54 protein-coding genes (1 of these 54 running past the window's edge) are annotated in these 56,418 nt (G+C 57.1%); 30 read left to right on the top strand and 24 right to left on the bottom strand.

Annotated features, from left to right (window positions below; genetic code table 11):
* Positions 1 to 155 precede the first annotated feature (155 nt).
* The gene (locus L991_RS03445; protein WP_047392244.1) at positions 156 to 1,226 is read left to right on the top strand and encodes an ABC transporter permease subunit; all 1,071 of its coding nucleotides are present in this window, start codon (positions 156 to 158) and stop codon (positions 1,224 to 1,226) included.
* Entirely contained in the window at positions 1,226 to 2,284 is a 1,059-nt protein-coding gene (locus L991_RS03440; protein WP_081986483.1) for an ABC transporter permease, read from the top strand. Before L991_RS03445 ends, L991_RS03440 begins: the two co-directional genes overlap by 1 nt.
* On the opposite strand, the gene L991_RS03435 is transcribed toward L991_RS03440, so the two are convergent.
* The 3 genes from L991_RS03435 to L991_RS03425 form a co-directional block, all read right to left on the bottom strand.
* Positions 2,285 to 2,704: a type IV pilin protein gene (locus L991_RS03435; protein WP_047392242.1), complete on the bottom strand. Its 420-nt coding sequence runs from the start codon at positions 2,702 to 2,704 to the stop codon at positions 2,285 to 2,287.
* A 250-nt stretch (positions 2,705 to 2,954) separates the two neighbouring features.
* Entirely contained in the window at positions 2,955 to 3,980 is a 1,026-nt protein-coding gene (gene mutY / locus L991_RS03430) for an A/G-specific adenine glycosylase (protein ID WP_047392240.1), read from the bottom strand.
* 2 nt (positions 3,981 to 3,982) lie between these two features.
* Positions 3,983 to 6,310 (bottom strand): AsmA family protein, encoded by a 2,328-nt coding sequence (locus L991_RS03425; RefSeq protein ID WP_047392238.1) that lies wholly within the window; start codon positions 6,308 to 6,310, stop codon positions 3,983 to 3,985.
* 182 nt (positions 6,311 to 6,492) lie between these two features.
* Between L991_RS03425 and L991_RS03420 the strand changes: the two genes are divergently transcribed.
* Positions 6,493 to 6,912: a thioesterase family protein gene (locus L991_RS03420; protein ID WP_047392236.1), complete on the top strand. Its 420-nt coding sequence runs from the start codon at positions 6,493 to 6,495 to the stop codon at positions 6,910 to 6,912.
* Positions 6,909 to 7,379 (top strand): LEA type 2 family protein, encoded by a 471-nt coding sequence (locus L991_RS03415; protein ID WP_028450965.1) that lies wholly within the window; start codon positions 6,909 to 6,911, stop codon positions 7,377 to 7,379. The genes L991_RS03420 and L991_RS03415 overlap by 4 nt, the downstream gene beginning before the upstream one ends.
* 63 nt (positions 7,380 to 7,442) lie before the next feature.
* Here the strand turns inward: L991_RS03415 and L991_RS03410 are convergent, their stop codons facing one another.
* From L991_RS03410 to L991_RS03395, 4 genes are read right to left on the bottom strand one after another with little or no spacing between them, the layout of a single operon-like run.
* A complete protein-coding gene (locus L991_RS03410) occupies positions 7,443 to 8,414 on the bottom strand; it encodes a GlxA family transcriptional regulator (RefSeq protein ID WP_047392232.1) in 972 nt (323 codons plus the stop codon).
* Positions 8,415 to 8,417: 3 nt separating this feature from the next.
* Positions 8,418 to 9,359: an EamA family transporter gene (locus L991_RS03405; RefSeq protein ID WP_052190554.1), complete on the bottom strand. Its 942-nt coding sequence runs from the start codon at positions 9,357 to 9,359 to the stop codon at positions 8,418 to 8,420.
* Positions 9,346 to 9,546, bottom strand: a complete 201-nt coding sequence (locus L991_RS03400) for a DUF1272 domain-containing protein (RefSeq protein ID WP_047392230.1) — start codon at positions 9,544 to 9,546, stop codon at positions 9,346 to 9,348. Before L991_RS03400 ends, L991_RS03405 begins: the two co-directional genes overlap by 14 nt.
* Entirely contained in the window at positions 9,539 to 10,114 is a 576-nt protein-coding gene (locus L991_RS03395) for an isochorismatase family protein (RefSeq protein WP_047392227.1), read from the bottom strand. Before L991_RS03395 ends, L991_RS03400 begins: the two co-directional genes overlap by 8 nt.
* A gap of 283 nt (positions 10,115 to 10,397) precedes the next feature.
* Between L991_RS03395 and L991_RS03390 the strand changes: the two genes are divergently transcribed.
* A complete protein-coding gene (locus L991_RS03390; protein ID WP_028450962.1) occupies positions 10,398 to 11,015 on the top strand; it encodes a nucleoside/nucleotide kinase family protein in 618 nt (205 codons plus the stop codon).
* A 78-nt stretch (positions 11,016 to 11,093) separates the two neighbouring features.
* Here the strand turns inward: L991_RS03390 and L991_RS03385 are convergent, their stop codons facing one another.
* Both L991_RS03385 and L991_RS03380 read right to left on the bottom strand, forming a co-directional pair.
* Entirely contained in the window at positions 11,094 to 11,897 is an 804-nt protein-coding gene (locus tag L991_RS03385) for a class I SAM-dependent methyltransferase (protein ID WP_081986481.1), read from the bottom strand.
* Positions 11,894 to 12,706 (bottom strand): zinc-dependent peptidase, encoded by an 813-nt coding sequence (locus tag L991_RS03380; protein WP_081986479.1) that lies wholly within the window; start codon positions 12,704 to 12,706, stop codon positions 11,894 to 11,896. The genes L991_RS03385 and L991_RS03380 overlap by 4 nt, the downstream gene beginning before the upstream one ends.
* A 235-nt stretch (positions 12,707 to 12,941) precedes the next feature.
* On the opposite strand from L991_RS03380, the gene L991_RS16290 reads away from it, so the two are divergent.
* Positions 12,942 to 15,269, top strand: coding sequence for an extracellular solute-binding protein (locus tag L991_RS16290; RefSeq protein WP_052190553.1), 2,328 nt, complete (start codon positions 12,942 to 12,944; stop codon positions 15,267 to 15,269).
* Between the two features lie 131 nt (positions 15,270 to 15,400).
* Here the strand turns inward: L991_RS16290 and L991_RS03370 are convergent, their stop codons facing one another.
* The gene (locus L991_RS03370; RefSeq protein ID WP_047392224.1) at positions 15,401 to 16,459 is read right to left on the bottom strand and encodes a glycosyltransferase family 1 protein; all 1,059 of its coding nucleotides are present in this window, start codon (positions 16,457 to 16,459) and stop codon (positions 15,401 to 15,403) included.
* Positions 16,456 to 17,286, bottom strand: a complete 831-nt coding sequence (locus L991_RS03365) for a UDP-2,3-diacylglucosamine diphosphatase (protein WP_034619901.1) — start codon at positions 17,284 to 17,286, stop codon at positions 16,456 to 16,458. The genes L991_RS03370 and L991_RS03365 overlap by 4 nt, the downstream gene beginning before the upstream one ends.
* 118 nt (positions 17,287 to 17,404) lie before the next feature.
* Here L991_RS03365 and L991_RS03360 point away from each other — a divergent pair, with 118 nt between their 5' ends.
* The 7 genes from L991_RS03360 to L991_RS03330 all read left to right on the top strand — a co-directional run bounded on the left by L991_RS03360 (position 17,405) and on the right by L991_RS03330 (position 23,392).
* On the top strand, positions 17,405 to 17,623 hold the full coding sequence (locus L991_RS03360; RefSeq protein WP_052190552.1) for a DUF1289 domain-containing protein: 219 nt from the start codon (positions 17,405 to 17,407) through the stop codon (positions 17,621 to 17,623).
* Positions 17,624 to 17,768: 145 nt separating this feature from the next.
* Complete coding sequence (locus tag L991_RS16285) at positions 17,769 to 18,707, top strand: ankyrin repeat domain-containing protein (RefSeq protein ID WP_052190551.1); 939 nt, start codon at positions 17,769 to 17,771, stop codon at positions 18,705 to 18,707.
* Positions 18,708 to 18,979: 272 nt separating this feature from the next.
* Entirely contained in the window at positions 18,980 to 19,219 is a 240-nt protein-coding gene (locus L991_RS03350; RefSeq protein ID WP_028450958.1) for a FeoA family protein, read from the top strand.
* A complete protein-coding gene (feoB, locus tag L991_RS03345) occupies positions 19,216 to 21,504 on the top strand; it encodes a Fe(2+) transporter permease subunit FeoB (protein WP_047392222.1) in 2,289 nt (762 codons plus the stop codon). Before L991_RS03350 ends, feoB begins: the two co-directional genes overlap by 4 nt.
* A gap of 26 nt (positions 21,505 to 21,530) precedes the next feature.
* Entirely contained in the window at positions 21,531 to 21,755 is a 225-nt protein-coding gene (locus L991_RS03340; RefSeq protein WP_034619899.1) for a FeoC-like transcriptional regulator, read from the top strand.
* Between the two features lie 20 nt (positions 21,756 to 21,775).
* Positions 21,776 to 22,546: an N-acetylmuramoyl-L-alanine amidase gene (locus L991_RS03335; protein WP_197053790.1), complete on the top strand. Its 771-nt coding sequence runs from the start codon at positions 21,776 to 21,778 to the stop codon at positions 22,544 to 22,546.
* Positions 22,547 to 22,663: 117 nt separating this feature from the next.
* Complete coding sequence (locus L991_RS03330; protein ID WP_047392218.1) at positions 22,664 to 23,392, top strand: ABC transporter substrate-binding protein; 729 nt, start codon at positions 22,664 to 22,666, stop codon at positions 23,390 to 23,392.
* Between the two features lie 118 nt (positions 23,393 to 23,510).
* On the opposite strand, the gene L991_RS03325 is transcribed toward L991_RS03330, so the two are convergent.
* From L991_RS03325 to lysA, 10 genes are all read right to left on the bottom strand, one after another.
* Positions 23,511 to 25,778, bottom strand: coding sequence for an arginine/lysine/ornithine decarboxylase (locus L991_RS03325; protein ID WP_047392215.1), 2,268 nt, complete (start codon positions 25,776 to 25,778; stop codon positions 23,511 to 23,513).
* Positions 25,779 to 25,880: 102 nt separating this feature from the next.
* Positions 25,881 to 26,513 (bottom strand): prepilin-type N-terminal cleavage/methylation domain-containing protein, encoded by a 633-nt coding sequence (locus L991_RS16835; protein ID WP_081986468.1) that lies wholly within the window; start codon positions 26,511 to 26,513, stop codon positions 25,881 to 25,883.
* Positions 26,498 to 27,823, bottom strand: coding sequence for a PilX N-terminal domain-containing pilus assembly protein (locus L991_RS03320; RefSeq protein ID WP_047392211.1), 1,326 nt, complete (start codon positions 27,821 to 27,823; stop codon positions 26,498 to 26,500). Before L991_RS03320 ends, L991_RS16835 begins: the two co-directional genes overlap by 16 nt.
* Positions 27,813 to 28,424, bottom strand: coding sequence for a PilW family protein (locus L991_RS16280; RefSeq protein ID WP_231550475.1), 612 nt, complete (start codon positions 28,422 to 28,424; stop codon positions 27,813 to 27,815). The genes L991_RS03320 and L991_RS16280 overlap by 11 nt, the downstream gene beginning before the upstream one ends.
* Before the next feature lie 2 nt (positions 28,425 to 28,426).
* Positions 28,427 to 28,957: a GspH/FimT family pseudopilin gene (locus L991_RS16830; protein WP_081986493.1), complete on the bottom strand. Its 531-nt coding sequence runs from the start codon at positions 28,955 to 28,957 to the stop codon at positions 28,427 to 28,429.
* A 2-nt stretch (positions 28,958 to 28,959) separates the two neighbouring features.
* Positions 28,960 to 29,421 (bottom strand): type IV pilin protein, encoded by a 462-nt coding sequence (locus L991_RS03310; protein WP_047392209.1) that lies wholly within the window; start codon positions 29,419 to 29,421, stop codon positions 28,960 to 28,962.
* Between the two features lie 124 nt (positions 29,422 to 29,545).
* The gene (locus L991_RS03305; RefSeq protein ID WP_047392205.1) at positions 29,546 to 30,532 is read right to left on the bottom strand and encodes an L-threonylcarbamoyladenylate synthase; all 987 of its coding nucleotides are present in this window, start codon (positions 30,530 to 30,532) and stop codon (positions 29,546 to 29,548) included.
* 174 nt (positions 30,533 to 30,706) lie between these two features.
* A complete protein-coding gene (locus tag L991_RS03300) occupies positions 30,707 to 31,261 on the bottom strand; it encodes a DJ-1 family glyoxalase III (protein WP_047392203.1) in 555 nt (184 codons plus the stop codon).
* A gap of 47 nt (positions 31,262 to 31,308) precedes the next feature.
* The gene (gene gltS / locus L991_RS03295; protein ID WP_047392201.1) at positions 31,309 to 32,514 is read right to left on the bottom strand and encodes a sodium/glutamate symporter; all 1,206 of its coding nucleotides are present in this window, start codon (positions 32,512 to 32,514) and stop codon (positions 31,309 to 31,311) included.
* Between the two features lie 113 nt (positions 32,515 to 32,627).
* A complete protein-coding gene (lysA, locus tag L991_RS03290) occupies positions 32,628 to 33,875 on the bottom strand; it encodes a diaminopimelate decarboxylase (RefSeq protein WP_047392198.1) in 1,248 nt (415 codons plus the stop codon).
* 102 nt (positions 33,876 to 33,977) lie between these two features.
* Here lysA and L991_RS03285 point away from each other — a divergent pair, with 102 nt between their 5' ends.
* A complete protein-coding gene (locus tag L991_RS03285; RefSeq protein ID WP_047392195.1) occupies positions 33,978 to 34,880 on the top strand; it encodes an ArgP/LysG family DNA-binding transcriptional regulator in 903 nt (300 codons plus the stop codon).
* A 54-nt stretch (positions 34,881 to 34,934) separates the two neighbouring features.
* Positions 34,935 to 35,897: a D-2-hydroxyacid dehydrogenase gene (locus L991_RS03280; RefSeq protein WP_047392193.1), complete on the top strand. Its 963-nt coding sequence runs from the start codon at positions 34,935 to 34,937 to the stop codon at positions 35,895 to 35,897.
* A 345-nt stretch (positions 35,898 to 36,242) separates the two neighbouring features.
* Here L991_RS03280 and L991_RS03275 read toward each other — a convergent pair whose 3' ends face one another.
* The 3 genes from L991_RS03275 to L991_RS03265 all read right to left on the bottom strand — a co-directional run bounded on the left by L991_RS03275 (position 36,243) and on the right by L991_RS03265 (position 40,198).
* Complete coding sequence (locus L991_RS03275; RefSeq protein ID WP_052190548.1) at positions 36,243 to 38,033, bottom strand: TrkA family potassium uptake protein; 1,791 nt, start codon at positions 38,031 to 38,033, stop codon at positions 36,243 to 36,245.
* Between the two features lie 15 nt (positions 38,034 to 38,048).
* Complete coding sequence (locus tag L991_RS03270; protein ID WP_047392191.1) at positions 38,049 to 38,432, bottom strand: DUF6394 family protein; 384 nt, start codon at positions 38,430 to 38,432, stop codon at positions 38,049 to 38,051.
* Between the two features lie 1,127 nt (positions 38,433 to 39,559).
* Positions 39,560 to 40,198, bottom strand: a complete 639-nt coding sequence (locus L991_RS03265) for a LysE/ArgO family amino acid transporter (protein WP_231550474.1) — start codon at positions 40,196 to 40,198, stop codon at positions 39,560 to 39,562.
* Between the two features lie 122 nt (positions 40,199 to 40,320).
* Between L991_RS03265 and L991_RS03260 the strand changes: the two genes are divergently transcribed.
* The 15 genes from L991_RS03260 to L991_RS03195 form a co-directional block, all read left to right on the top strand.
* On the top strand, positions 40,321 to 41,217 hold the full coding sequence (locus L991_RS03260; RefSeq protein WP_047392186.1) for a LysR family transcriptional regulator ArgP: 897 nt from the start codon (positions 40,321 to 40,323) through the stop codon (positions 41,215 to 41,217).
* A 197-nt stretch (positions 41,218 to 41,414) separates the two neighbouring features.
* A complete protein-coding gene (locus L991_RS03255) occupies positions 41,415 to 42,107 on the top strand; it encodes an energy transducer TonB (RefSeq protein WP_197053789.1) in 693 nt (230 codons plus the stop codon).
* A gap of 11 nt (positions 42,108 to 42,118) precedes the next feature.
* A complete protein-coding gene (locus tag L991_RS03250; protein WP_028450941.1) occupies positions 42,119 to 42,790 on the top strand; it encodes a MotA/TolQ/ExbB proton channel family protein in 672 nt (223 codons plus the stop codon).
* Positions 42,777 to 43,208, top strand: a complete 432-nt coding sequence (locus L991_RS03245) for a biopolymer transporter ExbD (protein ID WP_047392181.1) — start codon at positions 42,777 to 42,779, stop codon at positions 43,206 to 43,208. The genes L991_RS03250 and L991_RS03245 overlap by 14 nt, the downstream gene beginning before the upstream one ends.
* 256 nt (positions 43,209 to 43,464) lie before the next feature.
* A complete protein-coding gene (locus L991_RS03240; RefSeq protein ID WP_197053788.1) occupies positions 43,465 to 45,693 on the top strand; it encodes a TonB-dependent siderophore receptor in 2,229 nt (742 codons plus the stop codon).
* A 144-nt stretch (positions 45,694 to 45,837) separates the two neighbouring features.
* Positions 45,838 to 46,518: a Fe2+-dependent dioxygenase gene (locus L991_RS03235; RefSeq protein WP_047392176.1), complete on the top strand. Its 681-nt coding sequence runs from the start codon at positions 45,838 to 45,840 to the stop codon at positions 46,516 to 46,518.
* 81 nt (positions 46,519 to 46,599) lie between these two features.
* The gene (locus tag L991_RS03230) at positions 46,600 to 47,907 is read left to right on the top strand and encodes a hemolysin family protein (protein WP_047392171.1); all 1,308 of its coding nucleotides are present in this window, start codon (positions 46,600 to 46,602) and stop codon (positions 47,905 to 47,907) included.
* A 233-nt stretch (positions 47,908 to 48,140) separates the two neighbouring features.
* Positions 48,141 to 48,776: a uracil phosphoribosyltransferase gene (gene upp / locus L991_RS03225; protein WP_028450935.1), complete on the top strand. Its 636-nt coding sequence runs from the start codon at positions 48,141 to 48,143 to the stop codon at positions 48,774 to 48,776.
* Positions 48,777 to 48,778: 2 nt separating this feature from the next.
* Positions 48,779 to 50,011, top strand: coding sequence for a uracil-xanthine permease family protein (locus tag L991_RS03220; RefSeq protein ID WP_047392168.1), 1,233 nt, complete (start codon positions 48,779 to 48,781; stop codon positions 50,009 to 50,011).
* A 237-nt stretch (positions 50,012 to 50,248) separates the two neighbouring features.
* Entirely contained in the window at positions 50,249 to 51,934 is a 1,686-nt protein-coding gene (locus tag L991_RS03215; RefSeq protein WP_047392165.1) for a glutamine--tRNA ligase/YqeY domain fusion protein, read from the top strand.
* Between the two features lie 75 nt (positions 51,935 to 52,009).
* The gene (locus L991_RS03210) at positions 52,010 to 52,423 is read left to right on the top strand and encodes a hypothetical protein (protein WP_156128967.1); all 414 of its coding nucleotides are present in this window, start codon (positions 52,010 to 52,012) and stop codon (positions 52,421 to 52,423) included.
* Between the two features lie 21 nt (positions 52,424 to 52,444).
* The gene (locus L991_RS03205; RefSeq protein ID WP_197053787.1) at positions 52,445 to 53,836 is read left to right on the top strand and encodes an ABC transporter ATP-binding protein/permease; all 1,392 of its coding nucleotides are present in this window, start codon (positions 52,445 to 52,447) and stop codon (positions 53,834 to 53,836) included.
* On the top strand, positions 53,778 to 54,170 hold the full coding sequence (locus L991_RS17850; RefSeq protein WP_197053786.1) for an ATP-binding cassette domain-containing protein: 393 nt from the start codon (positions 53,778 to 53,780) through the stop codon (positions 54,168 to 54,170). The genes L991_RS03205 and L991_RS17850 overlap by 59 nt, the downstream gene beginning before the upstream one ends.
* A 71-nt stretch (positions 54,171 to 54,241) precedes the next feature.
* On the top strand, positions 54,242 to 55,306 hold the full coding sequence (gene hemE / locus L991_RS03200) for a uroporphyrinogen decarboxylase (protein ID WP_047392160.1): 1,065 nt from the start codon (positions 54,242 to 54,244) through the stop codon (positions 55,304 to 55,306).
* 402 nt (positions 55,307 to 55,708) lie between these two features.
* On the top strand, positions 55,709 to 56,418 hold the start of the coding sequence (locus L991_RS03195; RefSeq protein ID WP_047392159.1) for a primosomal protein N'. The gene runs 1,471 nt beyond the window's last position; the window shows 710 of its 2,181 coding nt (coding positions 1-710); it begins with the start codon at positions 55,709 to 55,711; its stop codon lies beyond the right edge, outside the window.

The following is a 56,418-nucleotide window of genomic DNA, read 5'->3' as shown; positions in this document are numbered from 1 at the left end:
GGGGCAAGGCAAGACTGCCCCTGATTCGTCTGGCGGGCGAAACCGCCGGTTTACCGCCTGCGGTAGCAGGCCTAGCTTTGAGTAAAAAAAGCGGTAACGCCTGATTGGTCGGACTTGTTTTGGATATTGCCGACTTACAAAGTGGATTAGAAAATATGTTGCAATACATCCTCAAACGCCTGCTGCTAATGCTTCCCACGCTCTTTGGCGTGCTGCTCGTCAGCTTTGTCGTGATCCAGTTTGTCCCCGGTGGGCCAGTCGAGCAGCTGATGTATCAACTTAAAGGCCGCGGGGCGGCTGAATCTGCAGGCAATACCTCCGCAGGTACTGCGGCCGGGGCGTATCAGGCCGCGCGGGGGCTGACGGAGGAGCAGCTTACGCAAATTAAAACGCAATACGGTTTTGATCAGCCGGCTCACGAACGTTTCTGGTTGATGCTGAAAAGCTATGCGACCTTTGATTTGGGCGAGAGCTGGTTTCGCCATGCCAGCGTGGCCGAGCTGATCCGCGAAAAGCTGCCGGTTTCGATGAGCCTAGGCATCTCTAGCTTGCTGCTGACCTATTTGATTGCGGTGCCGCTGGGCGTGGCCAAGGCGGTGCGGCAGGGCTCGCGCTTTGATGCAGCGACGACGCTGGTGTTGCTAGTGGGCTATGCGATTCCGTCGTTTGTGCTGGGGGTGGTGTTGTTGGTGCTGTTTGGCGGCGGCTCGTTTTGGCAGCTATTTCCGCTGCGCGGGCTGATGAGTGATGACTGGGCCACCCTCTCGGTGCTGAGCAAGGCGATGGATTTGCTCTGGCATTTGGCGTTGCCGGTGACGGCGATGGTGGTGGGCGGTTTTGCCAGCCTGACCATGCTGACCAAAAATGCCTTTCTGGAGGAAATCCATAAACAGTATGTGAGCACGGCGCGGGCCAAGGGGGCGTCGGAGCGGCGGATTTTCTGGCGGCATATTTTGCGTAATGCGGCGCTGCCGCTGCTGGTGGGCTTGCCGGAGGCGATTATCGCGGCGTTTTTCACCGGCAGCCTGCTGATTGAAACGCTGTTTTCGCTCGATGGGCTGGGGCTGCTCGCGTATGAATCGGTGCTGCGGCGCGATTATCCGGTGGTGTTGGGCACTTTGTATTTCTTTACCTTGCTGGCGCTGATCGGGCGTTTGCTCTCGGATATCTTGTATGTATTGGTCGACCCGCGGGTGCAATTTGCGGCGGTAGGAGAGCGGGCATAATGAACAATCACACCCTCAGTACCGCCATGGCGGAGCAAGGTTATTGGACCCGTGCATGGGCGCGCTTTAAGGCCCAGCGGCGCGCTTATGTGTGCCTGTGGCTGTTTGCGGCGCTGTTGCTACTGAGCCTGGGCGCGGAGCTGCTGTCCAACGATAAGCCTTATCTGGTGCGCTATCAGGGGCAATGGTATGCGCCGCTGCTGCAGGATTATCCGGAAACCACCTTTGGCGGTGATTTCCCCACCCCCACCGATTATCTTGATCCGTTTATCCAGCAACAGCTGCAGCAAAGCGGCAACTGGACGCTGTTTCCGCCCAATCGCTATGGCGCCGATACGCTGAATTACTTTGCCAGCGCGCCCAATCCGGCGCCGCCCTCTAGCGAAAACTGGCTGGGCACCGATGACAAGGGCCGCGATTTGCTGGCGCGGCTGATTTATGGCTTTCGCACCAGCGCGCTGTTTGCCTTGGCGCTGACCTTAACGGGCTCGCTGCTCGGGGTATTCATCGGCGGACTGCAGGGCTATTTTGGCGGGCGGATTGATCTATTTGGCCAGCGGGTGAGTGAGATTTGGGCCTCTTTGCCAGAGCTGTATTTGCTGATTATTTTCAGCGCGATATTTGAGCCTAGCCTGACTTTGCTGCTGATTTTAATGACGCTGTTTGGCTGGCTGGGGCTGGCCGATTACACCCGGGCCGAGTTTTTACGCACTCGCAGCCAGGATTATGTGCTGGCTGCGCGTGCCATGGGGCTGAGCCACTGGCAGATTATCCGCCGCCATGTGCTGCCCAATAGCCTGACCCCGGTACTGGCGTTTTTGCCGTTTCGCATGGGCGCGGCGATTTTGGCGCTGACTAGTCTGGATTTTCTGGGGCTGGGCGTTGGCCAGCAAACGGCGTCATTAGGCGAATTGCTGGCGCAGGGTAAAGCCAATCTGGATGCGTGGTGGATTTCGCTGAGCACCTTTGCGGTGCTGCTGACGCTGATGCTGTTGCTGGTGATGATTGGGGAAGGGCTGCGCGCGGCGCTGGATCCGCGGGCGAAATTGTTATTTTAGTTATTTGCGCCAGCAGCGTGTTGGGCTGCGGATTTCTTGCCCATTGTTGAGCATGATTTCCAGCGTGGTACAGCCGCTGTCACGGCTCTGTGGGCCTTGGGCAATGGCTTGCACCACATAGCCGTTGCTGCCTACCCCCGACAAGATTTGCAGCCGGTAGTAGCCGTTCTCGCTCAGATAAGTGGTTTGCCCAGCGGCGGTGAGCCCCAGTTGAGGCAGCGTGGCGTAGCTTAAGTTATTGGCGCGATATTTTTCCTGCAGCTGCTGGATTTTACTGAGCTGGCTAAAGGCTTCTGTCCGTCGCGCCTGCTGCACATAACGGCCATAGGCTGGCAACGCCAAGGCTGCCAAAATACCGAGAATCGCGACTACGATCATTAGCTCGATCAGAGTCCAACCTTGTTTGTGCTGTAACTGCATCTGCCACTCCCAATCAATGCGCGGCAGCTTACGGGGCAGGTGTAGACTTGAAAATCGCGGATTATCCCGATGTACCTGTCATATATTTTTTATATACCCGTATTGGGTATATAACTTCAGGCCATTTGGGTATTTGATAATGGGGGTATACCCCTTTGGGCCTGGTCTGAGGTGGTAGTCATTCACTCATCCTCGGCAAGTAGTTTGGCGATTACGGCTAATGAGTGCCGTTGTAGTCAGCCCAACTCACCTAGCTGAGCAGTAGTTTGCGCACCGGGGTGGGAATGCCGGCGGCCAAAGCCTCTTGCTGACTAAACCACTGGGTTTGATCCGAGCGTACAGCTTGGGCTCCAGTAACATAGGCCGGTTGCGGCGTGATGGTCAGTTTGTAGTGCGTGAACACATGCACAAAATCGGGCAGGGCGGGTTCCAGCTCGATATCGAGGCCCAATTGCTGTGCTGCCAGCTCACTGGCCGTAAGGGTGCTATCTACCTCGGGCAAGCTCCACAGCCCGCCCCAAATGCCGGTGGGCGGGCGTTTTTGCAGCAAAATCTGCCCTTGTGTGTTGCGGATAATTAGCATGACGGTTGATTTTTCCGGCACGGCTTTTTTCGGCTTGGGCGTTGGGAGCTCGGCTTGGCGATTGGATAATCGCGCTTGGCAATCGGCACTCATCGGGCAGGTCAGGCACGTGGGCTTTTTCGGCGTACAGACGGTGGCGCCCAAATCCATCAGCCCTTGCGTATAGGCCTCGATGCCTGCGGCTGGTAGCAAGGCATTGGCCAAATCCCACAGCCGGTTTTCCACCGCTTTCACGCCCGGATAGCCCTCAATGCCGGCCCAGCGCGTGAGCACGCGTTTGACATTGCCATCCAAAATCGCCGCGCGCGTACCGTATGAAAAGGCCGTAATCGCTGCGGCGGTGCTGCGGCCAATGCCGGGTAGCTCGGCCACCAGCGCCGGGTCGCTGGGAAATTGCCCGCCGTATTGCGCCACCACGGCTTGCGCGCATTTGTGCAGATTGCGCGCGCGGGTGTAGTAGCCCAGCCCGCTCCACAGCGCGAGCACATCATCGAGCGGCGCCGCGGCGAGATCAAAAATCGTTGGGAATTTAGCCAGAAAGCGCGGGTAATAATCGAGTACCGTCGTCACCTGCGTTTGCTGCAGCATGATTTCCGACAGCCAGACGTGATAGCCATCTGCCACTTGCCACGGCAGGCCATGCCGGCCGTGTTCTCGCTGCCAGGCGATCAGGCGGGTTGCAAAATCAGACATGCTTAGCGGGGCTTACTGGGTTTGGGAGTGGGTTTGGCGGCGGCCTTGGCTTTTTGCTGCGCCGCTTTACGTTCGGCGGCGGCTTTGCGCTCGGCCGCTTTGCGTTCCGCTTCCGCCTTGGCTTTGGCCGCGGCCGCTTTGCGTTCGGCCTCGCGCACGCGGGCCGCAGCTTCGGCTTGCTGTTTGGCCACCAGCTGCTCTTTTAAGCTGCTGTAGTCGGCTTTATACACCGGCGCATTGAGCGGGCCGGTAAAGCTGATCGGCAACACAAGGCCAGCCAAGCCGCTGAGTGCGCTCACTTGCGAGTTGGCACTGGCTTGCATGCGGTAATCAATTTCACCTCGGCCCAGATCAATCTGGCCGGCGCCGGCTAGCCGCAAGATCCCCGCGCTGACATTCAGGTCGTTATTACTGGCCACGCCATGCTTGAGATTAAAAGTGGCGTTGAGTGCCGAGAATTGCGTGCGGGCATCTTTTTGCGCGCTAGGGGTGATTTGCCCATTCATCAGCTTGATCTGCTGGCTGGCGCTATTGAGCAAGGCGGGAATATCAATCCCGCGAATCGCACCCTGTTTCAGGCTTACTCGCACGGTGCCGCCGGCGGTGTGGCGCAGATCGGAAAGCTTATTGCCCACGGCGGCGATGTCGATGGTGAGATTACTGCGACCTTCAAAGCGGCTGCTATCGATCACATCAGTGAGCAGGGTGTTGATATTCATATTGCTGAGCACTTGCTCGAGGCGGAAATACACCGGTTTTTTGCTGGCATCGATTTCAGCGCGGCCATTGAGGCGGCCTTCGTAAATGGTGGCCGAGAGCGGATCGAGCACCAGGCGCTGGTTACGGGCGATCAGCTTCATCGATAGATCATCGACGTGCATATTTTGTAATACCAGCTCGCCAATGCGGATGGCGCCGATGGCGTTCAGCTCTTTGAGCCACCATAAATCCAGCTGCGCCGCATGATCAACGGTTTTGGCGCCGGCGGTTACGGCTGGCAGATACGGGGTGAGGTCGAGCTTGGCTACATCCAGATTTAGCCGGTATTGCGGCGCGAGGAAGTTCTCCATATTGATCTGGGTGGTGACGTTTTCGCCATCCAGCTTGCCGGTACTTTCCAGATTAAGGATTTCATTGCGCAAATCCAGATCACCACGGCCATCCAGCTCAAAGCGGATGGCCCCGCGCGGCAGGCTGCGGTTGGTGTAATTGCCGTTGAGTTTGTAATCGGCCAGCCGAATGAGCGAGCCGCGATAAAGCTCCAGCGGGCTGTTGTATTGCAGATTTAGCTGCTGCTGCGGGCTTTTATAGCGCACATTGATCTGGGCATTATTGGTGCGCAGGAAAGAGCGATGCGCGCCACCCAGCGTGGGGATGCTGGTATTCACAGCCAGCTCGGTCTGCTGGTCTTTCATCGCCAGCTGCATTTTCAGCCGGTGCAGATTCAGGGCGCTATCGGTGAGCTTGATTTCCGGCACATCGACCTGGCCGCTCCAATGCTGGCCAGCCCGCACGGCGCTGATGGCCACCGACATATCCCCGCCGGTGAGCTTAAGCGGCGCCCAGCCATAATTCAGGTTGCCGCGTGCTTGCAGTTGCGCTTGTTTTAGCTGCCAATCGGGCGCGCTTTCGCCGGATTGCACAATATCGAATTGAATATCAGCAACCCGCAACGTGCGCTCTTTTTCCAGATAGCGCATGGCGGCTTCGCCGGTGATATTGCCCAGCCACAGTGGCTGCTTCGGATCATCGCCAATCGCAATATGCCCGCCGATGCTCAGTTGCCCTTTTTTCGGATCGGTGAGCTCGCTCATGCGCAAATCCAGCGCCGAGATGGTCACGGCTTCGCCGATGAATTCGTCTTTCCAGCTCAGGCGCGCCTGATTGAAGGTCAGATTATCCAGCGCGACTTTGATTTTGTCGTTGCGCGGCCTCAGAAGGTCTTCGAAGTTATAAGCGCCGTTTTCGTTGCGCACGATATTGAGTTCGGGCTCATCGATTTCGATAGCGTGAACCACGGTTTCCTGCTGGCTCAAAAGCGGCCATAGGCGCAGCACGACTTTAATGCGATCGGCGTGGGCAAAAATCGTGCTGTCATTGGGCTCGGAGAGGGTGGCATTGCTCACTAGCAGCGCGGGGCGGGGCAGCAACACCAGTTGCGCGCGGCCGCTGATATTGAGCTTGCGGCCGGTATCACTTTCGACCTGCGTGATGATCTGCTGGCGTAAGGCGTCGGACGACAGAAAGTAGGGCAGCACCCCCAGCAATAGGCTCAGGGTGAACAGCAGTAATATTAATATCCGTACCGGACGGGAATGACGCCAATCCATAACCACTTTCTAAACGCGCGAATCGGTCGATTATCCATAAGAAAGCGCTGAAACAAAAGCAGGATGTGAAAAACCCCATTGCCACGCCGCACCTGCCCGCACAGCCGGCGTGGCGCAGGCATGGCGCAGCGGATTAAAGCGCATTATGATCGGGGCACCAATCGCAACCCACATGAGTTTTTATGGCAACGCCTACTCTGATTAAAGTCCGTGGTTATCATCTGGATTTATACGGCCATGTGAATAACGCCCGCTATCTGGAATTTCTGGAAGAGGCCCGCTGGGCGCTACTGGAAGAGTACGGTGGCGTGCAATGGTATGCCGAGCGCGAATTAGCGCTGGTGGTGAGCCGCATTGATATTCGCTACAAACGCCCGGCCACTATGGGCGATGAGCTCTTAATCCACACTCGGCTGGCCACGCTGGGCGAAAAAGACGGCGTTATCGAGCAGCGCATTGTGCGCCAAGACAATGGCAAGCTGGTGGCCGAAGCCGAGGTCACTTTTGCCGTGCTGCATCCGCGCGAGCAAGGCGCGCAAAGCTTGGTCGGTGAGCTGGGCGAGCGTTTGCGCCGCCTGCAGTATGCCGTGGAGGGCGCATGATGTGGGCGCGTTTAGTGCAAAAGCTGCTGCTGTGCTGCTGCGCGGTTGTGCTGCTGAGCTCATGCAGCGTGATTCCGAATGGTTTTGAAAAGCCACAGGTGAGCCTGGCCGGCATTTCGGTGGGCAAACTTGGTCTCGTTGAGCAGCAGTTTGTGCTGCATCTGCGGGTGCAAAACCCGAATAATTATGAGATTCCGCTCGATGGCCTGCAGGTGAAAGTCGCGCTCAATGGCCAGCACTTTGCCCAAGGCGTCACGAACGAAAAGCTCGATCTGCCGCGGCTGGGGGAAAAAGTGGTGAAGCTGAATGTCACCACCAATCTCTCGGGCGTGTTTAAGCAAATTCAGGCTTTGCAGCTGGGTAGCGCCAAGCTGAAGTACGAGCTAACCGGCAAAGTGTACGCGCCGCTATTGCCGGGTGGCTTGTCGTTTGAGCGTACTGGTGAGCTCAATATCCTCGGTAACTAATGGCGTGGATAGATACCTGATTAGGTATACGGTTATAGGCATTACCGGGTATGGATCTTAGCGCTATACCTGGCTATCCAGCTCGCCAGCTTGGTCGCGACTTGCGCTGGGTAAGCGGCCAAATTGCTGCTGCCACACCCGGCGAAAATCGCGCGCTGAGCTAAAGCCGCTTTCTAGCGCTACGGTTTCAATGCTCAAGGCCGGATTGCCCAATAATTGCTGCGCTAGCGCCAAGCGCAGACTTTGCTGATAGGCATGCGGGCTGATGCCGGTGGCCTGGGCAAATTGCCGGCTAAGGGTGCGCGGCGTGGTGTGCAATGTATTGGCCAGGGTTTCTAAAGTCCAGCGCTGGCGCGGCTCGGCGCTGAGTAAATCTTGCGCTTTGTGTACCAGCGGCTGCAAATGATTGCGGTGTGCGAGCCAAGGCGAGAGCTGCGGATCATTGCCGCTGCGGCGCAACCAGATCACCATTTCCCGCGCCACGCTTTGCGTCAGCGCCGGGCCAAACTCGCGCGCCAGAATATGCAGCGCCAGATCGATGCCGGCGGTAATCCCGGCGCTGGTGGCGATGGGGCCGTCTTCGACAAACAGCCGGTTTTCTTCTACCAAAGCTTGTGGCGCGGTTTGGCGCAAACGTTCGATCAGTGCATGGTGGGTGGTGCAGCGCCGCCCCGCCAGCAAGCCGGTCTGCGCGGCCAGCATGGTGCCCGAGCAAATCCCAGCCAGCTGGTGCTGCTGGGGATCAAATTCGCGCTGCAGCCAGCTCACAATGGCTTGTGCGGCTGGCAGGCGCAGATTCTCGCGCGAATTTTGCACCCCGATCAGCACCACCAAGGCGCCCGCGGGCAGCGGGCTGGGTAGCGGGTCGAGCCGGTGTTGCATCAGGCCAATCGATGAGCGCAGCTCGGGCTCGGCCGCCACCAGCTGCAAATTGAGTGCCGCACCATGTTCGCGGGCGATTTGCAGCACTTCAGCGGGGCCGGCCAGATCCAGCAACATAAAATGCGGGCTGAGGACAAAATACACATCGCGCATGTTTTAACCCTGCCGCGGGGCCCAGCCCAGCTTGCTGGCCAGCCCGCGCCCCAATGTAGGCAAGCCTGCTAAGCGCCCGCCAAATACATTCAGCAGCAAACCCAGCATCAAAATTGCCGCCCCCAGCCATTGCTGCGGTAGCAGTGCTTCATCCAGCAATAAGGCCGCGCTGGCGAGGCCAAACCACGGCACCAGCAAACTAAACGGCGCTACCTGATTGGCCGAATAGTCCTGCAGCAGCCGGTTCCAGATTGAAGTCGCCAAGATCGTGGCTACCCAGGCCAGATACAGCACGGCCAAAATCGAGCGCAGCGAAATATCGCGAATGGCGGTGGCGATGGCGGTGGGGCCATCCAGCCACAGACTCAGCAGTGAGAAGATAATAATCGGGGGTATTGCCGCCCAGATTAGAAAATGACTGGCCTGGAAGGCTATACCCTGACGACTAAGCTGGCGGATCAAGATATTGCCCAGCGCCCAGGCGGCCGCGCCACACAAAGTGAGGCTAAAGCCAAGCAGGCTCATCGCGCCCAAGCCCACGCCATGCGAGAGGCCAATCAGCGTTAGCCCGCCGGCCGCCACCAGCAGCCCCGCCAGCTGAAACCAGCGCCAGCGCTCGCCCAGCCACAGCGCGGCAAAGAGCAGGGTGAAAAAGGCCTGCGACTGCAGCACCACCGAAGCCAGCCCCGCCGGCATGCCCACCTGCATGGCGGTAAACAGAAAACCGAATTGCCCCACGCCCCACACCACGCCATAAGCTAGCCAGTAGCGCGCGGCGAGGGCCGGGCGCGGGATAAACAACACCGCTGGTACCGCTACCAATAAAAAGCGCAGCGCGCCCAGCAGCATCGGCGGCAAACCGTGCAGCCCCCAGCGGATCACCACAAAATTAAAGCCCCAGCTACTGACCACCACTAGCGCCAACAGGTAATCACGCCAGCGCATAATTGGGCTCGCTAGCTAGGCGGCGCGGGCGGCGCACCAGTTCGCCTCGGCAGTTGGGGCATTGCTGCGCCAGCTCTTGCTGGGCACAGGCCGGGCAAAACGTGCATTCATAGCTGCAAATCCAGGCTTCGCCACTGGGATGAAGCGCTAGCGCGCAGCGCTCGCAATGGGGGCGCATTTCAAGCATGGCAAGTCTCCAGCGCGTTAGGGTTGGCTTGCAGTGTGGCGCACAGCGCTGCAGTCGTCCAGAGCCGGGCAAAGCGCTGCGCCAAGACCAGCTCGGTACGGGCCTGAATTTCGCTGGCGCTATAGTAGCGGCCATCGGGCCCTTGCATGGCGAAGGTGAGCGTGGCATCAGTAACAAATTCGATCGCAAAGCCCAGATCTGCGCCCACCCGCGCGGTGGTTTCGCAGCATTGCTCGGTGCGCATGCCGCTGATAATCAGCCGCTTGATGTGTCGCGCTGCTAGCCACGCGAGCAGGCCCGAGTCGGTGAGTGCATTGTGTACGCCTTTTTCAAAGGTGGCGGCGGGCTGATGGCGCAAAAACTGCATCGGCCACACCCAGCCGCTGGCTTTGGCAAACACGCCCTCAGGGCTGACATGCAGGATATTCACCACCGGAATCGCCGCCGCCGCGCAAGCATCAATCAGCGCAAGCTGATTGGCCTGATAGGCGGGTAAATCGACGGTGCTCCAGAAGGGGCGGTGTTCAAACGATTGCTGGACATCGATGACCAATAAGGCGGCGGACATTTTGTGACTCCTGGGCTGATGGGGTGAAGCCAGTATGCGCGAGGTGATTGGCGGAGATAAGGGCAAAAGCGGTGAAATGAGCGGACAAAAATAGACAATCATGCGGCGGTAGGTCGGGATTTATGGGAGCGAGCGGCATACTAGCTAAGTTGCTTGGGTATATGGTTCTGGCTATTAAATTAAATAGTCTTTGCGGCTATACCCTGGGGGTGTATGCAAGACCTTGTTGTGCGCTGCACGAAGGACTTTTAGCCTGAGCCTATTGTTCAGCAAGGAGTGCAGCATGGATTTCATGGCCTTGGTGCATCAGGCGCAAGCGCTGGCCCAGAGCGGGCAGCGGCGGATTTTGGGGCTGGTGGGCGCGCCCGGTGCGGGCAAATCCACCATCGCCGAGCGGCTACTGGCGGCGCTGGGCGAGCAAGCGGTGTTGGTGCCGATGGATGGTTTTCATCTGGCCAATGTCGAGTTGGCGCGGCTGGGGCGCAGTGCGCGCAAAGGTGCGCCCGATACCTTCGATGTGGCGGGCTATGTGGCGCTGCTGCAGCGCCTACGCCGGCAAGGTGCGGATGAGATCATCTACGCACCCACCTTTCGCCGCGAAATCGAAGAGCCGATTGCGGGCGCGATTCCGATCCTGGCGCGCACCCCGCTGGTGATTACCGAGGGTAATTATCTGCTCTTGCCCGAGCTGGGCTGGCAGCAGGTGCGGCCGCTGCTGGATTTAAGCTGCTATCTGGCAGTGCCCGATCTGGTGCGGCGCGAGCGCCTGTGTTGGCGCCATCAGCAATTTGGGCGCAGCCCGGCTGAGGCCGAAGCCTGGGTGCTGAGCACCGATGAACCCAATGCCGAGCGTATCGCAGCGCACCGGCACCTGGCGGATCTGGAGCTGAGTCTGGATTAGTGGCTTAGGCTTAAGCGCACAGGCATCGGGCACTCATCACCGGCAATGCCGTCATCGCCGCCTTGCGCTGGCCAGTATTTAGCCGGCCGCGGCCTCGGCCGGGCGAGTGGGTAAATAGCCGTCAAAGCGGGTGCTATCGCCATCCAGACAAAAATCCGGTTTCACCCCGGCCAGTACGGGCGCCAGGCGCGGGCGCTTCACGGTGACCCGTTTGCGGGCAATTTGCCGCGCCGGGGCCAGCAATGCATCGGCATCCGGGTCGCCACCAATCAGGGTTTGAAACGCGGCCATGTCTTTTTTGGATTTGGCGCGTTTGCCCGGTTCGGGAAACATCGGGTCGAGGTAAACCACATCAAAGGTTTGCGCCGCCAATGGCCCGCTGCCCGCGGCCAGCTCGGTGAGCCAGCTGCGCGCATCACCAAAATGCAGTTGCATGCGCTGGGCAATTTCGGCTACCTGGGTATCGGCCGCTGCGCGGCGTAGACCATCTTTTAGCAGCAGATACGCCACAGGGGTACGTTCGATGAGTGTGAGCTGGCAGCCTAAACTCGCCAACACAAAGGCATCCCGCCCCAAGCCGGCGGTGGCATCGAGCACGCGCGGTAGATAATCGCCTTTGATGCCTACGGCCTTGGCCACCGGTTGGCCGCGGCCGCCGCCAAATTGCCGCCGGTGCGCCGCCGCCCCGCCCACCAGGTCGACCCAGACCGGGGCTTTTTCATGCACGGCTTGCAGGCGCAGGCTGTCTTCCTGCCAGCACAATACATGGCTGGCCTCAGGGGGGATGTCAGTCCACAGCGGCAGGCCCAGGGCTTGGGCTTTGGCAATGAGTTCGGCCGGGGCGTGTGCGGTGAGCAGGCCGCTTAAGGTGAGGTCGGTCATACGGCGGCAAAGGCTTCCAGATCAGAGACGGGGCGATAGCGTACACGACTCAGGCGGGCGATGGGGTCTTGCCGATAAAAGAGCTGCAATTGCCGGTAAACCTGCGGGTAGTTGGCGTTTAAAATCTGCGGCGATTCAAAAAACATCTCGCTCAGGACGGCAAAGCATTCGGCCGGATCGGTAGCGGCGTACAGATCGATTTCGCTGGGGTGGCCGGCATTGGCCCGCCATTGCAAATCCTGATAAGCCGCTTGAAACGCCGCTTTCCAGTCATCGCGATTCATACCGTAATGCAGCGGTGGCTCGCCATTGGGGTAGCCATTGCGCATATCCAGTTTGTGCGCCAACTCGTGTATCACCACATTAAAGCCATCCAGCCACGGGCTTTCCATCACATCGTGCCAAGACAGCAGCACCGGCCCATCGCTGCGGGCTTGGCCAGCCAAAATCTGCTCGCCCTCGTGCACGAGGCCGGAGAGATCACGCTCGCGGGTCTGGCTAATAAATTGGCTGGGGTAAATGATCACTTCATGCCAGTCGTCATAAGCATCAAAGCCCAGATTCAAGATCGGCAAACAGGCTTGCATGGCCAGAATGACCCGCATCGGGTCGGAAAGCTCGATGCCGGCCACCGGGGTAATGGTTTTGGTGCGCAAAAACCAGGCCGCCAGCTCGCGCAGGCGTTTCATCTCGCCTTCATCCAGCCCGCGTAAAATCGGCATGGTAGAGAGCGGTTGCCATAGCGCATCCTCGATCGGGTGGCGTTTAAGCCACCATTGGCGGTAGTGGTGGCGGAGCAGTTGCAACATGGCAGGTCTCGGTCGTCTTTTCTTACTAGCAAATGGCCTCTCGGCCTTTCTTTTCAATATTCCTCAACCATAATTAATCGTGCGGCCCATGCTGCATTGCGGGATTGGCGCAACAATTGCCACGCCAAGTGCTGACTTGCGATGATCCCCAATTGCCAGATCGATTATTCTCTTGCTTTGGCGGCTAGGCCGCCGTATCTGCGCAAAACCAACGAATGACCTGGGAAATAACAATATGCCGATTCGTACTCTGATCCTGATGCTGGCTGGCGGGGTGTATTTTGTGAGCCTGCTGGCGATGAGCCTGCTACTTGAGACTCAACAAGGCACCTTGTGGCTGATTGGCCTCGTGGGTTTGGCCGCGCTCTTGGGTGGGCTATGGTTTGCCACCCGGCGTAATCTGGGGCAGCTGCAGGAACTGCGCGATGCGATTCGCCAGCAGGCGGGCGCACATGGTGATCTCACCCAGCGCTTGCCAGTGTTTCCGGGGGAAGTAGGCGAAATGGCCGAGGCCTACAATCAGTTTGTGGCCAAGTTTCAACGTGTGTTGCGCGATGTGCAGCGCGAAATGGAAGGGCTGGCGATCAGCCTGCATGAATTAAGCGCTGTGACCGCGCAAATGGCCAAAGACACGCGCAGCCAATCGGATTTTGCGGCGTCTTCCGCCGCCACGGTGGAACAAATCACCGTCAGTATCAACCACATTGCCGATAGCGCCCGGGATATGGATGCGGTCGCCACCGAAACCCAGCATATTTCTACCGAAAGCGCTGAATCGGTGCAGCGGGTGTCGGAAGAAGTCGGCAAGGTATCGAATGCCATGGTGGCTTTGGGCACGACCATGGATGGCCTGGGCGAGCGCTCGATCGAGATCAGCGGCATTATCGGCGTGATTAAAGACATTGCCGATCAAACCAATCTGCTGGCACTGAATGCCGCCATTGAAGCCGCCCGCGCCGGCGAGCAAGGCCGGGGTTTTGCGGTGGTGGCCGATGAAGTACGTAAACTGGCCGAGCGCACCAGTCAGGCTACGATCGAAATCGCCCGAAAAATTGAATCGGTGGGGCTGGAAACCGACCGCGCCGTCAGCAATATGGCCGTCACCTCCAAACAAGTTGGCCAAAGCGTGACGCTGGCTGATGATGCGCGCTCGCATATGCTGGATATTCGCCAGCGTATGGATCATGTGGTGAGCTTGGTGCGCCAGATTGCTGACTCAACCACCGAGCAATCATCCGCGGCGGTGTCGATGGCGACTTCCGCCGAGCAAATTAATGTGATGACCATGGCCACCGATTCGGCCTTGCAGCAAGCAAGCAAAACGATTCTGTCGCTGGATGACCGTGCCAAGCGCCTGCTGGAAATCGTGGGTAGTTATCGTTTGGCCGATATTGAGGTATTGCACTGGTGGCAGGCTTCGAGTGAGGCCAAAGCCGTATCGGCGATTAAAGAGTTGCTCAATCAGCGAGATCACCACTGGGTGGATGCACAAATCGGTGGCGATAACCCGATGGGCTCGCTCAAGCAGCGGGTGGCTGGCGGTAATCCGCCGACCGCCGCGGCGATTGGTGGGGTCAAAATCCAGAACTGGGCCAAAGATGGTGTGCTGGCCGATCTCACCGAAATCGCTCGCCGCGAGCGCTGGTCCGAGCTGTTGCCGGCGGTGCTGGATCGGATGATGCAGGCCGATGGTAAGTATGTCGCGGTGCCGCTGGGGGTGGCGCGGGTGAATATGATGTGGATTAACGCCGCGCTATTCAAACGCATGGGCATGAATGTGCCCAAAACCTGGGATGATTTTTTCACCGTGGCCGAGCGGTTTTCGCAGGCCAATATCCCGATGCTGGCGCTGGGCGATCAACATTGGCAAGTGGCTACCATTTTTGAAGCCTTGGCCTTGGGGCAGGGTGGGGCTGATTTTTATGTGAAGGCCTTTAGCCAGCTGGATCAAAGCGCCTTAACTGGCCCGGCCATGCTCAAAGCGCTGGAAACCCTGCGCCGGATGAAGCCGTATTGCACTCCAGATAGCGCCGGCCGCGATTGGAATCTGGCCACCGCCGATGTGGTGAATGGCCGTGCCGCGCTGATTATTCAGGGGGATTGGGCCAAGGGTGAATTTGTGCAGGCCGGCAAAGAGCAGGGCGTGGATTATCTGTGCATTCCATCGCCTACCTTGAATGGTGAATACAGCTTTGCCGCCGATACGCTCACCATGTTCCGCCTGAAAGAGCCGAAAGCCATCGCCGCGCAGCAAGATTTTGTGAGCCTGTTGATGAGCCGTGAAGGGCAGGAAGTATTCAACCTGTACAAAGGTAATATCCCGGCGCGTACGGATGTGGATCTGGCACGATACGATGATTACGCCCGCCAGTCGGCGCGTGAATTTGCCGATGCGGCGCACAAAGGCGTATTGGTGCCGTCGTGGGCGCACAATATGGCGGTGCAGGATGATGTGCGGATGGGCTGGTTTGAGGTGGTACATACCTTCTGGCGCAATGACAATATGACCGCCCAAGAAGCTGCCCGTCGTTTTGCTGATGTAGCACGGATTAATCGCTTCTAGGGGTATATCTAGCCAAGCCCTGATTATATTTGCTTGGCTGCAGATACCTGCCGATGTATGTTATTTCGGCAGCATTTAAAAACCCGGCCTAGGCCGGGTTTTTGTTTGGGTGCGTATGCAGTTTTGGCGTCTTATTCGCCACCCGCGCCTTGCTCGATCAGCTGTAGCTCTTGCTGCGCCGTCTGGGTAAACGGATGCAGGTGTGAAAGGAACTGGCGGCTTGCGGCGGCCCACGAGTAGCGCTCGGCAAAGCGGCGTACTTCGGCGCGATCCAGCTTCAGCGCGCCAATGCAGGCCTCGCGCAAATCTTCGTGCAGCGAGCCGGGGCCGTCGGCGCCAATTACATCAATCGGGCCGGTAACAGGATATGCGGCCACCGGGCAGCCGCAGGCCATGGCTTCGAGCAGCACCAAGCCAAAGGTATCGGTTTTGCTCGGGAACACAAACACATCGGCGCTGCTATACACCTCGGCCAGCTCGGCTTGATTGAGTACGCCCAGCCAGTGCACATTCGGCATATTGCCGTATTGTGCTTTCAGGCCCGCGGCCGCAGGGCCATCGCCCACCACCCATTTACTGCCGGGCAGATCCAGCTCAAGGAAGGCTTGCACATTTTTCTCGACCGCCACCCGGCCGACATAGACAAAAATCGGTGCGCGTGACGCCAGCTTGTCGCGGCGACCCGGTTTGAAGATCTCCAGATCAACACCGCGTGACCACAGCACCACGTTTTTAATCCCGCGCGCTTCCAGATCTTCGACCACGACCCGGGTCGGCGCCATCACGGCCTGAGCCGAATTGTGAAAGCGGCCAAGCCAGGCGTAAGTCCACGCCAGCGGAATGCCAAAACGCAGCTGCACATACTCTGGAAAGCGCGAGTGATAGGCAGTGGTGTACGGCAGTTTATTTTTCAGACAGTACTTGCGCGCCGCCAGGCCCAGTGGGCCTTCGGTTGCAATGTGAATCGCATCAGGCGCAAATTCGCGCAGGCGCTGATTGACCTTGCTGCCCGGGAAAATCGACAGGCGAATGTCTGGGTAAGTGGGGCAAGGGATGGTTTTGAATTCCAGCGGCGTGAGTAGGTCCACAGTGTGGCCCATCTTTTGCAGTTCGGCCCGAGTTTGCTTGAGGGTGCGAACCACGCCATTAACTTGCGGCTCCCAGGCATCGGTCACGATCATGATTTTCATGCGTTTGTACCTCGATTAAGTGAAATGGCAGGGGTCAGAGCGGGGGTAGGAAACAGGGCGCGTAGCTGTTCGGTCTGTTCGGCATACATTTTTTGCCAGGTAATGACCTTAAGCTCGCCAGAAGGTAGTTCAACCAAGGCGGTGAGGCTTTCGACCCAATCGCCGTCGTTACAGTACAAAATGCCGTTGATATCGCGCATTTCGGCTTTATGGATGTGGCCACAGATCACGCCATCCAGCCCGCGGTTTTTGGCCTCGGCGGCTACGGCTTCTTCAAAATCATTGACGAAATTCACCGCCTTTTTCACCTTGTGCTTCAGGTATTGCGACAAGGACCAATACCCAAGGCCCAGCTTGGCGCGCAGACGGTTAAACCATTGATTGAGCTTAAGCGTGATGCCATAGGCGCGATCGCCGACAATCGCGAGCCACTTGGCACATTGCACCACGGCATCGAATTGATCACCGTGCAGGACCAGATAGCGTTTGCCATTGGCGGCGGTGTGGATCACTTCATCTTCGATCTTGATCTCGCCAAACATCAGACCAATAAACTGACGAGCGGCTTCATCGTGATTACCGGGAATGAACGTGACTTGCGTACCTTTGCGGGCTTTACGCAACACTTTCTGGATGACATCGTTGTGGCTCTGATGCCAGTACCAGCTGCGCTGCAGCGCCCAGCCGTCGATGATATCGCCGACCAGGTAGAGGTGATCGCATTCGGTGTGCTTGAGAAAGTCCAGCAAATACTCGGCTTGGCAGCCCGAAGTGCCGAGGTGGACGTCCGAAATCCAGATACTGCGAAAGCGTAATTCATTCGCCATTAATGCACTCCGTGATCGGTGTAAAATGATCATGCACAGCCAAAATGACAAATGTGCGACCGCCGCATGAAGGAAATATGACGACGGATCAATGACCTACCGAACTGGAAAAACCTGCATGAGCCAAAACTACCGCCCTGATTCGCCGTGTATTGCGGTGTGTTCAACTGCCTTGGGCGATGAAGTCTGCCGCGGCTGCGGGCGCACCGTGCGCGAAGTGGCGATGTGGGTGGCTTTGCCCGCGGATGAGAAAGAAGCCATCTGGCAGCGCCTAGAGGCCAACTGGGCCGCCCGTGGCTTGCCGCCACCGTGGCTCGCGCGCGATCAGCGCAGCTAAACGCAAGCACAACCCCGTTAATCACCTGCCTGCGCGCATGCAAACCGCGCGGTAAAACTACCATGCCACTGTGGTATTGCTGCCACGCGCGCGAGGGCCGGGCGGCGATATGCTGGTCTCATTGAATTTTCCGTGAGCCCCGCGTATGTCTGATCTTGCCCAGCTATTGCACCAACTTGGTTATCCCGAACTGGTTCCTGTGCGCCTGCAGCAAGAGCAGCCCACCTTGGTGGCGCGGATTGTGCAGCGCTGGGGTAAGGAAACGCTGGGCGATGAGCTGCTGGCTTTTCTCACTGCCGATCAACAGACGGCCACACCCTTATCCGCTACGGCGGCGCAGGAGCTGATGCGCATTTCGATTGTGTACGCCGATTTATGCGCCAAACAGCAGGCTTTATGGGCCAGCGAGCGTGAGCAAGCCAATACCCAAACTTATGCCGATGGGTATTTGCGTCAACGCCAGCATATGAAAGCAGTTGCGGCGTATACCCCTACGATCTATCACGATGGCCCGGCCACTGTCATGCCGCAAGAGCAGGATTTAGTGCGCTGGAGCCCGCTAATGCAGGCCAGCTTTATGGGCCGGCTGACCGAAGTGGAACGTTTACTCGATATCCAGCAAGGCCTCGGGCTGGGTGAAACCGATGCCGATGGCTATCAGGCCTTGCATCTGGCGGCCATGCAGGGCCACGCCGAAGTGGCGCGTGCTTTGCTCGCCGCCGGGGCCGAGGTAGATCCGCCGAGCCGGCGCTTATCGCGCCCGCTCTTGTTGGCCGCTGCCGCCGGGTATTTGCCGGTGGTGGAGGTCTTGCTTGATTTTGGCGCCGAAGTGGCGCTGTGCAAGCATGACGGGCGTACGGCCTTGCATCAGGCCGCGGCCAATGGCCATGAAGCGGTCGTATTGCGCTTATTGCAAGCCGGGGCTGATGTGCTGCAGGAAGATCAGCGCGGGCAGAATGCCTTGATGCTGGTGCCACAAAATAAACCCCGCTTGTATGAGTTACTGCTGCAGGCTCGCCCGGGCCAGCCGCAAGCCCGGCCGCCAGTACTGGTGTTTCAGCCATGGATCGATTGGGGCCATTAAGCCCGTGCGCTGTGCGGTGAGCAGGCTAACGCTGAGCGCCGTGCTAGGCCGTGCGGCGGGGCTGAGCGACCTAGACTCTGCCCCTTGAGCTACGCCCCCTTGTTGCGGCTGGGGCTATGGCGCAGCAATTCTGTGCTTTTCGCTCGCGTTTCGCGCGGGCCGCGTTGCGTTAAAGATTGTTAACCATTCTCATTTCTTCTTGATGTGCGGCAAATTCTCATTACCATTCATACCCTATAGTGAATGCTGCCCTGTATCAGAAAGGATCTGCCATGCAATTGGCTCAGCTTAGCGCCGGTCAAGCCGGCACCATCGCCGGTTTTGCCCCCGGCAATCGCAGTTACCGGCAACGCTTATTGGCCATGGGGGTCACGCCGGGCGCCGCGTTTAAGGTGGTGCGGGTGGCGCCTTTGGGCGATCCTTACGAAATCATCATCCGCGGCTATACGCTCACTCTGCGTAAGCATGAAGCCGCCATGCTCACCGTGGCCTTGCTGGAGGTTGCGGCATGAGCACCCCATTTACCATTGCGCTCTTGGGCAACCCGAACTGTGGGAAAACCACGCTGTTTAATGCCCTAACCGGCAGCCGGCAGCAAGTCGGCAATTGGCCCGGTGTGACCGTTGAGCGCAAAAGCGGCCAGCTGCGCCAAGGCCCGCAGCAGGTGGAAGTCGTCGATCTACCCGGCGTGTATTCGCTGAACGCGGCGCCGGATAGCTCGGCCGATGAGCAAGTGACCCGCGATTACATTCTGTCTGGTGCGGCGCGATTTATTGTCAATATTGTTGATGCCAGCAATCTGGAGCGTAATCTTTACCTCACCACGCAATTGCTCGAGCTGGGCGTACCCACCCTGCTGGTGCTGAATATGATGGATGTGGCCGAAGCGCAGGGCATCGAGATCGATGCTTCAGCCTTGGCCGAGCGGATTGGTTGCCCGGTGCTGGCGATTTCGGCGAGCCGTAAGCGCGGCATCGAGCAGCTCAAACAAGCCATCTTTGCCCAGCAAGCCAGCGCACCGGGTATGCAACTGGATTTACCGGCCGAAATCAGCGCCGCGGTCGCCGCTTTAACGCAGGAAGTGGCGCCGATCCACACCGCGCAAAATCTCAGCCCCGCTTGGCTCGCGCTGAAATTGCTCGAGGGCGATCATCTGGCCGAAACGCTTTGCCCCTCGCTACGTAAAAGCGTGCAGCAATGGCAGCAGCAGATTGTGACGGCGCTGGATTTAGACGCCGATATTCTGATTGCCGATGCACGCTATCGTTTTGCCAATCAGCTGTGCGCCCAGGTGCGCACCGACAAGGGCCGCGTGTCGCGGCATGTGACCGAGCAGATTGATCGCTGGGTGCTCAATCGCTGGCTGGGCTTGCCGATTTTTCTGGGCATTATGTATTTGATGTTTTTGGCCACCATTCATCTCGGTTCGGCCTTTATTGATTTCTTCGATCAAAGCTTTGGCGCTATTTTTGTCGATGAGCTGGGCAACTGGCTCACCCACTGGCAAGCGCCGCAATGGCTGGTGGTGATGCTGGCCAAGGGCTTGGGCGCCGGGGTGCAAACGGTGGCGACCTTTATCCCGGTAGTAGGTTGCCTGTATTTGATTTTGTCGGCACTCGAAGATTCAGGCTATATGTCGCGCGCGGCCTTTGTGATGGATAGAGCCATGCGCTCGCTCGGTTTGCCGGGTAAATCATTTGTGCCGCTGATGATCGGCTTTGGCTGCAATGTGCCGGCGATTATGGCCACCCGTACGCTGGAAACCCGCCGTGATCGTATCCTGACCGCGATGATGGCGCCGTTTATGTCTTGCGGCGCGCGCCTGCCGGTGTATGCGCTGTTTGCGGCGGCGTTTTTCCCGCGTAATGGGCAAAGCGTGGTGTTTGCCCTCTATCTGACGGGGCTGGTGGCAGCGGTGCTGACGGCGTTTTTGCTGCGTAAAAGCCTGCTGCCAGGCGATGGCGCGCCCTTGGTGATGGAATTGCCGCTCTATCATCGGCCGACTTTGGCCACGGTATGTCGCCGCGCTTGGGATCGGCTGCGCGATTTCGTGCTCAATGCCGGCAAAATGATTGTGCCGATGGTGATGGTGCTGTCGCTGCTGAACTCGGTAAATACCGAGGGCACCTTCGGGCATGAAAATACCGAAGAATCCGTGCTGGCGCGGATTGGCCAGCAGCTGGTGCCCGCGTTTGCGCCGCTGGGGATTGCCGAAGACAACTGGCAGGCGGCCGTTGGTGTGTTTACCGGCGTACTGGCTAAAGAAGCCGTGGTGGGCACGCTTAATACCCTCTATACCCCGGCCAGCAGCGCCAGCGATGAGCCCGAGCCGCAGCTGATGGAAAAACTCGCAGCGGCGCTGGCGACCATCCCGGCTAATCTGGCCGAAATTGCCAACAAGCTCAGCGACCCACTGGGCATCAGCATTGGCGATGTGAGCAACCAAGCCGCCGCGGCCGAAGAGCTCAAAGCCAGTACCGCCACCTTTGGTAGCATGCAGCAGAAATTCGCTGGCGGTAGCGGGGCGTTCGCCTTCCTGCTGTTTATCTTGCTGTACACGCCCTGCTTGGCCGCTCTGGGCGCGTTGAAAGTGGAATTAGGCACGGGCTGGATGGCCTTTGCGGCGGGCTGGACATTATTTTTGGCCTACACGGTATCCACGCTGTATTACCAGCTTAGCCATTGGCAGAGCCTATCGTATCCTGTGGTGGCAGCCGTGGCGCTGGCATGGGCGGTGGTGATTGTGGCTGGGCGGTGTGTGGCCAGAAACCCGAAACTACAAGCCGCAGTGGCTTAAACCCACTCGGGGTATGGGAGGCAATAATGGGTTTGCTTGAATTACGCGATTATCTTAAAGGGCGGGGCGAGGTGAGTACGCGCCAGCTGGCCGAGCATTTTGCGGTCGAGGCCTCGGCCATTGAGCAAATGGCGCAGGAATGGCTGCGCCGCGGTAAACTGACGATGACCCCGGGCAGCTGCAGTAGCGGCGGCAGCTGCGGCGGTTGCTGCGCCAGCCCGCTAGGCAATTTATATCGCTGGCTAGATTAATAAATCATGAGGGTATTGCCTTGCAGGCCTTAATAAAATTAGCCCTAATAGCAATACCCTGCCTTTATTCTGCTGCTGCACCTGCCGCCAAAATTGCCCTTGATGTCGGGCATAGCCTCAGTGCACCAGGCACCACCAGCGCCTTTGGCGAAACCGAATTCAGTTATAACCTCGCTGTCGTGGACGTAGTGGCCGCCCGCTTACGGGCAGCGGGCCATCACGTGACCGTGATCGGCGCCGATGGCCTGCAAACCGAGCTCAAGCCGCGCGCGGCCGCGGCCAGCGGGCATGATCTGTTTATCTCGTTTCATCATGATTCGATGCAGGAAGCGTACCTCGACGAATGGGAATGGCAGGGCCAGCGGCTGAAAATGAGCCGCATGTTTGCCGGTTATTCCTTGTTTGTGTTTAACGCCGATCCGCAATACGCCAATACCACCACCGCCAGCAGTCCCAGCCATCCGGCGGCGGGCACGGGCCGGCATTTGGCTGTGAGCCTGGCCTGCGCCCGCCGGCTGGCAGATGAATTACAGGCGCGGGGTGAGCGGCCCACCTGGCATCATGCCTTTGGGATTGCCGGCAGCAATCGAGCGCTGCTGGATGAGCCACGCGGTATTTATCAGGCTAATTTTGCCGTGCTGCGGCATAACAGCGTGCCGGCGATTTTGTACGAAGGTGGCGTCTTGCCGCATCCGGATGAAGCCACCCGGCTAAAAACGCCGGCGCATCGCGCCTTGGTGGCCGACGCGGTTCTGGCGGCGCTGGATTGTTTAGCCCCCACTCAGCCCTGATTTGCCAGCCGCTAGGGCGCTCGCTTATATTGAATAACCCCGATTGCTGACAGGTTGCGCATGCGCTGGCTGCTAAATTTGCTTTGTGCCGGATTCCTGACGCCATGGCTAGCACTTATGCCGCGGGCGCAGGCGGCTGAGCCGCTGGTGCTGGTGAGTGATCCATGGTGCCCGGTGGCCTGCGGTGAGCAAGACCCCCGTCCGGGCTATGTGGTGGAACTGGCGCAGGCGATTTTCGAGCCCTTGGGCTATCCGGTGCAGTATCAGATTGTGCCGTTTTCCCGCGCGGAAATGCTGGTCAACCGTGGCGAGGTCAGCGGCTTTATCGGCGTGTTGCAACTACCTAAGCGCCAAAGCTGGCATTTTCCCAAGCATCCGCAAGCCGTTTCGCGCGTGTGTTTTTATACGTTGCCTGGCCAACGCTGGCAGTTTAGCGGTTTAGCCTCGCTCGAAGGCCTGCGCCTCGGGGTGATTCGCGGCTACAACTACGGGCCGGAACTCGAGCCGCTGTTGCCGCTGGCCCATCGTGATGAAATCAGCGGTGTGGATGCGCTACGTCGGAATATGGCCAAGCTGCAGGCTGGGCGCGTGCAGGCCCTGGTCGAATACGAATTGGTGGCGCAATACCAGCAATTCAGCAGCGGCCTGAAGCTGCGCAATGCCGGTTGCACCCAGACGGCGGATGCCTTGTTTCTGGCGTTTTCACCGCAACAGCCGGGAGGTGCCAAACTGGCGCAGCTTTTGGATGAAGGGATGCAGCGAATGCGCAAGAGTGGCGAATTAGCGCGGATTTTACAGCGCTATGGGGTGCAGGATTGGGTGAGTGGAGCGAAAGAATTGAAGTGATACCATGATAGGGTATTGCTCTGCATCGATTATTTGATGATGAGTTTGATGATATACCCCTTGAAGTAAAAAACCGGCCCAGTGGCCGGTTTTTGTTTGTGTTTGCTGAGTCGCTGGCTTAGCTGGCCGCCACGCAATCAACAAAGTAATGCGTACCGCTGGCATCTTTCTCGGCCACCAAGCCATGGGTGTAGGTCTCAAAGCCCGGGAAGCGGCTATTGAAGGCGCGCACGAATTTCAGATAGTCGACAATCGTTTTATTGAAGACTTCGCCCGGCACCAACAGCGGAATGCCCGGTGGGTAAGGGGTTAGCATAACTGCAGTCACGCGGCCTTCTAGCGCATCCAGCGGCACACGCTCGATCTCTTTGTGTGCCATCTTGGCAAAGGCTTTTGATGGCTTCATCGCGGGCACCAGATCCGACAGATACATTTCGGTGGTCAGTTTGGCCACGTTGTTTTCTTTGTAAATGCCGTGGATTTGCTGGCATAGATCACGAAGGCCAACGCGCTCGTATTGCGGGAATTGCGCGATGAACTCCGGCAAAATGCGCCATAGTGGGGCGTTTTTGTCGTAATCGTCTTTGAACTGCTGCAGCGCCGTTACCATCGTGTTCCAGCGGCCTTTGGTAATGCCGATGGTGAACATGATGAAGAAGGAATACAGACCGGTTTTCTCGATCACCACGCCGTGTTCGGCCAGATATTTGGCCACAATCGCCGCTGGAATACCCTGATCGGTAAAGTCACCATCCACATTCAGACCGGGGGTCAGGATTGTGGCCTTGATTGGGTCGAGCAGGTTAAAGCCTTCGGCAATATCGCCAAAGCCATGCCAGTTTTCGCCGGCTTTGAGCATCCATGCGTCACGGTGATCCAAGCCTTCGTCGGTCAGATCATCTGGGCCCCAGACTTTAAACCACCAGTCGCTGCCGTATTCCTCATCCACTTTGCGCATCGCGCGGCGAAATTCCAGCGCTTCAGCCAGTGACTCTTCCACCAAGGCCGTACCACCCGGCGCTTCCATCATCGCTGCCGCCACATCACACGAGGCGATAATCGCGTATTGCGGGCTGGTGGAGGTGTGCATCAGGTACGCTTCGTTGAAGATATCGCGATCGAGCTTATTATCGGTGGCATCTTGCACCAAGATTTGCGAGGCCTGCGAAATCCCGGCCAGCAGTTTGTGCGTGGATTGGGTCGAGAAAATCATCGAATCTTTACAGCGTGGGCGGTCTTCGCCAATCGCGTGATAATCGCCGTAAAAATCGTGGAAAGCCGCGTGCGGCAGCCAGGCTTCGTCAAAGTGCAGCGTTTCGATCACGCCGTCCAAGAGGCCTTTGATTTCTTCCACGTTGTACAGCACGCCATCGTAGGTAGACTGGGTGATGGTCAATACGCGTGGCTTGATATTTGGGTTTTCGGCCAGTTTCTCGCGGCAGAATGGATTGGCCAGCATTTTTTGGCGAATCGATTCCGGCTCGAATTCGCTGCGCGGAATCGGGCCGATAATGCCGTAGTGATTGCGCGTCGGCATCAGGAAAATCGGCACTGCTCCGGTCATCATGATCGCGTGCAGGATTGATTTGTGGCAGTTACGATCCACCACCACGATATCGCCCGGCGCAACGGTCGAGTTCCACACGATTTTGTTCGAGGTGGATGTGCCGTTGGTCACGAAGTACAAATGGTCGGCGTTAAAAATGCGCGCCGCATTGCGCTCTGATGCCGCTACCGGGCCGGTGTGATCGAGCAGCTGGCCGAGTTCTTCCACCGCATTACACACGTCAGCGCGCAACATGTTTTCACCAAAGAACTGGTGGAACATCTGGCCCACCGGTGATTTCAAGAACGCCACGCCGCCCGAGTGACCAGGGCAGTGCCATGAGTACGAGCCGTCTTGCGCGTAATTCGTCAGCGCGCGGAAAAACGGCGGTGCGAGGCTATCGAGATAAGATTTGGCCTCGCGAATGATATGGCGCGCCACGAATTCTGGCGTGTCTTCATGCATATGAATAAAACCATGCAGCTCGCGCAGAATATCGTTGGGGATGTGCCGCGCAGTGCGGGTTTCGCCATACAGATAGATTGGGATATCCGGATTGCGGCGGCGGATTTCTTCTACAAAGCCGCGTAACTGCGCAAGTGCCTCGGCGGTTTCCTCTGCTGAGCCACCGCCAAATTCTTCGTCGTCAATCGACAAAATAAAGCCCGACGCACGGCTTTGCTGTTGGGCAAACGAGGTTAAATCACCATAGCTGGTATAACCCACCACATCCATGCCCTCGGCCTCGATGGCCGCCGCCAATTCACGGATACCGGAGCCGCTGGTGTTTTCCGAGCGGAAGTCTTCGTCAATGATGACGAGGGGGAAGTAGAAGCGCATGGTGGTTCCCTTTCGACAAAAAAGAACAAAAGGGCCAATTTGGCCCCTTCGTTAATAAAGCGCGATTTTAACGCAGACTGCCCGAAAAGAATGAAGTTTTCGTTAACTGCAGTCACCGAGGTCGGTCCAAGCATTTTGCCAAGCCCAACCTGCACCTGGTGCATATGGGCCACCAGTTGAGCACCAACCGGCAACCTTGCAGGAATATTTCCTTCCAAGATTTTTTACAACCGCATTATTTGCATAAGTTGAGCCATCAACATAAGCCGCTGCACTGCAAGTGCTTGGTGTCGTAGTCGGGCTAGCGCTAGCCGCTGGGCTTGGCGTTGCTGCGCTGGCTATGCTGGTGACGCCAACTTGGGTAGCGATGGACATTTCTTGTTTGGTGCCATTTGCATCAGTCCAGCAAACGTAGATGGCTAGATTTTTAGCATTGGTTAGGGAGCCAACGTTAGTTACAGTCCAGATTCGATGTGGAGTGGAGTCGGCACAGCTCCCCGGGTCTGAGCCTGATGAAAGTAGCGAAAGATCTTCCGAGCGGGCTTTGTCAATGAGCAGTTGAGCTGAAGCAATTGCCTTGGCTCTGTCATTGCTGTATCGAACACTTTTATAAAGATTTCCATTGAAGCCAGCGAGTGCCAGTAATCCGACTGATAAAATCAGGACCGAAATAAGAACTTCAAGCAAACTGAAGCCAGATTGTTTCTGCAATCCCATTTTTAAAAGTCTCTCCATGATCCCAGCGCAAGGTTAGCTTGAACGCTACCACCATTTGGATTGCGCGCGTAGCCGGGCTGAACATAAACGCCGAGGGAGGCATTGACTGACACGTTGCCACCAAATGCAGCGGTGCCGTCGACTCTTAAAGAGCCTGCTGGCTTTGAGCCGACTGGGTCAGTGAGTGTATTTCCACCAACATATAAAAATCCCCAGATACCTACCGATGAATTCATGGTGAAATCACCATTCACCACAACTTCTACCCCAGTGATGCCATTTTTATTTTCACCATATCCGAAGTTGGCGATCGCAGTTGTACCTGTATCCAAATTGCCATTTACAAAGATACGATTTTGCCCCTGACTCAAGCAGTTTTGCAGATCAGCAGCAGAAGCTGATGAGCCTGAAGGTGGGGTAATGACACATGCCGTTTTGGGGCTGGCCGCAGCTTGTGTAGTGCGCTCATTGAGGAGTTGCGACATCGTTTTGCCAGGGAAATATTTCTCAAAATGCTCTTGCTTGCTAGCGGTGCCGGTTGTTGAATAATTTGGGGTTAGCCGATCGCCTGGATTGTTTTGGCAATTCGTTTGGCAGCCTGTTACTTGCCCCAGACCACCTCCTACTCCTGTAATGCTGCCAACACTAACTCCGCAGTTAAAGCGAGTGTCATTCATCAGTAGTGCATGAATTGAAGAGCCATTATTGACTGTGGCAGCACCATTGATATCCAGTGCACAAGCAGGTTGAGCAGCTACCGTGAATTCGGTAGTAACAAAGGCCGCTGCATAACCACAGTCCGTGGTATCTGCACAACCGCGTGAGACAAGAATAAAGCGATTTGGTGTTGCAGTGGAGCTGAGATAAATTTTATAGGCTTGAGTCGTGCTTGTGCTCGCACCGGTATTGTCTTTGGGCGCCACTAGAGTCGTGTCTACATTGCTAACGGAAACCGCATTGCTAGTGTCGTGTTTATAGGCAGCAGCATCGCTATTAATGTAGTTATGAGCATTTAAACGGCTTTGATTGTCAAAGCTAGAGTTTAAAGTCAAAGTGCTGCCTGATTGTGAGAAATAGGCTTGCCAATTTGTGGTAGGGTCGGTGCCACTTAGTTGGGCCATAAATCTTGCCAAGCCAGCTTGAGCCGCTTCTAGGGCTTGCGCTTGTTTATATTCATTGCTAGCACTGCGTTGTTCAATAATGACAGATCGATTCGTGTACAGCGTTAGTACACCAAGAATAAGCAAAATGAAAATGGAAACCAGTAGTGTGGCAACGCCGCGTTGCTTGTTAAATGCAATGACGTTGGCAGATGCATCATGAACCATTAACTGCATCTCCTTTGAGTGGTGAGTTAGGTAAAACAATCCGCAGGTTTTGTGGCAGCTTTACCGTTGTGTCGCTGCTTAACTCTGCGTTTGCCTCTACCTGAATGCTAGGCCGGTTGGTATTTATGTTAAATAAACCTAACTTGAATTGTGTGTATCGTACCGCTGTCGCTGCTGTGACTGCAGTCCAGTCCGTGTTGACGGCACAAGTGTTATTAGTATTTCCACTTGTTTTCATATAAATTCGGCCATCTGTATTGAGTAGAAAACCGCTATTGCGCAAGTTACCACGTTCATCGATGTAGCGGTAAATGACACAATTATAATCCGGTAGGCTTGAGTCTGTTTTGCCTAAGTAGATAGTTTTTACCAGCGCTTCATCGGTATGACCTACGGGAGCGTAGCCAGAGCGGCGTATATCTCGTTGAATTAAATTAGATGTACTGCGCACTTCCTGTTGTAATTTGCTTTGGGATAGTAGGTCTTTGCTGGTTTTAAGTGTGCTTAAAAAGTATGAAAAAGCTCCACCGATAATTATCAGGCCTAGCGCTAAGGCGATTAGCACTTCGACCAGCGTAAAACCTTGTTGATTTTTTTTCATGCTCAACATGCGTCCGGATATCCAGCAACTTTCTGAGTGCCGGAGGGTGAATTAATGCACACGCTTCCAATTACGTTTAAGTTGACAGCAGCTTTAGCCGCCGAATTTTCAATTGACAGAATTTGAATGCTACTTAATGTACCGTAGGAGCTACTTACAGGAAGGCCACGGACAGGGTCGAAAATTATCGTGTTAAATCCAGTTTTGCTTAAAGTGATGCCAGTAGGTGTGCTGACTTGTTTTAAGCTGCAATAACTAGAATTTGAGTCGTCGCTTATGGTGCAGTTGCAACTAGTGCTGCCGCTGATCATGCCATAACAAGAGCTGCGTACGTCTAATTGTACTGGGTTGTTACTACGAATTGCTTCAGTTCTTGCGAGAATCAAATCTTGTGCAAAGTTCTCAGCAAACCCTTTTACACGATGAATGGCTATGTATTGAGAAAGACTTGGCGCAGCAATAGCTAGAACAATTCCAAGAATCACGATAGTGATTAACATTTCAATGAGTGTGAAACCGTTTTCTTTGATCATTTTTATTGGCTAATGCAAGTTTTGTTGGTTCCACTGGAGTTGTCATAATAGTTACTGTTGCCGTTGCTAACGACTAGTCGCATTGTTTGGCAGGCGGTTTTGTCACTTAATTGACTACCAAGTGCCTTGGCGGAAACTATATATCCGGTTGCAGTATTGCTTGAAATATTAACGCAGTAATACCCATTATTCGATTTGATGCCATCGTTGCCACCACTTCCTGTTGCATCACAATCTGGAGCTTTGCCAAGCAACGTACCAATTGAACCTGAATAGCCACTTTGATTGGCTCGGTATTTTTCTTGAAGTTGCTGGACTTGACTTAGCATCGTTGTTGCATCTGATCGTCGAGCTTTGCGCACGTAATCTTGGTATGACGGAAATGCGATTGCGGCCAAGATGCCGATAATCACCACAACGATCATCAATTCAATCAGCGTAAAACCGCCAGCTTTGCGGGGCATGCCTGCTCTCCAATTTGGGTTGGTTGCATCGTAAGGTTTTTGCCTTACAGCCGCAAGAGTGGGTGTGATCTGAGGCGCAGAGCGGTCAGTTATGCACGATAAGTGGTTATTTTTAGGTGCCTGTTTAAGACAACTTGTGATGTGCGGCACGGTGTAGCCGATCTTGTACCGCCAGCCATTCGGGCGTGTGTGGCGGTAGCTCGAGCAATAGGGCGTCGTAGCCGGCCAGATCCAGCTGACGCAGGGTGGCGTACAGCGCTTGAGCGTAATTGTCGCTGTCGGTTGGCATTGGGTGCAGTGGATAAGTGGCTGATTGGATGGCCGAATAGCTCAGCACCACAATCCGTTCGCCCGCCGCTTGGCGTTGGGCGGCCGCCGCCATGATCTGCTCGGCGTGGCCGGTAATCAGCGTGGTACGCGGGGCGTAGTGCGAATCAAGCAATCCGGAGACGCGTTGCTTGGCGGAATGCTGATTGGTGTGATGTTCCAGCGGATGGCCTAATACCGCTTCGATGGCGGTGCGGGAGACGCCGCCAGGGCGTAAGAGCTTGGGCGTATCGCCAACCAGACTGACAATCGTGGATTCCACCCCCACCGCGCAGGGGCCTCCGTCCAGCACCAATTGCAGCACCTCGGGGCTAAATTCGCCACGCACGTGCTCCGCAGTGGTGGGGCTTACATGGCCAAACTGATTGGCGCTAGGGGCGGCGAGGCCCCCGCCAAACTCGCTGAGCAAAGCATGAGTGAGTGGATGGGCGGGCGCGCGTAGGCCGACGGTATCTTGGCCGCCGGTGACGGCGGGGCTGACATGCGGCTGGCGTTCCAGAATCAGCGTGAGCGGGCCGGGCCAAAAGGCTTCGGCCAGCAGATAAGCTTCATCAGGAATATTCTGCGCCCAGGCGGCCAATTGCGCGGCGCCGGCAATGTGCACAATCACTGGGTGATCGGCCGGTCGGCCTTTGGCGGCAAAAATCTTGGCCACCGCCGCGGGCTGGCTGGCATCGGCCGCGAGGCCATAGACGGTTTCGGTGGGAATGCCGACCAGCTCTCCGGCGCGCAATAAAGCCAGAGCGGCGCTGATTTCGGCGTGGGGGAGCGGGGTATGCGACATGATGGCGAACTCTAAACAGACAGTGCGCTCATTATATCACCCACGGGGAGGGCAAGCCCGGTGGCGACGGTGTGCAATTGATGGCATGGGTATTGCTCGAAGTCCTATTTGAATCAATGCCCTCATGCTAATACCCCGTTACCGTATCGGCTCTTCCCCGCGGGTTCAGGCGTTTTAGAGATACAGCATGGCGCGGCCAACGGCGCTGGCGGTGGCATCATCGCGCAGCTGGCGAACCAGCTCGAGAGCAAATAAGCCCGCGGTGGCCGGGCCGCGTGAGGTGGTGATTAGGCCATCGGTGACCACATTAAAGGCGCTGACTTTGGCGCCATGCTCGCTCAATGTCGCTTCGCAACCAGGAAAACAGCAGGCGGCCAAATCGCGCAACAGCCCAGCTTTGGCCAATACCATCGGCGCGGCGCAGATGGCGGCCACGCGCCGGCCGGCGGCAAACTGGCTGTGCAGCCGCCCAGCGAGCAAAGGATGCGCCAGCATATGCTGTGTGCCCGGGCCGCCCCCCGGTAGCACCACTAGATCGGGTATCTCGCTGGCAGCCTCATCAAAGCTAAGGTCTGCGGCAATACCCACATTGTGCGCGCCAGCCACCACCCCGGCGGCAGCGGTGCTGACCAGATGAGTATTAATGTCGGCGCGGCGCAAGATGTCCACGATGGTGATCAGCTCAACTTCTTCAAAACCGGGGGCCACATACACATGAGCCAAAGGCATGGAATACTCCTAGCGGGATAGCGGTGAAAGTGCGGATCTTGCTCAGTTTAGTAAATCGGCAAAGCCATAAACAGCTTGATGATGATGGCGTTGGCAATATCGATAAAGAACGCACCCACCATCGGCACCACAATAAAGGCCAGATGCGAAGGCCCAAAGCGATGGGTGACCGCCTGCATATTGGCAATCGCGGTGGGCGTGGCGCCCAGCCCAAAGCCGCAATGTCCGGCGGCCAGCACCACGGCATCGTAATTAGCGCCCATCACCCGGAAAGTCACCCACATCGCGTAGGCGCCCATCGCCAAGGCTTGCACCAGCAGGATCAGTAGCATCGGCAAGGCTAGGTTTGCCAGCTCCCACAGGCGCAAACTCATCAGTGCCATGGCCAGAAACAGCGACAGGCTTACATTGCCCAGTACCGAAATTTCACGATCAAAGACCTGATACCAGCCCAGACCCGACAGTACATTGCGCAGCAACACGCCGTTAAACAGCACGCACACAAAGGTGGGTAGCTCAAATGCCGTGCCGGCCAGTGCTTCGGCCAACATATGCCCACCGGCCAGGCTTAAGACGATCAGTGCCAGTGATTCGATAAAGGAATTCACGGTGATCAGGCGTGTGGCTTGTGGCTCTTCAAACATACCCGGGTCTTGATCTTGATTATGCTCGGCGCCAGGTGGCGTGACTTTTTTAAGCAGGATTTTCGCTACCGGTCCACCGATCAGCCCGCCCAAGACCAGCCCAAACGTGGCGCAGGCCATCGCCAGCTCGGTCGCGCCATTGATACCAAATTGCTCGCTAAAGACCTTGCTCCAGGCCGCGCCAGTGCCGTGGCCGCCCGAGAGGGTAATCGAGCCCGCCAGCAGGCCCAAATGGCCGGGCAGGCCTAAAAGATTGGCCAGGCTAATCCCGATGATGTTTTGCAGCAAAAGTAGGCCCAGCACCACGCCGAGGAATTTCACCATCACTCTGCCGCCGGCACGCAGGCTAGCCAGATTAGCCGAGAGACCAATAGTGGCAAAAAAGGCCAGCATCAGCGGGGTTTGAATGCTGGTATCGAATTTGACGGTTACCCCGGCTACTTGCTGAGCCAGCAGCAATAGGCCCGCCACCAGGAGGCCACCGGCCACCGGCTCGGGGATGGTAAAGGCTTTTAACGGTGCGGTTTTTTCCACTAACAGCCGGCCCAGTAGTAGCACCAGCGAGGCGGCAACCAGCGTGCCATAAAGGCCAATCGGAATAGGTGGCATAGAAACTCCCAACAAACGGCCCACCGGGCCGTAGACATGACAATGGCTTGCAGATAGTGCAAGCCATTGTAGGGGAGTGCGGCGCGTGGCCGCTATTAATTAATGCCCTTGCCTTAGTCGGCCGCCAGCTCGGTTTCCAGTGCCAACAGCTCGGCAATGCTTTGCCGGCGGCGAATCAGCCGCGCGCTGTCGCCCTCTTGCAGCAGCTCGGCAATCAATGGGCGGGTGTTGTAGTTGCTCGACATGCTCGCGCCGTAGGCGCCGGCATCGTGAAACACCACCAAGTCGCCAATTTCGGCGGTAGGCAGGGCGCGCGGGGTGACCACGCCGCCTTCTTCCTGGGTAAATACATCGCCCGATTCGCACAAAGGGCCGGCCAGGACAGTAGCGCGCAGCTCGCCAGTGGCGGCGCTGCCATCGGCGCGCAGTACGCTCACCTCGTGGTAGCTGCCATACATGGCCGGGCGCATCAGATCAGAAAAACCGGCATCCACCAGCACAAAATGATTATTGCCAACATCTTTTTTCGCCCGCACTTCGGCCACCAGCTTGCCGCTTTCGGCCACCAGGAAGCGGCCCGGCTCGATTTCCAGATGCACAGGGTGGCCCAGATGGGCTTCGATTTCTTTACGCGCCGCATCCCACAGGCTGAAATAATGCGCGGTATCGATGCGCTCGCCGCCCACCCGATACGGAATCGACAAGCCGCCGCCAGCGGAAATCGCACGAATATCGCGGCCCGATTCTTTCACTTGCGCCACCATCGCTGCGCATACTTCCTGCAAATGGCTGTAATCCACGCCCGAGCCAATGTGCATATGCAGGCCCACCAGATCGAGCTGGTATTGCTCGATCAGCGCCAGCGCTTGCGGTAGCTGTTCATGCCAGATGCCGTGCTTGCTTTGCTCGCCGCCGGTATTGGTTTTCTGGCTATGGCCGTGGCCAAAGCCGGGGTTGATCCGCAGCCACACGCGGTGGCCCGGGTGCGCCTGGCCCAGCTGCTCCAGCATCTGCGGGCTGCCGCAATTGACCTGAATATCCAGCTCAACCACGCGGTCTAAGGTGGCGCGATCCAGCAAATCGGCGGTAAAAACAATGTCGTCACTGTCGGGGCCGGCCTGAAAACCGGCGGCCAGCGCGCGCTCGATTTCGCCCAGTGATACCGAATCCACCTTCACGCCCTGCGCGCGCATCAGGCGCAGGATATGGGTATTGGAGTTGGCCTTTTGTGCAAAGCGAATGGTGTCAAACACCTGCAGCTGGCTGATGCGCTCGCGGATCACGGCCGCGTCATAAGTCCAGAACGGGGTGCCGTGTTCGGCAGCGAGGCGGGCCAGTTGCGGGCCATTCAGCGGTTTCATGGCAAACTCCAGATCATTGCAGTCAAGTGGTGATGCGGCTATTCAAACAGAGCCCTTATCCGTGGTAAAACGATAAATTCTCTGCCCACCCGAAATTGGCTTATGTTGGATTACAAATTGCTCGATGCGCTGGATATGGTGCTGCGCTGCGGCAGCTTCGAGGCCGCCGCTAAACGCCTGCATCTGACGCCATCGGCCATTTCACAGCGCATTCGCCAGCTGGAAGAGCGCCACGGCGAAGTGCTACTCCGCCGCGATACGCCGCTCTCGGCCACGCCCACCGGCGAAAAATTGCTGGCCCATGTGCGGCAAGTGCGCGCACTGGAAGGAGAGCTGAGCGAGCAATTACGCGCCGAGCCCGCCAGCCGCAGCTGGCTCACCCTGCGGGTGGGGGTGAATGCCGATACGCTGGCGCTGGGTTTGTTGCCCGCTTTGGCGCTGGCGCTGGGCGAGGCGCAGCTCTTGCTCGATTGCGTGGTCGATGATGAAGCCTATACGCTTGATCTGCTGCGCTCAGGCGAAGTCTCTGGGTGTATTAGCACGCAAGCCAGCCCGGTGGCTGGCTGTGGGGTAATACCGCTGGGGAGTATGGAGTACATCGGCGTGGCTACGCCGGGCTTTAGCCATGATTACTTCAGCGCTGGCCTTAGCTGCGCCACCTTGGCCGCCGCGCCGGCGGCGGTGTTTGGGCATAAAGAAAGCCTGCACCGCCGCCTGCTACGCGAACGCTGGGGCCTGCTGGAAGGCCAGTATCCCTGCCATGTGATCCCCGAAAGTAATGCCCTCTTTGCCGCCGCGCAGGCGGGCTTGGCCTACGCCGTGGTACCGCAGCAGCAGGCCGCCGCCGGCTTGGCCGCCGGCCAGCTGCAAGCCTGGCCCGAGTTGGCGGCCAATGTGCCGCTGTACTGGCATCACTGGGCGCGGCAAACTCGCCCCGCCCGCGCACTGGGCGCCGCACTGCAGGCCTTTGCCCAGCAGCATTTGCAGCCGGTCACGGCGCAATAATGTACCCACTTGTCGATTTTTAAGTTCGGCGCCACCGCGCCGACTGGATGCCTGATGACCGAACCGCTGATTGTATTTCTGGATGCCGCTACTTTGCCGGTGCCGCTTAAACCCTTACCGCTACCCCATCGCTGGGTCAATCATGCCCACACCCGCGCCGATGAAGTGGTGGCGCGCTTGCAAGGGGCGACGGTGGCGGTGACCAATAAAGTCGCGATCACGGCCGAGATGCTAAGCCAGCTGCCGCAGCTGCGGCTGATCGCCGTGGCGGCCACCGGGTTTAATAATATCGATATCGCCGCCTGCCGTGCGCATACGGTGGGGGTGTGTAATATCCGAGACTACGCCATTCATGGCGTTGCGGAACATACCCTAATGCTAATGCTGGCCTTGCGGCGGCAATTACTCAGTGACCGGCAGCGGGTGCAAGCGGGCGAATGGCAAAACGCCAGCGGTTTTTGCCTGCCGGCCAATCCGGCGCTCGAGCCGCCGCATGATCTGGCCGGCAGCCGGCTGGTGCTGGTGGGCAGTGGGGCGCTGGGGCGGGCCACGGCGAAATTGGGCGCCGCTTTTGGCATGCAGGTGTTTTTTGCCGGCCGCAAAGGCCAGCCTGAAACCCGCCCCGGCTATTTGCCGTGGGAGGAGGCGCTGCGCACCGCCGATGTGTTGAGCATTCATTGCCCGCTCACCGACGACACCCGTGGCCTGATTGGTGCCGCAGAGCTGGCGCTGTTGCGGCCTTCGGCGATTGTGCTGAACACCGCGCGCGGCGGCATTGTGGATGAAGCGGCACTGCTGGCCGCGCTGCACCGCCGGCACATTGCAGGCGCAGGGCTGGATGTGCTGAGTAGCGAACCACCGCGGCAGGGCAATCCACTGTTGGACGTACAATTGCCGAATCTACTGATCACGCCGCATGTGGCTTGGGCCAGCGTGGAAACCATGCAAACTTTGGCTGATCAGCTGATCGACAATATCGCGGGCTATCTCACCGGCGCACCGCGTAATTTGCTGTGAACTGTGGTGAATAATGGGGCAGCTGTGGCGGGCGCTACATTGAAAGCTCGCTGTTTTCCCAGATGTGCCCACGGGCGCTAGGTGCGCGAAAGGCCCGCTGAGATTGCGCGTTTTAGCTATTCACTTGTCCTGTACACAGCCCGCGTGCATAGGCTTTGGTATAGCTTGTGGGTAAGTGGGCTAAGCCATTGTGCCGGTGATGTTTTTTAATGATGCCTAATTTTTGTGCAGGTGCGCCCAGCAAAATTAGCTTATCCCCGTGGGCTGCGCACAGCCGCTGGGGTAAGTTGTGGACAAGCGCTTTAGTGGCCTGATCTGCAAGGGGAAAATGTTGCTGCCTGTTTTTTAGGCATTTTCGTTCGGCGGTGTGTGGGTGGCGGCCGCTGCCGGATCCCGTTCCTGATCCAGCTCGCGGTTCCGTTGCCGTTCGCGTTGCCGCTCTTGTTGCCACTGGGCCCAGCGGCGGAATAGCCAGCCTTGTGGTTGCTCTTCACCGGTGCGAATGTAATCGAGCAGGCCGATGTTCTCTTGCACTGCGGCGTGGGCCAGCCGCGCATGGTGATCGCCAATAAACAGCACTTCATCGCCAAATTGCAGCCGCGTGCTGCTGGCGGGCAAGAGCTGATCCACCCCCGCATGCCGGTGCAACAGCGCCACGCAGCGTAGCGTATCGCCATGATTGAGCGCATCGTGGGTGTAATGGCCGATTTGCAGCGGCGGCGTGGGCTGCGCCAGCATGGCGTGCACGGCGGAGGTGTTTTGGGCATTAAAGCGCACCCTCCAGATTTCCGGCACCTGGCCTGCGCACAGCTGGTGCAGCTGCGGCAAAAACTCGGCGGCCCAGTCTTCACTTTGCTGCTGAATCAACGCCATCGCATCCGCCAGCAGCGGGTTTTCCATCGCGCGCAAGCACTCGTGCGCAATAATCTGCGCCCGGATCGAGGTGATATTGGGTTTAAAGGCTTCAAACAGTAGGTGATTGTGGGTGAGGTTTTGCCGCGCCACGGTAAAGAGCTGCGGGTTGATTTCCCGTGCAGTGGCCAGCGCCGACAGATTATTCGCATCGTGATCATGGCTCACCAGCAGGCCCACCGCGCGCTCGATACCAGCAGCCTTGAGCGAGGCGGCATCCACGCCCAGCGCCTGAATAAATTCGGCAGGCGCCAGCTGCGCTTGCGGCTCTGGGTCTATCACGGTAACGGTGCAGCCCGCGCGTAGCAGCGAGCCATGCACGGCGGCGCCAAAGCGCCCGTAGCCGACAATCACCCAATGCCCCACCGGCGGGCTGGGCTCTTCCACAATCGGATTGCCGGGAAAATCAGCCAGAATATCGCATACCCGCGTCACTTGCGGCTGCTGCAGGCGGCGGCTGAATTTGCGCCCCACGGTTTGAAACAGATTGATTACCTTGTTGGCGCCAAACGAGGCCATATTGTCCGCCACCGCTTGATTGCGGCTGCGGCAAATCGACAGTAACTTCGGTCGTAATACATAAGCGCCAATCGCGATCGCCAGATTGGCCTCTTCGTTGCCGGTAATCGCCAAGATGCCGATGCACTGCGGGTGCTCAATGCCGGCTATTTTTAATATTTCCGGGTTGGCCGCATCGCCGGCGTAGCAGGGGGTGTCAAAGCGAAAATTGGCCAGCGCAATCTCGTTCACTCGCTCTTCGCGCTGCTCGATGATCACAAAGCGGATATCCAGATCATCCAGCACCTTGCACAGCAGGCGGGCGGTCTGGCCATAGCCACAGATCAGGTAAAACGGCTCGGCCAACTGGCGCACTTTGCGGCGAAAGCGCGCCTGGGCAATCGCTTTGCGCAGCGTTTCATCGCGCATTAGCCCAAAGATTGAGCCAATCGCGTAGGCCCAGCCGGTCACCGCCAGATAAATGCAGCACAGCACCCACAAGCGCTGCTGATAGGTAAATGGATGCGGAATCTCGCCAAAGCCAATCGAGGTGGCGGTATAGCTAATAAAGTAAAAAGCGTGGAAAAAATCGATGTGATAGGGCCGGCCCTGATCATCCACGCCGGGGATCAAGACCAAGCCCAGCACGGCAATGCCGTAAATCGCGATCAGCATCACGATGGGCGCGCGCAAGCGCCGCAGCATTAAAAAGAAAATGCCATCCATACCGGCTTAATCCGCTTAGCGGCGATGCTGCAGCGTTTCGCCGATCAGCAGCACCACCGACACCACATTGGCTGCCAGTGCGCCGGCTGCGAACGAAACCACCATCGAGGTGACGGCCGGGGTCATGCCGGTGCCGCTGACATATTCCGCGTGGCCCCACACCAGCGCCGCCGTCACCAGTTGCAGATCGGCAACTAGGCTCGTGGCCAGGTGCAGCGCGCCGACCTGGGTGCGATCCCCAAACTTGAGTGCAGTGGCGATGAAATTGATCACGATCGCGGCAAACAGCTCAAACACATCATGCTGATGTGGCACATCGATCTGTCCGAGCACAAAGCCGAAATTTAACGTGCAGGCCAGCAAAATAAAAAAACCGAAAATGACTTTTTCAATATTCATGGCAATGGCTCGCGTGGGGGTATGGCTGTGAAATGGCGGATTAGCAGGCTTGGCGCCCGATACTGCTATTGGTATGCATTGTGGCCGAGCCCTGACGGGAGTTCAACCTTGGCCGCCGAAATCGTGAATTATCCACCCCTTGCGTGGATAAAGCGCGCCCGCGCTTGTGGATAGTCTCGCTAAGCCCTTGATCTGCCGGCAAAGTGCTAGATTGGTGCAAAATCGGGCAGTACGCCGTGATTTACTCACCCGCAGCGGGCATAGTGCATGGGGTAAGCTGTGGGTAACTAAGCTAAGCCGCTGTATCCATAATGAAAATGTTGGGTGATTAAAAAATAAGCAATTGGGCTGGGCTCAGGGGGCCGCCATGTTCATTCTGATCCTGCCCCAGCAGCGCCGGTAACTTTATCCCAGCCGCAGACTAAGCCCCGCCCAGCTTGTTGAGTCATTCATCCCCGCTAGACGGGGGCAGCTGCGGGCATAAGCTGTGGATGAGCCAGCTAATAGCTTGATCTGGCGGCATAAAATGCGGCTGCCTAAAAAATAGGCAATAACATCAGCTTGTGGCAATTCATCCACGCCGGGCGGGCACAGCCAGGTGAGCAAGCTGTGGGTAGTTGGGCTAAGTGATTGATTGCTTGATGTTTGTCTGGTTTGACTGTTTTTTAATCAGTGTGCGTGGTGGCAAGCCACACCGGCGCCGGCGGCTGTGAGGCTGGCTCAGCATCAGGGTGTTAAACACCAAGCCCTGCGCTTTATCCCCGCCGGACGGGCACAGCTGCGGGCATAAGCTGTGGAGCAATGCGGTAAGTCGATGATATGGCAGTGGATCTTGATGGTGCCTAAATTTTAGGCGCTGAGTGTGGTCGCTGTGTTTTATTGCCGGAAGTGGCTGGATTTGGCCGGGCTAGCTGGTTTGGCGCGCATTTTTGGCGGGCGGTGAGTCGTGCATAGCATATGCGCTTACTCAAGGCGGGTGGCAATGAGGGCTGTTTATCCCCGCCGTACACAAAAAGCGGGTATGCCCGCGTGGGCAAACTGTGGGTAAGCCGCTTAAGCCTTTGTTCGGGCATAAAAAAAGCCCGCTGCCTTAATTTTGGTCAGCGGGCCAGATGCGCAAGGGTGATTTAAGCGAGGAAGGGGAAAAAGCCGCTTAAACGCAGTAGCGACAAACCGATCGCGCCCATCATCAGCGCGATCAGGCCATCCAGAATACGCCAGGCCAGCGGCCGGGCGAACAGCGGAGCGAGCTTGCTGGCGCCAAAGGCCAGCGAGAAAAACCACAGGCAGGAAAAGCTCACCGCGCCCAGTAGAAACATTGGCTGATTGGCCGGCGCTTGCTGCGCGCCAATGCCGCCGACCAGCACCACTGTGTCGAGAATCGCATGCGGGTTCAGTAGCGAAAAGCCCAGCGCGGCCAAAATCACGCTCTTGGTGGTTTGCTGCTGTTCAGTTTGGGTATCCAGCTGCATGGCCTGAGGACGAAAAGCTTTCTGCAAGGCGCCCCAGCCAAACCACCACACAAATAGCGCGCCACCCAGCGCCATCCACGCTTGCAAGCCCGGCAGCATTTGCAGCATTTTGCCCATGCCCAACATCCCTGCGGCCATCAGCACGAAATCGCACAGCACGCAGGTGATAGCGGCCACGAAAATATATTGCCGGGTAATGCCCTGGCGCAGCACAAAGGCATTCTGGGCGCCGATGGCCATGATCAGGCTGGCGCACAGGCCCATGCCTTGAAAAAACACACTGCTATTCATCATCTACACACATTGTTTGATCCAATTGGCATGATTGTGCGCAAGGGCGGGCCAAAGATGAAGAATATTTAAATTTCTTTGTTTACCATTAAAATAATTAAATATTAAGCCCAGCCGGAGCCGCTATGCAGTTTGATCACAAACAGACCGAAGCCTTGCTGGCCGTGATGGATAGCGGCAGCTTTGAACAGGCGGCCGCCAAGCTGCATCTCACCCCGTCGGCGGTGTCGCAGCGGGTGCGTCAGCTGGAAACCGCGCTGGGGACGCCCTTGCTGGTGCGCTCGCGGCCCTGTCGGGCCACCTTGGCCGGGCAACAGCTGGTGCAATATTTGCGCCGCGCCCGTTTGCTGGAGCAAGATTTTCTGGCCGGGTTTTCTGGGGCCGCCTCGGCGACCTTGAGTGTACCGCTGGCGGTGAATGCCGATACGCTCAGCACCTGGTTATTGCCCGCGATCAGTGATTTTCTGATCAGCGAGAATGTGCTACTCAGCCTCACGGTAGACGATCAGGATCACACCCATGCCCTGATGCAGGAAGGGCAGGCCCTGGCCTGCGTGGCCTCCGAGCCGCAACCAATGCAAGGCTGCTTGGTGCATCCGCTGGGCATTTTGCGCTACCGCATGTTGGCCTCGCCGCAGTTTCATGCCCGCTGGTTTGCCGGCGGCTACAGCCGCGAAGCAGCGCGGCTGGCGCCGGTGATGGTGTTTAACCGCAAGGATGCGCTGCAAGCCGATTTTCTGCAGCAGCGCTTTGGCCTGCGACCCGGGGCTTACCCTGAGCATCATGTGCCGGCGAGCGAGCCCTATCTGCAGGCGATTTTGCTGGGGCTAGGCTGCGGGATGGTGCCGCATCTGCAGGCCGATCCGCTGATCGCGCGGGGTGAGCTGATTGATTTGGCGCCCGATCAGCCCACCGATGTGATGCTGCATTGGCATCACTGGAAAGTGCAATCCCCGCGGCTGGAACGGCTTACGCGGCGCCTGGTGGAAGTGGCGCAGCAGGTGTTGCTGCAAGCGAAGTGATCGTACCCATTGCCCCCATAGGGTATTACTCACTAGGCTAATCCCACTATGCCATTGTGGGCAATACCCCGTTTATGCTGACGGTATGCTTGCATGGCTATGTCTTTATTTGCTAATGGTAATAATTCTCAAAAACTGTTGCAGATGAGAATCAAACTCGGTAATATTTGGGAATGATTCTCGATAACTCAAAAACAATGCTGGCCGTACTAGCGGCCCACGGGGTTTTGTTGTATGGCGCCGCCCACTGGCAGCGCCCACAGGCCGAGCCGCAGCCGGTGTTTTTGCAGGCGGTACCCCTGCCTATGGGGCAGGAAGCCGCGCCAACCGAACCTAAACCCCCGGCACCTTTGCCCAAGCTGAAAGAAAAAATCCAGCAGGTACGGCAAAAAGTGCAGGAAAAAATCGCCAAGCCCACCAAGCCGGTAGTGAAGCAAGCCATGGCTGCCACGCCTGAGCGCGCCGCCACCCTCGAAGTTGCTGCGGCGAAAGAGGGTGCTAAAGAGTTGAAAGAGCTGCCGGCGCCAGCGCCGAGTGAGCAAGCCAATACTGGGGTAGCCGGTGCGGGGCGTGAAGGCAAAGCCCGCGATGCCGAGCCGGTATTGAGTGCCCCCAGTTTTCACGCCAATTACCTCAATAACCCCAAACCGCCTTATCCGCCGGCCTCGCGGGCACTGGGAGAGCAAGGCCTGGTGCGTTTGAAAGTGGTGGTTAACTCGGACGGGCTACCGAGCAAAGTGGAAGTCGATAAGAGTAGTGGCTTTCAACGCTTGGATGCGGTGGCCGAAGCTACGGTCAAAAAATGGCGGTTTGTACCGGCCAAACGGGGCGATGAAGCGGTGGTAGGCACCGTGATCGTGCCGATGAATTTTTCACTTGAGAAGTCGTAAGGATTGAAGCAATGGATTTATCGCTGGTATTGCACTCAGGCGACCCGATTTTGCAGTCGGTGTTTGGCCTGCTGATTTTGATGTCGGTTGTGAGCTGGGTGGTGATCGTGGCCCGCGCGCGGCAGCTGTGGGTGATTAAGCGCCACCAAACGCAATTTATGCAGTCTTTCTGGGAAGCCAAAGACTGGCAGGAAGCCTTAAATCTTGCCAGCAAACATCCAGCGCCAGCGGCCAAGCTGGCCTGGGCTGGCGCCGATGGCCTGCGGCACTATCGCGCGCATCAGGAAGGTGGCTTGGGCAAGGCGGTGTCGCTGGATGATTATCTGGTGCGCAAACTGCGCACCCGCTTGGGGCAGGAAACCGCCACGCTGGAACGCGGCCTGACTTGGCTGGCAACGACCGGTTCGGTGGCGCCGTTTATTGGCTTGTTTGGCACGGTGTGGGGTATCTATCACGCGCTGGTCGGTATCGCCACTGCGGGTAATGCGTCATTGTCGACGGTTGCAGCGCCAATTGGTGAAGCACTGGTGGCTACGGCGGCCGGCCTAGCCGTCGCGATTCCGGCGGTGATTGCCTACAACGCTTTTGTGCGCAGCAACCGCCGTTTTGGCCAAGAGCTGGATGGCTTTACCCATGATCTGCATGCCCAGTTGCTGACGGAGGGTGGTCATGGCGTTCGGTAGTTTTAATCAGCAAGACGCCGCGCCGATGGCCGAAATCAATACCACGCCGCTGGTGGATGTGATGCTGGTGCTGTTGGTGGTGTTTATCGTCACGGCACCGGTCATGACGCATGCGGTGCGGGTGGAATTGCCCAAAGCTACTGCAGCGGTGGTTGAGCAAAACAAGCAACCGATCCGGCTGACGCTGCAGGCGGATGGCGGCCTTCTGGATGAGCAGCAATTGGTGGATCCGGCCAGCCTCGATGCACGTTTTGCGGCTGCCTTTGCCGCCGACCCGCTGACCGAGGTGCATTTATATGCCGACAAAACGGTGCAATACGAGCGGATTGCCCAAACCATGGCCGCCGCGCAACGCGCCGGTCTGACCCGCATCGGCCTGATGACCAGTGGTGAGCCTACGGCCGCCAGGGGTAAATAGCCATGCGCTCCTGTTCAAAGCGCTTGAACCGCGGTGAATCTGCCTGTCGGGGCTGGCTATGCGCTGAGTTTGACTTTGCTATCCCGGCCGATTGGCCGGGCGAGTAGGGTGCGGCTACGCCGTAAATCTCAGCGATAGACCACTGACATGGCGGGTTCACCCCGCCATTGTCGTTTCTAGTGCTGCTGTTTTTTCCATCACCCGGAAGTGCTCTCTGCTTCCGTTTTATTCACTCTAACTACAACTTAAAATGACCATGAAAGACACGAAGAAAAAACCGGCGGGTATCCGCCATCTGGCCAAATATCCGGCCGCTGCGGCCCTGTTTGGCGTTGTTGCCGGTACTGCACATGCTGCTGAGGTTGAGCTGAAAACGGTTGAAGTTAAAGCCACCCAGGCCAGCCAAAATGGCACTGCCGATACCTATGTGGCGCCAACCGTAAGCGTGGGCCGCACCAAGCAAGAAGCCCGCGATGTACCGCAGTCGGTGACCAGTGTAACGAATCAGGTGATGCACGATCAGGATGCCAACACCCTGAAAGAAGCGCTGCGCAATGCCGTGGGCGTGACTTTTAATGCGGCCGAAGGCGGCGCCAGCGGCGATGGTATCCGTATCCGCGGCTTTGGCGCTTCCAATGATCTGTATCTGGATAACTTCCGCGATTCAGCGCAATACAACCGCGATACTTTTAACACCGATACGCTGGAAGTACTGCGTGGCCCCGCTTCCATGCTGTATGGCCGTGGCTCAACCGGCGGGATTGTTAATCAAGTCAGCAAAGCGCCATTTCGTGGCGATCTGAATCAGCTGAGCACGACCATTGGCACTGATAGCTTCTATCGTGCCGAAGGCGACTTTAACCGCGCTATCGGTGAAAGCTCTGCCGCACGTCTGACGGTCATGGGCCAGAAAGCGGGCAACTTCCGCGAAGGCGCCGAGATGAATCGCTGGGGTTTCGCGCCTTCGGTGAAAATCGGCATCGGTGAGCCAACCGAAATCACGCTCTCTTACCTGCACTATCAAGAAGACAACGTGCCAGACTATGGTGTGCCGTACTACCGTAAAGCCACCACGCCAAGCAAAACCGCGAGCAGCAGCTCGATTCACGGTACCAATACGCCAATCGATCGCGTCGATACGTTCTACGGTCTGAAAGACTTCGATAGCGAAAAAACCCGTACCGACGTACTGAGCGCCATTGTGCAGCATCAGCTGGCGCCGAATATGGTACTGAAAAACAGCACTCGCTACGGCCAGTATGATCTCGATCTGCGCGCGAGCGCGCCAGGTATCTCGTTTGCCAATACCAGCGAAGCCCTCAGCGATAGCACCAAAATCACGCGCAGTCGCAAGCTGCGTCAGCGTGAGCAGGAAATCCTCTCCAACGTAACGGATCTGTTGTGGGATTTTGAAACCGGCACCATTCGCCACAATGTGCTGGCCGGTGTTGAGCTGACCCGTGAAACCCTGCTAAGCACGGGCCGTACCCAGCGCGTGAATGGCGGTACTGCCAGCTGCGCACTGCCAAGCACCACGGTGGGGAACCCGGTGACCGGTGGGGTACCCAATTGCGCTGAGCCAGTGAAAACCGGTGAAGCTGAATCCACCGCCGACACCGTGGCCTTCTACTTCCAGGACATGATTGATCTGGATACCAAATGGAAGATCCTGCTGGGCGCGCGTTTTGACAACTTCAAAGCCCATACCGAAAACCGCGATGCGAACGGCGTGCAAACCAGTCGTCTGGGCCGTACCGACAATGTATGGAGCTGGCGTACCGGCCTGATCTACCAGCCAGATCAGCAGCAATCGTACTACCTGTCTTACGGTACCTCGTTCAACCCATCGGCTGAAGCCTACTCGACCGATCCACGCGGCGAGAAAACCGATCCAGAAAAGAACGCCAACTACGAGTTGGGCGGGAAATGGAATCTGTTTGATGGCGATTTGGCCCTGCGCGCTGCGCTGTTCCGTACGGTGAAAACCAACGAACGGCAAACCGACATTGAAGTCGGCGTGGCCAAGCCTTACCTGCTGTCTGGCAAACGCCATACCGACGGGGTTGAGCTGGAAGCCGCCGGTCGCCTGACGGATAAATGGCAAGTCTTTGCCGGTGTGGCACTGATGGATCCGGTGATTGATAAAGTGGCCGGTGCAACGCCGAAATCACGCGAAGGCAATATGCCGGATAATGCGCCACGTTATACCGGTAATGTCTGGACGACTTATCAAATCGATGGCAACTGGAAACTGGGCGGCGGCTTTAATGCCATGGGTAAACGCTATACCGGTACGGATAATGTGGTGTATCTGCCAAGTTATGTCCGCTGGGATGCGATGGCCGAATGGTCTAACCGTGATCTGAGCGTACAGCTGAACGTGTACAACCTGTTTGATACCGACCACTATGAAGGTCTGTATGCAGGCTTTGCTGTGCCAGGTACCGGTCGCGCAGCGCGTGTGACTGTTGGGTATAAGTTCTAAGCCTATATAAATCAAGCGTTATCTAGGTATACATGCCTAGGTATGTTTGAATCACAGCCGGGAATGCGTGCATTCCCGGTCTGTTTTTCTGAATGTCTGCCGCGCGGGCCTTGAGAAAAACAGTTTTAAAATTGGAGAATCATCATGTTGCTGCATATTCCGCAAGTTCTCACCGCCGAGCAGGTGCGCCATTGTCGCCAGTTGCTGGACAACGCCGCCTGGCTGGATGGCCGGATCACGGCGGGTAGCCAGTCGGCCAAGGTTAAAAACAATGAACAATTGCCCAATGACGAGCCGGCCGCCGAGGCCGTGCGGGCGATTATTCTGGCGGCGCTGGAAAAAAACGAGCTGTTTTTCTCGGCCGCCTTGCCCAAGCGGATTTTCCCACCGCTGTTTAACCGCTATGGCGAGGGCATGAGTTTTGGCATGCACGTGGATAACGCCATGCGCCGTATGACGCTCACCGGCGAATGGGTGCGCTCGGATTTATCGGCCACGCTGTTTTTTAGCGAGCCGGAAGAATACGATGGCGGCGAGCTGGTGATTGAAGACACCTATGGCCTGCACGAAGTGAAACTGGCTGCCGGCGATATGGTGCTGTATCCATCCAGTAGCTTGCACCGGGTGGAGCCGATTACGCGCGGCCAGCGGATGGCCTCATTTATGTGGATGCAAAGCATGATCCGCGATCAGGGCGAGCGCGGCTTGCTGTTTGAGCTCGATACCCACATCCGGCAATTACGGCTGGAGCAGGGGGATAACGCCACCGCCATCGGCCTTACGGGCGTGTATCACAATCTGTTGCGCAAATGGGGTGAGATCTAGGCGCCTGGCGCCCACTTAAACTTGAAGACGGGAACTTCTGCAACAATATCCACTCCGTCTTCGTTTAATTGAATATCCCGTATGGAAATCTTTATTCTGCTGGGCCTGATTGTCCTGAATGGCCTGTTTGCGATGTCCGAAATCGCGCTGGTCACCGCACGCAAGGCGCGGTTGAGCAAACTGGCAGAAGGCGGCAATCGCGGCGCAGCAGTCGCGCTCGAGCTGGGCGCAGACCCCACCAAATTCATGTCCACTGTGCAGATCGGGATTACTTCGATTGGCGTCCTGAGTGGTATTGTCGGTGAATCGGTCCTGGCGGCACCGTTTGCCGATTGGCTGATGACCTTTGGCGTGCCGGAGCATCTGGCCGACAACAGCGCCACCATCTGCGTGGTGGTCTCGGTAACGTATTTCTCGATTATCTTAGGCGAATTGGTGCCCAAGCGCTTGGGCCAACTCAACCCCGAAGCCATCGCCTGCCTGGTGTCGCGCCCACTGCGCGGTTTGGCCCTGCTTACCCGGCCGTTTGTGCGGCTGCTGTCTTTCTCGACTACCAGTGTGTTGAAAATCCTCGGCGCTGATCAGCAGGGCGGGCAAGCGGTGACCCAGGATGAAATCGATGCCGTGCTGGTTGAAGGCTCGCAAGCCGGCGTGATTGAAGCGCATGAGCATGAAATGGTACGCAACGTATTGCGGCTGGATGATCGGATGGTGACATCGCTGATGATCCCGCGCGGCGATATGGTGTTTCTGGATCTGGCCGACCCGCTGGAAGACAACCTCGCCAAAGTGGCGCAAGCCGATTATTCGCGCTTTCCGGTGTGCCGCGGTGGGCTGGAGCAATTGCTGGGTGTGCTCTCTACCCGCGAAATCCTGAAAAAAGTACTGCATGGCGAAGCGGTGGATCTTTCGGCGCAGCTTAAACCCTGTGTGTTTGTACCGGAAACGCTAACGGGCCTGGAGCTTCTGGCGCAAATGCGCTCGTCGGGCGTGGAAATGGTATTTCTGGTGGATGAATATGGCGAACTGCAAGGGCTGGTGACCTTGCAGGACGTACTGGAAGTCCTGACTGGCGAATTTACCCCGGCCAATCTGGAAGACGCGTGGGCAGTGCAGCGCGCCGATGGCTCATGGCTACTCGATGGCCTGATCCCGCTGCCCGAATTGAAAGATCGCCTGCAACTGGCCAGCGTGCCGGATGAAGATAAAAACAGCTACCACACCCTGAGCGGGATGTTAATGCTGCTCTTGGGGCGCTTGCCGCGCACCGGCGATATTGCGCAGTGGGCCGATTGGTCGCTCGAAGTGGTCGATATGGATGGGCATCGGGTGGATAAAGTCTTGGCGAGCCAGATTCCGCTGGCTGAGCGTCTGGATCACAACGGTTAATCTCATCGCCCTTTAAACCTCCGCTTGCGGAGGTTTTTTATTGGGTATTGGCCGCCAGCGCAGGCAGAGACAAAGCCGCCTGCTAAGATGAGCTGGGGGTTGGCGCGCTGAGTTGGCAGGGTGGCGCAGGCGGGCTTGATGTGGCGCAAATCCCCTGCAATGACAGGAATTTCCTCAATAGTATTCCGGCCGTAAATCCTTACAATGGCGGCATCAAAACAAGGATAAAAATCATGCAAATCACCGTAGTGAAACACCCGCTGGTGCAGCACAAGCTGGCCCTGTTGCGGGAAGCCGATGTCTCGACCAATAAATTCCGGCTGCTGACCGAAGAGCTGGCCCGTTTGCTGGCCTATGAAGCCACGCGTGAGCTGGCGCTGGAAGACGTCACGATTCAAGGCTGGTGTGGCGACGTGCAGGTGAAAAAGATCAAGGGCAAAAAACTGACCGTGGTGCCGATTTTGCGGGCCGGTCTGGGTATGCTCAATGGGGTGCTCGATCTGGTGCCTTCGGCCAAGATCAGTGTGGTGGGTCTGGCGCGCGATGAAGAAACCCTGCAACCGGTGCCGTATTTCGAGAAATTTGTCGGTAGCCTCGACGATCGTTTGGCGCTGATTATCGACCCGATGCTGGCCACAGGTGGCTCGCTGGTGGCGACTATCGATATGCTCAAGCGCAAAGGTTGCAAAGAAATTATTGCGGTGGTGATGGTGGCGGCACCGGAAGGTGTGAAGCTGGTGAATGAAGCTCACCCCGATGTGCAGATTGTGGCGGCCTCGCTGGATTCGCATCTGAATGAGCAAGGCTACATTATTCCGGGGCTGGGTGATGCCGGCGATAAAATCTTCGGCACCATCAACAAGGACTGAGCATGTTCGCCCAACTCAAACAATTTATCTCCGGCGCGCAAATTCTGTTTGTGGCCTTCGGCGCGCTGGTGCTGGTGCCATTGCTCACCGGCCTCAATCCGGCCATGGCCTTGCTGGGGGCTGGCGTTGGCACTTTGATGTTCCAATTTCTTACCCGCCGGGAAGTGCCGATTTTCTTGGGTTCTTCCTTCGCCTTTATTGGCCCCATCATCTTTTCGATGCAAACCTGGGGGCAGGGCGCGACGCAGTTCGGGCTGTTTTTCGCCGGTTTTATGTATTTCGTGGTGGCGGGGCTGATTCGCTGGCGCGGCATGGGCTTTATTCATAAATTGCTGCCGCCGGTGGTGATTGGCCCGGTGATTATGGTAATTGGTTTGTCCGTGGCGGTGGCCGCTTCGGGCATGGCCATGGGGCAGGGCGGCGGTAAACAGCTGGTGCCGTATGCGACCTCACTGCTGTTGGCGGCGATTTCGCTGGCGACGACGATTGTAGTGTCGGTTTTTGCTGGTGGCATGCTGCGGTTGGTGCCGATTCTGTCGGGTGTGGTAGTGGGGTACATCGCCGCTTGCTTTCTGGGTGTGGTGAATTTTGAGCAGATCATCAATGCACCATGGTTTGCCATGCCGCATTTTGTCTCGCCCGAGGTGAATTGGGCCGCGGCGCTGTTTATGCTGCCGGTGGCAATTGCCCCGTGTATCGAGCACATTGGCGGCGTGATGGCGCTGGGTAAAGTCACCGGCACCGATTACACCCAATCACCCGGTTTGCATCGCACCCTCAGTGGCGACGGCGCAGGGGTGTGTTTTGCCGGCCTGATCGGCGGCCCGCCGATTACCACGTATGCCGAAGTCACCGGCGCGCTGATGATCACCCGCAATTTCAATCCGGTAATCATGACCTATGCCGCGGTGCTGGCGGTGATTCTGGCCTTCTTTGGCAAATTTAATGCCGTGCTGACGTCGATTCCGCTGCCGGTGATGGGCGGAATTATGGTGCTGCTGTTTGGGACCATCGCTTCAATTGGCCTGAAAACCCTGATCGACGCCAAAGTGAACCTGATGGCACCACGTAATCTGGTGATTGTGTCGGTGGTGCTGACCTGCGGGATTGGTGGTTTGATGGTGCAGGTGGGTAATTTCAGCCTGATCGGTGTGGGCTTGGTGAGTATTCTGGCCATGGTGCTCAATTTAGTGCTGCCAGCCGAAGTGCCAGAAGATCCGCAAGCTGAAATCTAAATCTGTTGGGTATAGCCCTGTGGCGCTTATTAGATAAGCGCTTGGGGTTGATACCCTGTATGGTATCTGTGTGGCGGGCCCGGCCCGCCATTTTTTATGCCCGTGTGATTTGCCTACAGCCGCCCGGAGCGTCGGCTTCGCGCGCGCCAATGTGCACGCCGATGCGATCAGCTCGGCAGGGCAGCGGCGGCTTTGGTAGAATCACGGGTTAAATCTACTTTTGACTTTCCGAGTGCTATGAGCCAAGAACAAGCAGCGGCGACGCCGAGCAATTTCATTCGCCAAATCATTGATAGTGATCTCGCCAGTGGCAAGCATCAGGCCATCCAGACCCGTTTCCCGCCCGAGCCCAATGGCTATCTGCACATTGGTCACGCCAAATCGATCTGCCTGAATTTCGGCATTGCGCAGGATTATCAGGGGCGCTGCAATCTGCGCATGGATGACACCAATCCGGAAAAAGAAAACGACGAATACGCCAAAGCCATCGAAGCCGATGTGCGCTGGCTGGGTTTTGACTGGCATGGCAATGTGCGCCATACCTCGGATTATTTCCCGCAATTGCACGCCTTTGCCATCGAGCTGATCAAAGCTGGCAAGGCCTATGTGTGCGAGCTTAATGCCGAGCAAATGCGCGAATACCGTGGCGATTTTCAAAAGCCAGGTCGCAACAGCCCTTACCGTGATCGCTCGGTTGCAGAAAACCTTGACCTCTTTGAGCGCATGAAAAACGGCGAATTCGAAGACGGCAGTAAAACTCTGCGCCTGAAAATCGATATGGGCTCGCCGAACCTGAATTTGCGCGACCCAGTGTTCTACCGCATCAAACGCGCCACGCACATCAAAACCGGTGATCAGTGGTGCATCTACCCGATGTACGACTATTCGCATTGTATTTCCGATGCGCTGGAAGGCATTACCCACAGCCTGTGTACGCTGGAATTTGAAGACCATCGCCCGCTGTATGACTGGGTGCTGGACAATATTTCGATTGGCTGCCACCCACAACAGATCGAGTTTTCGCGCCTCGAATTGCTGTATTCGATTACCTCGAAACGCAAACTCAATCAGCTGGTGACCGAAGGGCTGGTTAATGGCTGGGATGACCCGCGCATGACCACCATCAGCGGCATGCGGCGTCGTGGTTACAGCCCGGCGGGTATTCGCCTGTTCGCGCAGCGCATCGGCGTGAGCAAGGGCGAAAACATCATCGACTTTTCCATTTTGGAAGGCGCAGTGCGCGAAACGCTGGAGGGCGAAAGCCCACGCGTGATCGCGGTGGTGAACCCGCTGAAAGTAACGCTGACGAATTTCGAGCCGGGCGTCACCGGCAGCCGAAGCGCGCCATTTCATCCGCATCACGAAGCAATGGGCGAGCGCGAAATCCCGATTGCGCCGACGCTGTGGATTGAGCGTGATGATTTTGCCGAAGAGCCCCCGAAAGGCTGGCAACGCCTGACCTTGGGCGGCGAAGTGCGCCTGCGCTACTCCTACGTGATCAAGTGCGATGAAGTGGTGAAAGACGCCAACGGCGAAGTGATTGAGCTCAAATGTTCGATCGACCCGAATACCCTGGGTCAAAACCCCGAAGGCCGCAAAGTGAAAGGCGTGATCCACTGGATTTCGGCCGAGCACGCCATCGAGGCCGAAGTGCGCTTGTATGAGCGCCTGTTTACCGAGCCACGCCCGGATGCGGTGCGCGGTGAAGACGGCCAGTATGTCGATTTCAAGCAGTTTATTAATGCTGAATCATTGAAGACGGTTACGGCCTTTGTGGAGCCGTGCGTGCGTGATGCGGCCCCGGAAACCCGCTATCAGTTCGAGCGTTTGGGCTATTTTGTGACCGATCGCTATGATCATCAGCCGGGTGAAAAAGTGGTATTTAATCGCACCGTAACCCTGAAAGACAGCTGGGCGAAGTAAACCGCTGGTGTTTCCCTCAAGGCCGGGCAGCGTATCGCTGTCCGGCCTGTGTTTGCCATTGATCAAGGAGTAATGATGAACGTATTACGCGCTTCCCTGTTGGCCGCTTGTGTATGTGTGTCTAGTCTTGCCATGGCGGCTGAATCTGCCACAACCCCTGCCGTGGTCATTGCCAAAGGCAAACAGGGCCAGGCGCCGGTGCAGGTAGTGTATGACTATTTGCTCGATCGCGTCGCCAATGAATATGGCATCGGTGAATATCAGCGCTTGAATATCCAGCAGCAAAGCCCCAGCGCGGAAGAGTTTAATCAGGTGAATCTGACCCTCACCAAAGAGGGCCTGCTGGACGATAGCGTGGCGACTCAGCGTTATCGCTTTGTGCTTAATTTCGAGCCGCAGGCCGGGGTGTGGCTGATTAATAGTGTGACCCAAGACTGGCAATGCCGCCGGGGCAATAAAAAGGCTTGGACGCAAAAACCCTGCCGCTAATCTTGCCACCCGGAGCTACGCATGACCGATCACGTTGAACGCGCGCCGACCGTGCGCCATTTGTTCCGTAATTTCTGGCGCATTGCCAAACCCTATTGGGTGTCGGAAGACAAATACTATGCCTGGGGGCTGCTGCTGGTGATCATCAGCCTATCTCTGGGCGTGGTGTTCATGAATGTGCAGTTTAATAAGTGGAATAACGAGTTTTACAACTCGCTGCAAGACTACAATCTGCCGGCGTTTAAAGCGGCATTGTGGAAGTTTGGCTATCTGGCTGCGGCTTATATCGTGATTGCCGTGCACGCGATCTGGTTTCAGCAAATGCTGGAAATTCGCTGGCGTAAATGGGCCACCGCCTATTTCACTCAGCGCTGGTTGCGCGACAACACCTTTTACCGCATGCAGCTGACCGACAAAAACACCGACAACCCGGATCAGCGGATTGCCGAAGACGTCGATCAATTTATTTCCTATTCGCTGTCACTCTCATTGGGCTTATTACGTGCGGTGGTCACGCTGGTGTCGTTCGTGGGCATCTTGTGGACGCTCTCTGGCCCCTTGAGCTTTATGCTGGGTAACACTCAGCTCACCATCCCGGGTTATATGGTGTGGGTGGCGCTAGTGTATGCCGCAGTGGGTACGGGGATCACGTTGTGGCTGGGTTACCCATTGGTGGGGCTCAATTTTATGCAGCAGCGCTATGAAGCGGATTTTCGCTTTGGGCTGATCCGGGTGCGTGAAAATGCCGAATCTGTGGCCTTGTATCGCGGCGCGCAAGATGAAGAGCTGCGCCTGCGCCAGCGTTTTGTGCAGGTGGTGAGCAATTATTGGTCGCTGATGCGCATGAATAAGCGCCTGACCTGGTTTACCTCTTTCTGGGGGCAGCTGGCGATTATTTTCCCGCTGATCGTGGCGGCACCACGCTTTTTTGCCAAGGAAATCCCGCTGGGTGGGCTGATGCAGATTAACTCAGCCTTTGGCAAAGTGTATGACTCGCTGGAATTCATCATCAGCAGTTTTTCAACCTTGGCCAAATGGAAAGCGGTGATTGATCGTTTAACCACCTTTGAGCACAGCATGGCCGCCGCCGAGCAATTGCCACGTTTGCAGCCAAGTGCGCAGGCTGCGGGTTTAAGTTTGCAACAGCTGCGGGTGAGTAAGCCCGATGGTGAAGTCTTGCTCGATGATCTGGCGCTAACTATGCAGCCGGGCGATAGCTTGTTAATCCGCGGTAAATCAGGAGCGGGCAAATCGACGCTTTTGCGCGCTATTGCGGGTATATGGCCCTATGCCCAAGGTAGTATTGGCTCTGGCGAGCAATACCCGGGCCCTGTTTCTGTCGCAAAAACCCTATATGCCTTTAGGCACCCTCCGGGCGGCGCTGTTTTATCCGCAAGATGTTGGCCACGATGAAGAACATATCCGGCAGCTGCTAGCGCTGGCTGGCTTGACGCATTTGCTACCGCGGCTGGATGAAACCGATGCTTGGTCGCATGTGTTAAGCCTGGGTGAGCAGCAAAGGATTGCGCTCCTGCGCGCGATTTTGCTCAAGCCAGATTATTTATTCCTCGATGAATCGACTTCAGCGCTGGATGCCGATGGCGAAGCGCAGCTGTATCAGGCGGTACGCGAAGCGATGCGGGCAGGGGTGATGATTAGCGTTGGCCATCGCACTGGGCTGGTGGAATATCACCAGCAGGCGCTGGATTGTCTGGGCCAAGGGCGTTGGTCGCTGCAGCCCTTGTAAGTCAGCGCGACTCGAATAAGCAAGTGCATTAATTAAATAAATGCCCGTTACCACGGGCCACTGAGAATACCATGCTGAAAAATGATACTTTCCTGCGCGCGCTGTTGCGTGAGCCTGTTGATTACACCCCCGTGTGGATGATGCGCCAAGCCGGCCGCTATTTGCCGGAATACTGCGCCACGCGCAAACAGGCAGGCTCTTTTTTGCAGTTGTGTAAAAACACCGAGCTCGCTACCGAAGTGACTTTGCAGCCGCTGGAGCGTTTCCCGCTCGACGCCGCGATTTTGTTCTCGGATATTTTGACCGTTCCTGACGCGATGGGTTTGGGTTTGTATTTCGCTGAAGGTGAAGGCCCGAAATTTGAGCGCACGGTGCGCACCGACGACGACGTCGCCAAGCTGTTTGTACCGGATGTGAATACCGAGCTGAAATACGTGATGGACGCGGTAAGCTCGATTCGCAAGGGCTTGGATAACCGCGTACCGCTGATTGGTTTTAGCGGCAGCCCATACACCTTGGCTTGCTACATGATCGAAGGCGGCAGCTCGGATGACTATCGCAACATTAAAACCATGATGTATGCGCGTCCAGACCTGTTGCACCGTATCTTGGAGGTGAATACCCTCACGGTGATTGATTACCTCAATGCGCAAATCGCAGCGGGCGCGCAAGCAGTGCAGATTTTTGATAGTTGGGGCGGCTCGCTGCCATTTGGCAAATATCAGGAATTCTCGCTGCAATACATGGCCCGCATCGTGGCCGGCCTGAAACGCGAAAACGAAGGCCGCAAAGTGCCAGTCATTGTGTTTACCAAAGGCGGTGGCCAGTGGCTGGAAGACATCGCGGCAACGGGGTGTGACGCGATTGGTTTGGATTGGACCACCGACATCGGCCAAGCGCGCCGCCGCGTGGGCGATAAAGTTGCACTGCAGGGCAATTTCGACCCGGTGGCGCTGTTTGCACCGCCAGCGGCGATTGAGGCTGAGGTCAAGCGCATTCTGGATTGTTACAATGATGGCAGTGGGATTAAAACCGGCCATGTCTTCAATCTGGGGCATGGTATTTCGCAATACACCAACCCTGAGCATGCAGCCGCTTTGGTGTCTGCCGTCCATCGTTTATCAGGTAAAAACTAACAAGCTTACAGATGGTCATTGATTTGTAATGTGATGTTAAATCAATGACTTGGCTGGTTTTCCTCAGGTAATGGGGCGGGAACGCCAGCCAAGTTATGCACACTGATTTGGCATGGTTTTTGTCCTTGTCAATAGGGGCGGAAAATAAAGTTGCAAAAGATTGACAAAATATAAGCCATTGAATTTTATATATATTTTGTATTAGCTTAATTTTTGTGCAACCTAAACATCATCAAGCCCCGATTAGGTTTTTTCTAGTTTTTAGCACTTAGTCCACAAAATTATCCACAGAAAATGTGAATAACCGTTTTAGGCAGATTTTGTCGTGGATATTACTAATGGGCAGGCCGCGCCAAGCATGCTTTTGCTGCGCTGCAGTGCCAAACCGCAAACCAAGGCCGCATGACTGAACTACTCGCCCAGGTGGCGCTGGATGTGCCACTGAACCGCGTTTTTGATTACAGCCTGGGACAGCATCAGGTCGTGGTCGGGCAACGGGTGATTGTGCCATTCGGCCCGCGGCAGCTATCGGGGATTGTGGTGGCGCTGGTGGCCAACGACGGCCAGCATGGGCAAAAGCTGCGCAGTATTCTGGCCGTGCGCGATGATTTGCCAGCATTGCCCAGTACCACCTTGGCGCTGTGTCAGTTTGTGGCTGATTACTACCATCATCCATTGGGCGCGGCTATTGCCAGTGCGTTGCCTACGGTGTTTCGCGCGGTACCTGCGTTTAAGCCTCCCGCACCGGCGGTGGTGTATTTTGCTGCCGATGTGCCACGGCTATTGGCGCAGCTCTCGAGTCGGGCCCACGCCCAAGTCCGCGTGGCCCAAGCCCTCGCGCAGCCGCAATCGGCCGCCGCTCTGCGGCGCGTGCATGCACAGGGCGTGGTATGGGCCAAACGCTGGGCCGAAGCGGGCTGGGTTACCGTGGCCGCCGAATCTACCCAGCTGGCCGCTGCCAGCCCCACCTTGCCGCTGAATGCCGGGCAGCAGGCCGCGGTCTCGGTATTGAGCGCGGCGCGCGACTTTGCCGCCTTTTTGTTGTATGGCATTACCGGTAGTGGCAAAACCGAGGTCTACCTGCAAACCATCGCCGCCGTGTTGGCGCGCGG

It is taken from the genome of Chitinibacter sp. ZOR0017, from assembly GCF_000799095.1.
In the GTDB taxonomy this organism is placed as follows: domain Bacteria; phylum Pseudomonadota; class Gammaproteobacteria; order Burkholderiales; family Chitinibacteraceae; genus Chitinibacter; species Chitinibacter tainanensis.
Note: the sequence above shows the minus strand (reverse complement) of the source record. Positions and strands in the feature narration are given on the sequence as shown.

What these genes read in the sequence shown, in the direction of transcription:
- L991_RS03445 (WP_047392244.1), top strand. Translation starts at nt 156, where the DNA reads ATGTTGCAATACATCCTCAAACGCCTGCTGCTAATGCTTCCCACGCTC.
- L991_RS03440 (WP_081986483.1), top strand. Translation starts at nt 1,226, where the DNA reads ATGAACAATCACACCCTCAGTACCGCCATGGCGGAGCAAGGTTATTGG.
- L991_RS03435 (WP_047392242.1), bottom strand. Translation starts at nt 2,704, where the DNA reads ATGCAGTTACAGCACAAACAAGGTTGGACTCTGATCGAGCTAATGATC.
- mutY (WP_047392240.1), bottom strand. Translation starts at nt 3,980, where the DNA reads ATGTCTGATTTTGCAACCCGCCTGATCGCCTGGCAGCGAGAACACGGC.
- L991_RS03425 (WP_047392238.1), bottom strand. Translation starts at nt 6,310, where the DNA reads ATGGATTGGCGTCATTCCCGTCCGGTACGGATATTAATATTACTGCTG.
- L991_RS03420 (WP_047392236.1), top strand. Translation starts at nt 6,493, where the DNA reads ATGGCAACGCCTACTCTGATTAAAGTCCGTGGTTATCATCTGGATTTA.
- L991_RS03415 (WP_028450965.1), top strand. Translation starts at nt 6,909, where the DNA reads ATGATGTGGGCGCGTTTAGTGCAAAAGCTGCTGCTGTGCTGCTGCGCG.
- L991_RS03410 (WP_047392232.1), bottom strand. Translation starts at nt 8,414, where the DNA reads ATGCGCGATGTGTATTTTGTCCTCAGCCCGCATTTTATGTTGCTGGAT.
- L991_RS03405 (WP_052190554.1), bottom strand. Translation starts at nt 9,359, where the DNA reads ATGCGCTGGCGTGATTACCTGTTGGCGCTAGTGGTGGTCAGTAGCTGG.
- L991_RS03400 (WP_047392230.1), bottom strand. Translation starts at nt 9,546, where the DNA reads ATGCTTGAAATGCGCCCCCATTGCGAGCGCTGCGCGCTAGCGCTTCAT.
- L991_RS03395 (WP_047392227.1), bottom strand. Translation starts at nt 10,114, where the DNA reads ATGTCCGCCGCCTTATTGGTCATCGATGTCCAGCAATCGTTTGAACAC.
- L991_RS03390 (WP_028450962.1), top strand. Translation starts at nt 10,398, where the DNA reads ATGGATTTCATGGCCTTGGTGCATCAGGCGCAAGCGCTGGCCCAGAGC.
- L991_RS03385 (WP_081986481.1), bottom strand. Translation starts at nt 11,897, where the DNA reads ATGACCGACCTCACCTTAAGCGGCCTGCTCACCGCACACGCCCCGGCC.
- L991_RS03380 (WP_081986479.1), bottom strand. Translation starts at nt 12,706, where the DNA reads ATGTTGCAACTGCTCCGCCACCACTACCGCCAATGGTGGCTTAAACGC.
- L991_RS16290 (WP_052190553.1), top strand. Translation starts at nt 12,942, where the DNA reads ATGCCGATTCGTACTCTGATCCTGATGCTGGCTGGCGGGGTGTATTTT.
- L991_RS03370 (WP_047392224.1), bottom strand. Translation starts at nt 16,459, where the DNA reads ATGAAAATCATGATCGTGACCGATGCCTGGGAGCCGCAAGTTAATGGC.
- L991_RS03365 (WP_034619901.1), bottom strand. Translation starts at nt 17,286, where the DNA reads ATGGCGAATGAATTACGCTTTCGCAGTATCTGGATTTCGGACGTCCAC.
- L991_RS03360 (WP_052190552.1), top strand. Translation starts at nt 17,405, where the DNA reads ATGAGCCAAAACTACCGCCCTGATTCGCCGTGTATTGCGGTGTGTTCA.
- L991_RS16285 (WP_052190551.1), top strand. Translation starts at nt 17,769, where the DNA reads ATGTCTGATCTTGCCCAGCTATTGCACCAACTTGGTTATCCCGAACTG.
- L991_RS03350 (WP_028450958.1), top strand. Translation starts at nt 18,980, where the DNA reads ATGCAATTGGCTCAGCTTAGCGCCGGTCAAGCCGGCACCATCGCCGGT.
- feoB (WP_047392222.1), top strand. Translation starts at nt 19,216, where the DNA reads ATGAGCACCCCATTTACCATTGCGCTCTTGGGCAACCCGAACTGTGGG.
- L991_RS03340 (WP_034619899.1), top strand. Translation starts at nt 21,531, where the DNA reads ATGGGTTTGCTTGAATTACGCGATTATCTTAAAGGGCGGGGCGAGGTG.
- L991_RS03330 (WP_047392218.1), top strand. Translation starts at nt 22,664, where the DNA reads ATGCCGCGGGCGCAGGCGGCTGAGCCGCTGGTGCTGGTGAGTGATCCA.
- L991_RS03325 (WP_047392215.1), bottom strand. Translation starts at nt 25,778, where the DNA reads ATGCGCTTCTACTTCCCCCTCGTCATCATTGACGAAGACTTCCGCTCG.
- L991_RS16835 (WP_081986468.1), bottom strand. Translation starts at nt 26,513, where the DNA reads ATGGAGAGACTTTTAAAAATGGGATTGCAGAAACAATCTGGCTTCAGT.
- L991_RS03320 (WP_047392211.1), bottom strand. Translation starts at nt 27,823, where the DNA reads ATGGTTCATGATGCATCTGCCAACGTCATTGCATTTAACAAGCAACGC.
- L991_RS16280 (WP_231550475.1), bottom strand. Translation starts at nt 28,424, where the DNA reads ATGAAAAAAAATCAACAAGGTTTTACGCTGGTCGAAGTGCTAATCGCC.
- L991_RS16830 (WP_081986493.1), bottom strand. Translation starts at nt 28,957, where the DNA reads ATGATCAAAGAAAACGGTTTCACACTCATTGAAATGTTAATCACTATC.
- L991_RS03310 (WP_047392209.1), bottom strand. Translation starts at nt 29,421, where the DNA reads ATGCCCCGCAAAGCTGGCGGTTTTACGCTGATTGAATTGATGATCGTT.
- L991_RS03305 (WP_047392205.1), bottom strand. Translation starts at nt 30,532, where the DNA reads ATGTCGCATACCCCGCTCCCCCACGCCGAAATCAGCGCCGCTCTGGCT.
- L991_RS03300 (WP_047392203.1), bottom strand. Translation starts at nt 31,261, where the DNA reads ATGCCTTTGGCTCATGTGTATGTGGCCCCCGGTTTTGAAGAAGTTGAG.
- gltS (WP_047392201.1), bottom strand. Translation starts at nt 32,514, where the DNA reads ATGCCACCTATTCCGATTGGCCTTTATGGCACGCTGGTTGCCGCCTCG.
- lysA (WP_047392198.1), bottom strand. Translation starts at nt 33,875, where the DNA reads ATGAAACCGCTGAATGGCCCGCAACTGGCCCGCCTCGCTGCCGAACAC.
- L991_RS03285 (WP_047392195.1), top strand. Translation starts at nt 33,978, where the DNA reads ATGTTGGATTACAAATTGCTCGATGCGCTGGATATGGTGCTGCGCTGC.
- L991_RS03280 (WP_047392193.1), top strand. Translation starts at nt 34,935, where the DNA reads ATGACCGAACCGCTGATTGTATTTCTGGATGCCGCTACTTTGCCGGTG.
- L991_RS03275 (WP_052190548.1), bottom strand. Translation starts at nt 38,033, where the DNA reads ATGGATGGCATTTTCTTTTTAATGCTGCGGCGCTTGCGCGCGCCCATC.
- L991_RS03270 (WP_047392191.1), bottom strand. Translation starts at nt 38,432, where the DNA reads ATGAATATTGAAAAAGTCATTTTCGGTTTTTTTATTTTGCTGGCCTGC.
- L991_RS03265 (WP_231550474.1), bottom strand. Translation starts at nt 40,198, where the DNA reads ATGATGAATAGCAGTGTGTTTTTTCAAGGCATGGGCCTGTGCGCCAGC.
- L991_RS03260 (WP_047392186.1), top strand. Translation starts at nt 40,321, where the DNA reads ATGCAGTTTGATCACAAACAGACCGAAGCCTTGCTGGCCGTGATGGAT.
- L991_RS03255 (WP_197053789.1), top strand. Translation starts at nt 41,415, where the DNA reads ATGCTGGCCGTACTAGCGGCCCACGGGGTTTTGTTGTATGGCGCCGCC.
- L991_RS03250 (WP_028450941.1), top strand. Translation starts at nt 42,119, where the DNA reads ATGGATTTATCGCTGGTATTGCACTCAGGCGACCCGATTTTGCAGTCG.
- L991_RS03245 (WP_047392181.1), top strand. Translation starts at nt 42,777, where the DNA reads ATGGCGTTCGGTAGTTTTAATCAGCAAGACGCCGCGCCGATGGCCGAA.
- L991_RS03240 (WP_197053788.1), top strand. Translation starts at nt 43,465, where the DNA reads ATGAAAGACACGAAGAAAAAACCGGCGGGTATCCGCCATCTGGCCAAA.
- L991_RS03235 (WP_047392176.1), top strand. Translation starts at nt 45,838, where the DNA reads ATGTTGCTGCATATTCCGCAAGTTCTCACCGCCGAGCAGGTGCGCCAT.
- L991_RS03230 (WP_047392171.1), top strand. Translation starts at nt 46,600, where the DNA reads ATGGAAATCTTTATTCTGCTGGGCCTGATTGTCCTGAATGGCCTGTTT.
- upp (WP_028450935.1), top strand. Translation starts at nt 48,141, where the DNA reads ATGCAAATCACCGTAGTGAAACACCCGCTGGTGCAGCACAAGCTGGCC.
- L991_RS03220 (WP_047392168.1), top strand. Translation starts at nt 48,779, where the DNA reads ATGTTCGCCCAACTCAAACAATTTATCTCCGGCGCGCAAATTCTGTTT.
- L991_RS03215 (WP_047392165.1), top strand. Translation starts at nt 50,249, where the DNA reads ATGAGCCAAGAACAAGCAGCGGCGACGCCGAGCAATTTCATTCGCCAA.
- L991_RS03210 (WP_156128967.1), top strand. Translation starts at nt 52,010, where the DNA reads ATGAACGTATTACGCGCTTCCCTGTTGGCCGCTTGTGTATGTGTGTCT.
- L991_RS03205 (WP_197053787.1), top strand. Translation starts at nt 52,445, where the DNA reads ATGACCGATCACGTTGAACGCGCGCCGACCGTGCGCCATTTGTTCCGT.
- L991_RS17850 (WP_197053786.1), top strand. Translation starts at nt 53,778, where the DNA reads ATGCCTTTAGGCACCCTCCGGGCGGCGCTGTTTTATCCGCAAGATGTT.
- hemE (WP_047392160.1), top strand. Translation starts at nt 54,242, where the DNA reads ATGCTGAAAAATGATACTTTCCTGCGCGCGCTGTTGCGTGAGCCTGTT.